This is a genomic window from Caulobacter sp. FG121, from assembly GCF_057809815.1.
Map to the genome: position 1 here is coordinate 493,786 of NZ_JBMDKR010000002.1, position 56,599 is coordinate 550,384.

Sequence of the window (56,599 nt, forward strand, 5' to 3'; positions counted from 1 at the left end):
ACCGGGACCGGATTGGCGGCGCGATGCGGATAGGCCACGTGGCCCTGGGTCCCCTCGACCGTGATCCAGCTGTTGATGCTGCCGCGCCGGCCGATCTTGATCATGTCGCCCAGCCGCGCCGAGCTGGAGGGCTCGCCGACGATGCAGTGATCGATGACCTCGCCCTCGGCGGCCAGGGTCGCGACGACGCGCTTGGTGCCGTCGAGCGCGATGCCTTCCTCGTCGCCCGTGATCAGGAAGCTGAGCGAGCCTGTCGGCTCCTTGCTGGCCAGATAGGCGGAGACCGCGCCGATGAAGGCGGCGATGCCGCCCTTCATGTCGACCGCCCCGCGACCGATCAGGACGCCGTCGGCGAGCGCCGCCTCGAACGGCGGGCTGGTCCAGGCGCCGGCGTCCCCAACCGGCACCACATCCGTGTGACCGGCGAAGCAGAGGTTGGGGCTGCCCGTCCCTCGACGGGCATAGAGGTTTTCGATCTCGCCGAACTTCATCCGTCGACAGGTGAAGCCCAGGCCTTCCAGCGCCTCGTGGACGATGTCCATCGCGCCGAGGTCGGCGGGCGTCACGGACGGGCGGCGGATAAGGTCGCGGGCGAGGTCTACGGGGTCGATCAGGCTCATGGGTCCGTTTAGGACCGCTGACGCCGGCGACGCAACCCGCGGGGCGGGACCGGGCCGAACCGGTTCGGCTGCGGCGCGCCGCGGAGAAACCCGACTTCGACAATGGCCCAGGCCTCAAGGATCAATCCGGCCATCAGGCTGCCCATGGCGAGGAGTCCCCCTTCACCGGTCTGCTCCGTCGCCAGCTGGGCCGTGATGAAGCAGGCGCTAGGCGCGGCCCAGAAGACCAGAAGCCACCTGGCGCTTTTGTCGCGGTCGTGCAGCCGACGGACGAGCGTGGCCAGGTTGATGATCAGGACAGGCAGGCCGAGCAGGATTGGAACCACGGCGATGTCGCCGGCGCCCATGGCCAGAAAGATCGTCACGATCCAAAGACCCACCAGAACGAAGGAGGTCCAGAGCTGCGTCCGCCAATAGGTCAGGCGTGACGCCCGGCCGCGAAAACTGAACAGGGCAATCAGTCGATCCATGCGGCATCCCCCCGGGGCCTGCGACCTTAGGACCAATGCCCGACCGTCAGCTAGTCCCGCAGCAGGTCATTGATCGAGGTCTTGGAGCGCGTCTGGGCGTCGACCGTCTTGACGATCACCGCGCATGACAGGCTCGGGCCGCCGTGCGGATCCGGCAGGCTGCCAGGCACCACGACGCTGTAGGGCGGCACGTAACCGCGATGGACTTCGCCGGTCTTGCGATCGACGATCTTGGTGGTGGCCGTGAGGAACACGCCCATCGACAGGACGCTGCCCTGGCCGACGATGACGCCTTCGACCACCTCCGAACGGGCGCCGATGAAGCAGTCGTCCTCGATGATGGTCGGGTTGGCCTGCAGGGGTTCGAGCACGCCGCCGATGCCAACGCCGCCCGAGAGGTGCACCCGCTTGCCGATCTGGGCGCAGGAGCCGACCGTGACCCAGGTGTCGACCATCGTGCCTTCGTCGACGTAGCCGCCGATGTTCACGAACGAGGGCATCAGGATGACGTTCTTCGCCACGTAGGCGCCGCGGCGGACGATGGCGCCGGGGACCGCGCGGAAGCCGGCCTCCTCGAACTGCGGTGCTTCCCAGCCGTCGAACTTGTTGGCCACCTTGTCCCACCAGGGCCCGACCGCGCCGCCCATGGCGCCGGCGCGCATGACCGCATTGGGGTTCAGGCGGAAGGACAGCAGGACGGCCTTCTTGGCCCACTGACGAACGACCCATTCGCCGTCGACCTTCTCGGCCACCCGCACCTTGCCACTGTCGAGCAGCGACAGGGTTTCCTCGATGGCCGTGCGGACCGGACCGGTGGTCGCCGGCGAGACGCTGTCGCGGGCGTCCCAGGCGGCTTCGATTTCGGTTTCCAGATCAGCGAGCGTCACGGCGGTCATGCGTGGGTTTCCTTCACCTGGATGGCGTTGAGAAACTCGGCCAGGTGTCTTGCGCGATGGTGGACGAAGGAGGCGGTCGACTCGGCCGCATGGGCGCCGACCAGCACCGTGGTCATGCCCAGCGCCGCGGCGGGGGCGAGGTTGTGTTCGCTGTCTTCGAAGAAGGCCGCTCCCGCCGCTGTCACGCCGTGGCGGGCGATCATCATGCCGAAGGTCACGGGTGAGGGCTTGGGAATGTATCCCGCCGCCGCGATATGAAAGATGCCCTCGAACACATGGGCGATGCCCAGTCGGCCGAGCACCCGCTCGGCGTGGGCCGCCGAGCCGTTGGTGAACACCAGTCGCCGGCCAGGCAGCCGTTCCAGACCCGCGGTCAGCGCCGGATCGGGTTTCAGGGCATCCAGCGATACATCATGGACGGCGGTCAGGAAGTCTTCCGGATCGATGCCGTGGTTGTTGGCCATCAGGCCCGCCAGGGTCGTGCCGTGTTCATGATAGTAGCGCTTCTGGATCGCGCGGGCCTCTTCGCGGGGCAGGCCCGTGACCCGCTCCATGAAGTCCGTCATCCGCCCGGCGACCAGGGTCATGACTTCGCTCTCGATCGGGTAGAGCGTGTTGTCGAGGTCGAACAGCCAGGTGTCGATATGGGTAAGGTCGGTCACGCCTTCACCAGGGTCCCGGCGCCGTGTTCGGTAAACAGCTCGACCAGCATGGCGTGCGGGCGACGGCCATCGAGAATGACCACCGCTTCCACGCCGGCGTCGATCGCGGCGATGGCCGTTTCGAGCTTGGGAATCATGCCGCCGTTCGCCACGCCGGTGCGGATCAGTTCAAAGGCCTCGGCGACGGTCATCTGGCGGATCAGGTCGCCATTGGCGTCCTTGACCCCCGGCACGTCGGTCAGCAGCAGCATGCGCTTGGCTTTGAGCGCCCCGGCGATCGCCCCGGCGACCGTGTCGGCGTTGACGTTGAAGGTCTGCCCCGACTCGGACACGCCGATCGGCGCAATCACCGGGATGTAGTCGTGCTCTGACGCGATCAGCACTTCGATCAGGGTCGGGTCGATCTTCTGCGGCTCGCCGACAAAGCCCAGGTCGACGACCTGTTCGATGTTGCTGTCGGGATCCTTCCGGGTCCGGCGCGCGCGGGTCACGGTGATCAGCCGCGCGTCCTTGCCCGACAGGCCCACACCCCGCACGTCCGCTTCGCGGCCGGCCAGGGTGATCCAGTTGGCGATTTCCTTGTTGATGGCGCCCGACAGAACCATCTCGGCCACTTCCATCGTCGCCTCGTCGGTCACGCGCAGGCCGTCGATGAAGGTCGACTTGACGCCGGCGCGGTCGAGCATGGCGGAAATCTGCGGGCCGCCGCCGTGCACGATCACCGGATGCAGGCCCATCAGCTTAAGCAGCACCGCGTCGGCCGCGAACAGTTTGGCGACGTTGTCCTCGCCCATGGCGTGGCCACCGTACTTGATCACGACCCGTTCGCGGTCATAGATCTGGATATAGGGCAGGGCTTCGGCGAGGGTCTTTGCGGTCGCCCAGCCGGCTTCCTCGGTCTTGTCGGTCACGGCGCTGAGCTCCCGGATCTTCGCTGCGGTGCGATAGCGGATGGGGACCGGCGTGTCACCGCTCTTCGAGGCTATGGAAGATGCGGAGGATTATCACCTCGGCCGCGACGATCGCGTACTGAACGACATACCCACCGCGGCCGAACGGGACGAACAGTTGGCGGACGGACTCCTGCAAGGTCGGCGCGCCGCGTTCGGGGAAACGGTCCAGCGACTCCATGGTCGACCAAATAACGGTGATCGCCCTGGCGGCCGCGCTCGGACTGCCGTGGCTGAGGAAATCCGCCAGCCGTGTCAGGTCTCGCCAAGCCCGTTGAGAAAGCCGGACATCGTAGATCAAGCCTTTCGCGCCCGCCGCTCCGCGATCAGTCGCTCAAGCTCTGACCGAGCATCATCGAGCGAATAGCTCACGCCCGTTCGGTGATACTCTTCTAGCGCAGCCAAGGCCTCCGCCGGGTCTTCGGCATCCAACCACAGCGTCGCGTTTTCCTGCACGCCGGGAATCTCGCCTTCGGATTTGGGAGGCTTTGTCATGCCCTATCCTACGCCCAGTCCTCCGACATGAAAAGCTCTACCTGAACGGCGGTTCGTCGAACGCCCTCAACTTTCGCGAGTGCAAATTGGGACCCTCGGCGCGCAGCAGATCGACGGTGGCGATGCCGATCTGCAGGTGCTGACTGATGGCGCGCTCGTAGAAGGCGTTGGCCTGACCCGGGAGCTTGATCTCGCCGTGCAGCGGCTTGTCCGAGACACAGAGCAACGTGCCGTAGGGCACCCGGAAGCGGTAGCCCTGGGCGGCGATGGTGGCGCTTTCCATGTCGATGGCCACGGCGCGGCTCTGGTTGAAGCGCAGCGCCGAGGACGTGTAGCGCAACTCCCAGTTCCGGTCGTCGGTGGTGACCACCGTGCCGGTGCGCAGCCGGCGCTTCAGGCTCTCACCGCTCTCGCCGCTGACCTGCTTGGCCGCGTCGTACAGCGCCCGCTGCATTTCGGCGATCGACGGGATGGGGATGTCGGGCGGCAGGACCTCGTCCAGCACATGGTCGTCGCGCAGATAGGCGTGGGCCAGCACGTAGTCGCCGATCGTCTGGCTGCCGCGCAGGCCGCCGCAGTGGCCGATCATGATCCAGGCCTGGGGCCGCAGGACGGCGAGATGGTCCGTGATGGTCTTGGCGTTCGACGGGCCGACGCCGATGTTGACCAGGGTGACCCCCTGCCCGCCCTCGGCGATCAGGTGATAGGCCGGCATCTGGTGACGCCGCCATGGCCCGTTGGCCACGGTCATTTCCGGGTTGGGCGTATCCTTGGTAACCGTGATGTTGCCCGGCGCCGAAAGGGCGGTGAAGCGCGTGCCGGGCTCCTTGAGCTGCTCGCAGCCCCAGCGGACGAACTCGTCGACGTAGCGGTGGTAGTTGGTGAACAGGATGTACTGCTGCACGTCCTCGGCCGGCGCGCCGGTATAGTGCTTGAGACGGGCCAGCGAGAAGTCGGTGCGCAGGCCATCGAACAGGGCCAGCGGCCGCGAGGCCTCCAGCACCGGATCCCACAGCCCGTCCGCCACCTCGTCGCCGATGTGGGCCAGCTCGGTGGTGGGGAACCAGCGGGCGATCTCGCTGGCGCTGACGTCCGCCATGGCGATGTCGCCCCCGTCGAGCACATAGGGGAACGGGATTTCCTGCATCGACCGGCCGACGTCGAGCTCGACGCCGAAGTCCTGAATCATCAGGGCCAGTTGCTCGACCAGATAGTCCTTGAACATGTGCGGCCGGGTGACCGTGGTCGCGTAGTGGCCCGGCAGGCCGATCCGGGCATAGGCGCGGCTGATCCGCGGATAGCCGTTCTCGCCGCTCCAGTGCATCCGCAGCTCGGGATACACGAACGCGCCGTCGGCCCGCAGGGCGGGGTCTGGGCGGGTTCCGGTTGTCAGGAAGGTCTTCAGGGCGCCCCTCAGGGCGGAGACGGACCGTTCGTATTCTTCGATAAGCCGCTCGACGATGGCGGCTGCTTCTTTCTCATGTGTCATGACCGCTTATAGCGACATGGAACCAATTTGGCGAGACGGGGGCGGGCGATGTTGTCCGAACTGTCGCAAGGCGCCGGACTGGCGCAGCCGAAAATCCACCCCTAGGCTCCGCGATCATGTGGAAGACAGTGCTGATCTACGGTCTCGTTCTGGCCCTGGGAGCCGTGGCGCTGCAGTGGCTGGACTACCGCATCTGGGCCCGGACCCACGGCGGCGAGATCTGGATCGCCCTGGTCGCGGGGAGCTTTCTGGCGCTCGGCGTCTGGGTCGGCGCTCGCCTCTTCCGGCCGCGGATTTTGTCAGGCGGATTCGAGGTCAATACCCCGGCCCTGACCACGCTCGGCATCACGCGCCGCGAGCACGAGGTGCTCGGACTTCTCGCCGCCGGGCGGTCGAACAAGGAGATTGCCCGTCAGCTCAATCTCTCGCCCAATACGGTCAAGACGCACGTCGCGCGGCTCTATGAAAAACTCGAGGCGGCGCGTCGGACGGACGCGATCGTGCGTGCCCGTGAACTGCGACTGATTCCCTGAAATTTCGGGTGAATTTCGCGAAGTCACCCTTTTGGGCGATTGTTCCGCCGTTGAAGCCCGGTCCTGGCTGGCGCATCCAAACAACAGGGGGAAACACCCATGCTTCGCACCATCCTGATCTTCGGCGTTCTCGCCGGTCTCGTCGTCGCCGTGCCGATGAACCTGCTGATGCTCTTCGGCGACTCCGAGCACGGCAGCCACTCCATGATCACCGGCTACGCGCTCATGCTGCTGGCCTTCACCTTCACGTTCATCGGGGTGAAACACCATCGCGACCGCACCCTAGGCGGTGTGATCCGCTTCCTGCCGGCGCTGCTGGTGGGGCTGGGCATCAGCATCGTCGCCAGCCTGATGTACGTGATCGCCTGGGAGATCACGCTCCACGCCACCCACTTCGCCTTCATTGACGACTACAGCAGGGCGATGATCGAAGCCGCCCGCGCCAAGGGCGAATCCGCGGACAAGATCGCCGGGATGGCCGCCGAGATGGAAAAGTTCCGGGTTCAGTACGCCAATCCACTGTTCCGGCTGCCGATGACGTTCGTCGAGATTTTCCCCGTCGGCCTCGTCGTCTCGCTGGTCTCGGCCGGCCTGCTGCGCAACAGCCGCTTCCTGCCGATGAAGGTCGTCACCAGCTAGCCGGTCACGACCCGGGTCTCAGGGCCCTTGCCCTCAAGCCGGAACGGCCGGGCGTAGGCCGCCGCAGCCGCCCTTGTCAGGATCTCGAGCTGATCGAACAGCACGGGGTCCTCGACCTTGAAGTTGAAACAGCTCTTGCCCTGCATGCGGGCTTTCAGCGCGGGGGGGATGGTCGCCGCGAGGCTGGCGTGGCTGTAGACCGGCATCAGGTGATAGCTGACGTAGTTCTTCATTTTCTGCACGCCGCCGAACCACATCGGCTGGCCCGGCATGCGCGGGTTGTCCCAGGACGCCAGCAGATGAACGCCGCGATCGCCGGCGGCCTTGACCGTCATGTCCGGAGCCGCCCGAAGCATCAGCTCGGTCAGGGTCTTCGCGACATTGTCCAGATCATCGCTCATGGTCGTTCGCGCCTCCATCTGTCGCCACTCTAGCGCATGCGCATGGACGCGGCGTGCGATCCCGGTGAAAAAGGGCGTTCGGATTTTCGGGGACCCCGCATGAATCGCCTGTTCACCCTTCTGATCGTCGTCGCCATGGTCGCCGGCATCGCCGTCGGCGCCTGGTGCAACCAGCACTTCCAGGACCCGGCCCAGGTCAAGGAGATCGTCGGCTGGTTCAAGGTCATGACCGACGTGTTCCTGCGGCTGATCAAGATGATCATCGCGCCGCTGGTGTTCTCGACGCTGGTCGCCGGCATCGCCCACATGGGCGACGCGGGCAGTGTGGGCCGGGTCGGGGCCAAGACGATGTTCTGGTTCATCTCCGCCTCGCTTGTGTCGCTGCTGCTGGGCCTCGCCATGGTCCATCTGCTGCAACCGGGCGTGGGCCTGACCCTGCCGGTCCCTGACGCGACCGCCGCCACCGTCGACACGGCCAAGTTCACGCTGCAGGAGTTCATCACCCACGTCTTCCCGAAGTCGATCTTCGAGGCGATGGCCAACAACGAGATCCTGCAGATCGTCGTCTTCTCGATCTTCATCGGCGTGGCCGTCGCCAGCCTGGATGACAAGGCGCCACAGGTCCTGACGCTGGTCGAGCAGCTGGCGGCTATCATGCTGAAGGTGACCGGCTACGTGATGCGCCTGGCCCCGTTGGCCATCTTCGCCGCCCTCGCCGCGACCGTGACCCAGTACGGCGTGGAGATTCTCACGGTCTACGCCAAGTTCATCGGCGGCTTCTATCTGTCGCTCGGCGTGCTGTGGACGACCCTGGCCCTGGCGGGGCTGCTGTTCGTCGGACCGCGCATGTTCGTGCTGCTGGCCAGCGTCTGGCAGCCGACGCTGCTGGCCTTCGGCACGGCCAGTTCCGAGGCCGCCTATCCGCGCACCCTGGAAGCGCTGCAGAAGTTCGGCGTCAGCCGAAAGGTGGCGTCCTTCGTCCTGCCGCTCGGCTACTCGTTCAATCTGGACGGGTCGATGATGTACTGTACCTTCGCGACCCTGTTCATCGCCCAGATCTACGGCATCGAGATGAGCGTCAGCCAGCAGATCACCATGCTGCTGCTGCTGATGGTCACGTCCAAGGGCATGGCCGGCGTGCCGCGCGCCTCGCTGGTCGTGATCGCCGCGACCCTGGCCTATTTCAAGCTGCCGGAGGCGGGCCTGGCCCTGATCCTCGCGGTGGACCAGGTGCTCGACATGGGCCGCTCGGCGACCAATGTGGTCGGCAATTCGGTCGCCGCCGCGGTGGTGGCCCGATGGGAAGGCCAGCTTGAAAAGCCGGGAGCCGCCGCGCCGGCCTAGGGTAGTTTCGAAAAAGGACTTGCCTTCCCCGCGGGGCGCCCGCTCACTTTGGGCCATCCGTTTCTCGCGGGAGCAGGACCATGACCGTAACCATCACGCGCGACGGCGACATCACCGTCGTCGCGATCGACAGGCCAGACCGGCGCAACGCCGTCGACGGCCCGACGGCCCGGGCCCTGTACGACGCCTTCAAGGCTTTCGATGCCGATGACGCCGCCTCGGTGGCGGTCCTCACCGGCACGAGCGGGAATTTCTGCGCCGGCGCTGACCTCAAGGCGATCGCCGTTGGGGGCGGCAATCGCGTCGAGCGCACCGGCGACGTCGGTCCGATGGGTCCGACGCGTCTGAAACTGTCCAAGCCTGTCATCGCCGCGGTCGAAGGCTTCGCTGTCGCGGGCGGCCTGGAACTGGCGCTCTGGTGCGACCTGCGGGTGGCGGCCACGGGCGCGACCTTCGGCGTGTTCTGTCGCCGGTTCGGCGTGCCTCTGATCGACCTTGGCACGGTGCGTCTGCCACGGCTGATCGGCCAGTCCCGCGCCATGGACCTGATCCTCACCGGTCGCCCGGTCGGCGCCGACGAGGCGCTGGCCATGGGCCTCGCCAACCGCGTGGTCGCGGACGGCGAAGCGCTGGACGCCGCCATCGCGCTGGGCCGCCAGATCGCCGGCTTCCCCCAACGCTGCCTGCGCAACGACAGACTGTCGGCGCTCGACCAGTGGAGCCTGGACTGGGACGCCGCGACCACGCTCGAGATCGAGCTGGGGCTCGAAACGCTCAGGACCGGGGAAACAGTCGCCGGCGCCACCCGGTTCGCCGAAGGCCAGGGCCGCGGAGGGGCCTTCCAATGACAGATACGCTTGCGGCGGACGCGCTCGATCCCGCCATCGCCAACCGCATCCGCACAGCCGTCAACAGTCAGGGCCTGTTTCGCCTTCTCGGCGCAGAGATCGGCGCCATCGGCAAGGGAACGCTCGAAATGAGTCTCCCCTTCCGGCCGGAGGTGGCGCAGCAGCACGGGTTCTTCCATGGCGGCGCGATCGGCTTCCTGGTCGACAACACCACGACGGCGGCGGCCGGCACGGTCGTGCGGCCGGGCGAGGCGGTGCTGACCGCCGAATACAAGCTCAACATCCTGGCCCCCGGCGTCGGCGAGCGCCTGATCTGCCGCGCCCAGGTGGTCAAGGCAGGCCGCATGCTGATTCCGGTGGAAGCCCGCGTGTTCGCGCGGTCGGCCGCCGGAGACGAAAAACTTGTGGCCATTGGCCTGGCCACGATCGCCGTGATCTCGGCTGAACGTGTCGGCGGCCAGGGCTGACATCATGGTGACCAGAGAGATGAGCATCGACAACGCGGCCATGTTCGCCGAGCGCCAGAAGGGACACCTCCCCGATCTTCTGGGTCTGGAGTGGGAGACGGTCCAGCCGGGCCTGGTCCGCGGCCGGTTCACCGTCCAGAAGCACCACATGGCGCCCAACGGCTTCCTCCACGCCGCCAGCGTCATCACCCTGGCCGACAGCGCCTGCGGCTATGGCAGCTTCACATCGTTGCCGCCCGGCGCGACCGGCTTCACCACCATCGAACTGAAGGCCAACTTCCTCGGCACCGCCCGGGAGGGGGTGGTGGTTTGCGAGGCGAAACTGGTCCACGGCGGCCGCATGACCCAGCTCTGGGATGCCGAAGTCCGGCACGAGGAGACCGGCAAACTCATGGCGCTGTTCCGCTGCACACAGTCGGTGCTCTGGCCAAAGGCCTGACCCGCAATCCCCCGCTTGCGTTCGCGCGGCCGCGTCGCTAGGTTCCGCGCCTTCGCACTCAGGGGGTTCAGACCCTCACACCCGGCGTCTACGGAGAGGTGGCAGAGTGGTCGAATGTACCGCACTCGAAATGCGGCGTGCCTGGAAGGGCACCGTGGGTTCGAATCCCACCCTCTCCGCCATCCATCTAGCGAGTTCCGCTCCGGCCGGACTCCACGCAGCCCATACCCCCGATTTCACGGGACTATTCCCGCCCAAACCCAACTGACAGCCCGATTTCGGAGCCGTCTTGGGCAGGATTCCCGCGCCTTTGCGGGGCCGCGTCTCCGCGCCGCCGGGATGTAGTTGAGTTTCCCTGCTATCAGGGAAATCTGCAGGGAATTCGGGAAATTTCGGGGGCGTTTCGGCAACCTGGCAATAGGGAGCGCCGGAAATTCCTGAGCGGCGTCGGCTACTTAGACCCCCTTGAGGGGCCTGCCTGTTATGAGGTGAAACAGGGTATTTCAAACGACCGAGCAGGGAATTTGCAGACCGCAGCAGGGAATGGCCGCCACCCTGATCAGGCTGCGATGCCAAACAGCCGGCGCTGATCCTCCCAGAGGAGGGGCAACTCGCCGCTCACCAAGGTCTGCAGATTGAGGGTCTCGGGCTGTCGGCCTTCGAGGATCATGGCCTGAACATCCGGCGCCAGAAACGCGAGGCGTCCGAGCTTGCGATGGTAGGGGTCGGCAAAGGACTGATCGAGGACGACCAGCTCGGGACGGCCAAGGGGGCTGGCGGCTGTCTGGGCCAGGAACTGATGGCCAAGCCGCAGCCCCCTGATCAGGGTCTTGTCGATGGATCCAACCCTTTGGGCGGAACGACCGCTGGCGTCAGTGATCCAGACCCGTCCTCCCCTGCTGAGGAAGCTGCAGGGGAGCATTACCCTTACAAGTCCCTCGCCACCTTCAGACGCGGAGACCCGCTCACCCGGGCCAGCTCGGGACTTAATCGTTTGGATGTCGGTGAGCGCGTCGATCGGCGAGGGGATCAACAGCCTGGTTGGAACGGTGAGCCGCAGCTGACCCTCCAGAATCTCGATCCGCAAACCGTCGCCCGGAATGTCCTTTTGCCGCCCCCGCGACAGCCTCGTCAGGCAATCCCGAACCAGGTCTTCCACCTGACCGGCGGGGACTCTTTTCAACCCCTCCTGCAGGGGGTCCTTGACCCCCTGCAGGAGGGGGGTGGAGACATAGTAGCGGTAGACCCGATCCTGCCGGCCTCGCGTGAATGCCGGGCTCATCGGGTTGCCGTCCGCATCGAAGATCAGACCCTTGAGCGGCATGGTCGAGACGCGTGTGGGCCGCTCTTTGTGCTGTTTGGCTTGCCCGGTCAGATGCCCCTGAACCGCATCGAACGTCTCGCGATCGATGATCGCAGGGTGGGCGTCGGTGAACGTGGTCGCCCCCTTGTGCAGGATCTCACCGAGATAGACGCGGTTCTTGAGGAGGTAGAAAAGGGCGCCCCGGTTGAATGGAACACCGCCCCTGACGTTGCCGCGCGCCGAGACAGTGACCTTGGACCGGACTCCCTGCTGTTCCAGCTCGGCGCGCAGGGCATGCACGGATTTCAGGGCAAGGTAGCGGCGGAAGATGTGCTGGACTCTCCCGGCCTCTGCCGGATTCACGATCAGGGCGCGCGACTGGAGATCGGTCGGGGCGCCATAGCCAAGCGGCAGGTTGCCGCCCATCCACATCCCCTTCTTCTTGGAGGCCGCGATCTTGTCTCGGATGCGCTCGCCGGTGACCTCCCGCTCGAACTGCGCGAACGACAGCAGCACGTTCAGCGTCAGCCGGCCCATGGAGCTGGTGGTATTGAACGCCTGGGTCACCGAGACGAACGACACGCTGCGGGCGTCGAACCGATCTACGATCCTGGCGAAGTCGTTCAGCGAACGTGTTAGCCGATCGACCTTGTAGACGACCACGACATCGATCTTCCCGCTGTCGATGTCGGCCAGCAGTCGTGCCAGCCCCGGCCGCTCCATCGTGCCACCGGAGAATCCGCCGTCGTCGTAGATGGTCGGCAAGGCATTCCACCCCTCCCCGGCCTGCGACAGGACATAAGCCTCGCAGGCCTCACGCTGCGCATGAAGGCTGTTGAACCCCTGCTCCAATCCTTCCTCAGAACTCTTGCGGGTGTAGATGGCGCAGCGAAGCGTCCTGGCCATCAGCCGGCCTCCTCCTCACGCAGGCCGAAGAACTGGGGCCCGTTGCGCTTGACCCCGGTGATGGACTTGGCGACGGCCGAGAGACTTGGGTAGAGCGCTCCCTTCCAGCGGTAGCCCTTCTCAAGTCGCTCGACCTCGTAGAGCTCGCCCCGCCATTCCCTTGTGATCCGGACACCCGGACTGACGTTGTCGCTGCGCCCAATGCCGCCGCCCTCGCGCAGGCGGCGCCGGGTGGCTGCATCCAGTCCCCCGAACACTTCTGCTTGGATCCGCCAGGCCAGCGACAGTCGCAACAGCTCAGGGGACCGAACCTGAGGCGGGCGGCCGAACCGCCCACGCCAAGCCTCCCGAAGACCGTCGAGATCCAGGCGCTCAAGCGCCCGGACCTCTTCAGTGACCTGGAGGTCTGCCCGGATCACGCGCCTTCCCCGTCCGCGATGCGATAGATGCGCCCGGCGTCGCTCTTCTCGGAGGTGATGGTCAGGCCCAGCGCCTTCTTCACCGAGCCGGACATGGCGCCCCGCACCGAGTGGGACTGCCAGCCAGTCGCCTCCATCATTGCCTCGATGCTGGTGCCCTCCTCCCGGCGCAGCAGCCCGACCAGGGTAGCGATCTTGCCCTTCGGCGTCGGAGCGGGCTTCGACTCCAGTTCGGTCGTCGGTGGGGTCTCCGCCGGCTTGGCGCGGGGGGCGGCCTTGGGCGGCGGCGACGCGGCGATCTCCTTGCGGCCGGCCTCGGTGATCAGCAGATTGCTGGGCCCTTCCGCCACTGGCATCGAGATCACGAAGCTGCGCTTGATGAGCGCCTTGATAGTGGCCGCGGCATCCGCCGGCGCCTCCAGCACGCCCTCAGGCGCGGCGGCGATCCGGGTCAGGAGTTCGGTCTGGGTGGTGGTGAGTTTGGTCATGTCGTCCTCGTCTGGTTGACGGGCCGCGACATCCACGGCCCTACCAGCGCGAGCCCGGGCGGGGCCGGGCGTCGTCGGGGACAGGACGACCAACGCTCTGTTCAGATATGAAGTCCAGCGCAGTCACGCCCGCACCCCCTCCATTGGCCCGGTCTCGATGAACCCCGTCACGATCAGCATTTCGGAAGTTGGAATTCATGAGGCTGGCGCCACCGTGCTGGCCCATCTGGCCTTCCCGGCGGAAGCCGAGGCCGATGCGAGAAGGATGTATGTCGCTGCAGCCTGTCACGCCTTCCTTCGAAACCGAGCGGAGCATTTTCCGAATTGGGCCAACAAATTCCAGGCGATCAAACCCGCGCACGCCTTCGTGTCGCCCGTGGATTTCAAGCGCGGCATTCGAACCTCTGACCGCCGACTACGCGATCGCGAGATTGCCGGCCGAATGGCCATTGGACTCTTGGCGGAAGCCGTGACCGGCCAAAGGCCCAAACTTCCTGCACCGATGAAGCGCTTGTCCCTGAACGAGCTGGCCGCCTATCACGCCAAACTTGGCGGCGATCAGGAACCAGCCAATCTGATCAAGCGCGCATGGTCCGCCAGCAGGCCCGTGATCCACTTGGCGGCCGCCATGGAGATCTACCTCAGAAAAGCGCCATCACTCGGGCTTCCCGGTCACCACGCTGACGTGATGCATCTTCCCGCTGCGCTGCAGTCCGTCGTCGATCTCGCCACCCAACATCGCGCCCTGATCCCCGGCATCCCGAAATTTGGCCAGTCGCTGGACGAGCTGTTGGAAATCGTTCTCACCGACTAAGTTCAGAAAAAATCTGATTTTCTGACCGCGAACGCGATCCGGCCATCCGCGACGATGGGCTCCCAAGACAGGGGGAGCCGATGAAGACGACAAGTAGAGAGGATGCAGGCGGGTCGCCGGGCAACGCGCCGCTGGCGATCGAGATTGTCGCGACCAGCGACATTCACCCTGACCCGCAAAACGCCCGCGACCATACCAAGGCGCAGATCCGCAAGATCGCCCGGAGCATCGAACGCTTCGAGTTCAACACCCCCCTGCTAGTTGACCGGGACCTGAAGATCATCAGCGGCCATGGCCGTTGGGAGGCTTGCCAGCTCCTCGGTCGCACGACCGTTCCGGTGATACGGCTCGAACACCTCTCGCCGGACCAGGCTCGCGCCTTCGCCATCGCCGAGAACCGCCTGGTTGAACTCTCGACCTGGGACGAGGAAGCCCTGGCAGTTCACTTCAAGGCGCTGGCCGAGCTCGACCTCGACTTCAGCCTCGAAGACACCGGGTTTTCGATGGGCGAGATCGACCTCTTCATTGAAGAGGCAGATGCAACGAACGGGGACAACGACGCTGCTGATGCGCTGCCGCCGATCGGACCGGCAGTGTGCCGGCCGGGCGACCTCTGGCTCCTTGGCAATCACAAAATTCTCTGCGGCGACGCTCTGGAAGTTGAGAGCTATCGGGCCTTGCTGGAGGCCGAACGTGTGGCGGCCGTGTTCAGCGACCCGCCCTACAATGTCGCCATAAACGGCCACGTCAGCGGCAAGGGAAAACGCCAGCACCGCGAGTTCGCCATGGCGACCGGCGAGAAGTCCGGCCCCGAGTTTGTGATCTTCCTGAGCAAGGCCTGCGAGCACGCCGCGGCGTTCAGCGAGGACGGGGCGGTCCATTTTGTCTGCATGGATTGGCGCCATGCGGGTGAGCTGCTGGCCGCCGGCAGACAGGCATACGACGAGCTGCTGAACATCGCGGTCTGGACCAAGAACAACGGCGGCATGGGTTCGCTCTACCGGTCGGCCCATGAGTTCGTGTTCGTCTTTCGGCACGGGCGGGGTGCCCATCGAAATAACGTCCAGCTTGGTCGGTTCGGGCGCAACCGGACTAACGTCTGGAACTACCCCGGCGCCAACACCTTCCTGCGATCAGCCGAAGACGCCGACCTTATGGCGCAGCACCCCACGCCCAAGCCTGTCGCGATGGTGGCCGACGCCCTGCTGGACGTCACCGCCCGCGGCGATTTGGTTCTGGACGCCTTCCTGGGCTCAGGCTCGACACTCATGGCCGCCGAACGTATCGGCCGACGATGTCGGGGCATCGAGCTCGACCCTCTCTATGTCGATCTGACCATCCGCCGCTGGCAGCGCTACACCGGCGAGGCCGCGATCCTGGCCGGGACCGGTGAGCGGTTCGACGACTTGGTGGAGGGCCGCCAATGAGCGCGCCCGAGGACGACGACGAGGCCATCGGGTATGGCCGGCCGCCCAAAGCGACACGGTTCAGGAAAGGCAAATCCGGCAATCCCAAAGGACGACCGCGCGGGTCGCGCAACCTCGCCAGCATGGTGCATGCCGCGGTGATGGAGACCGTCATGGTCAACGCCAAGGGCCGGCGACGCGCCATCACCAAGCTCGAGGCGGCGCTGACCCAGCAGGCGAACAAGGCGGCCGGCGGGGACGCCAAGGCGACGAAGATGCTGACCGATCTCTTCCTTGCCGCCGAGGGCCGCGATCAGGCCTCCGGACAAGGGCAGGTCGATCCCAAGGCCCGGCGCGAGAACGACGCGCTGATCATGAAGGCCATTGCCGCACGCTTGAAGGGGAAGTCCGATGAGTAGATCCTCAAGGCGCGACCTGGATGGCGCTGCATTGACTGCCGAAGAGTTCGAAATCCTTTTGCGAAGTGATTTCGGCCTGTTCGTCCGATCGACCTTCGAGCTGGTGAACCAGGGCGTCGAACTGGCGTGGGCGCCGTATCTCGATCTGATCTGTGCCCGTCTGCACGCTGTCGCCCACGGCGAGGTCCGGCAACTGATCATCACCCTGCCTCCCCGCCACCTGAAGTCGTTCTGCGTGTCGGTGGCCCTGCCCGCCTACGTTCTGGGCCACTACCCCGACCAGGACATCATGTGCGTCAGCTACGGACAGGACCTCTCCAACAAGTTCGGCGAAGACACCCAGAAGGTCATGGAGAGCGACCTTTATGGGCGCCTCTTCGGCCCGGTCCTGGCCCGCGCACGTCAGCCTGCCCGCCTCCTTCGAACCCACGCTCGCGGAGTACGGCGAGCGACCTCACTTGAAGGCTCGGCGACCGGTGTCGGCGCTGACCTGTTGATCTTCGACGACCCGCAGAAGCCCGGTGAGACCCTCTCCGAAGCCATGCGGCGCGCGTCCAATCAGGCGTTTGAGAACACCTTCCTGAGCCGGCGCAACAACCCCTCCACCTGCCGGATGATCATCGTCATGCAACGGCTGCATGAGGACGACTTCGTCAGCCACGTCCTTGGCCTGGGGGGGCAGTGGGAAGTCCTGAACCTGCCAGCGATCGCCGAGGAGGATGAGTGCTTCGGTTATGCGGATTTCGGGGGGCAGGCGGAATTCCGCCGCGCTGTCGGCGAGGCTCTCCACCCTGACCGCATGCCGCTGGAGACCTTGGTGGAGATCCGCGAACACATCGGTGAGTCCGCGTTCGCGACCCAGTACATGCAGCGCCCGGCGCCGGCAGGCGGCGGCCTTGTGAAGGCCCACTGGTTCAGGCGGTACTTACCCGCCGACAAGCCGGCCGAGTTCGACCGGGTCGTCCAGTCCTGGGATACAGCCAACAAGGTCGAGGAATGGAACGCCTACAGCGTCTGCACCACCTGGGGTCAGAAGGGCGCCGATATCTGGCTGCTCGACGTGTTCCGCCAGAAGCTCGAATACCCTGACCTGAAGCGCGCCGTGGTCGCCCAGGCGCTCAGGTTCAAGCCGCAGGTTATCTACGTCGAAGACCGGGCATCGGGGACCCAGATCCTGCAGGAGTTGAGGAAGGAGGGGATGGGATCCCTCCGCGAGGTCAAGCCGTCGAAGGACAAGCTGATCCGGATGACCAACCAGACCGCCATCATTGAGAGCGGTCGGGTTCATATCCCCGAGGATGCGCCCTGGCTGGCCGACTACCTCTACGAGCTTGCCGTGTTCCCGAACGGGAAGTTCAGCGACCAGGTGGATTCGACGTCACAGGCCCTGGACGCGATGCACCAGAGCTATGCTGGCCAAGGGATCATGGAATTCTACAGGCGCGAACACGAGGCTCGGGTTCGGGCAGAGGAGGAAGTCTGGGTGGTGAAGCCGCTCCCCACCGTCAGCCATGCCTACGGCATAGAGGGCGTTACCTATTGCAAAGACGCGGCCGGGCATTTCCATGCACCCGCGGCGGATGCCAAGTACTTCCTGCGAAATATCGGCTGGAGCCGTGTCATGCCGTCCGAGGAAACGGCCTAGCATTCCGGAACATCCGCCGCGTCCAACAGGCTCGCGGCCGTGACGTTCAGGGCCTCGGCGAGCCGTCCCAGACTCTTAAGCGTCGGGTTCTGGATTCCGGCCTCGATGCGGCTGATGAACTGCTGGCTGAGTTCTGACTTCTCGGCCAACTGCTCCTGGCTCCAGCCTCGCGCGCTACGCATCCGGCGCACATTCCGCCCCACGAGCCGCAAGAGGTCCATGGGCCGAGCGTTGACTGGTTCGGAAGTCCGAGTTTATCACTCAAAATATGTATTTGGTCTCCACGTTCGCGCCGTGATCACCTTCAACACCTTGCTTGTTGAAGCCGGGATCAATCCCGCAGAGGTCCTTCTCCTCCGACACACACCTGTTGAGCGTGAACTGCAGAAGGTCCTGCCCTGGATCGCCGCCGAGCGGAGAGACCTGTTCAAGGTCTATCACCAGACCCAATGGCCGCGGGTCGAGCAGGCCATGCTCAAGGCCCGCTACCTGGCCTCGTTCCTCGCCCTTGAATCCGGCGAGGCCGTGTTCGCGGGCATTTATGACATCGGTGCGCATAGACCTTTGGACGTGGCCGGCTACTGGGCGGCCCCAGGCCAGAGGGAGCTCGTCCAGTTGGGCATGTCCGGCAACGCTGAGGACACGCCCGACTGCTTGTGGTTCGAGCTGGAGGAGCATTCCGGCTATCGGGACTGGATTGGCAAGCTTGTCGTGGCCTGGCCGGCCATGCGGTCCTGGTGGCGCTGGGCGGGCAATGCACGCCTCGACCTTCGGGCCGTCACCCAGGAGAGCCTGTTCGTTCCGGGGATGCCGGACTGGGAGGACATCGTTCTGACCTGGGAGCAGCTGTCGGTGCTGCCCGCCTCCTGGCGGGCCGCGCTGGCCGAGTGGCGCGGCGTGTACTTCATATTCGATGAAGAGCGGCGGGCCGGCTACGTCGGCTCCGCCTACGGAGCTGACAACATCCTCGGCCGCTGGGTGCAGTACGCCCGGACCGGGCACGGCGGGAACAAGCGCTTGCGGGAAAGCCGGCCCCAGGACTTGCGGTTCAGCATTCTGCAGCGACTCTCGCCGGACTTGCCCTCCACGGAGACCATTCGGGCTGAAGCGGGGTGGAAGGCCCGGCTGCACACGCGAGGATTTGGTCTGAACGAAAACTAGGCCTTCAGGTCGGCTGTGCGCCAGAAGCGGACATTTGCCTGCCTGCGACAAGCGGACGCGCTGGACACGCCTACGTTGGGACAGGAAGGCGTCGTTGCTGCACCACGGGTCGATCATCCGGTGGGCCGGCGACGCGATGGTAGGCCTCCTTGCAGGCATGGATGATACCCGCCCAGCACACCCGGGGTTTGGCCTTCGTCGTGCTCGGAGCTGAAATAAGGGTTCTAGGACACCTCGATCATTCTAGCGCCCCTTTGTGAACAGACGCTTGGATCCGCGCGCTTAAACCCGCCACGGGATGTCTGGCATCAGACTAACACGGAAAGGTTGATCCAATTCCTCAACAGGCGGATGATTGGTCTCTACGGGGGTAGGCGATGATCCAGAACTTACATGCGCCGAAGGCGGCCTATTTCTATGACGTGGCTGAGCGCATTACCGACAAGGCCGTCGATGAGCTGTTTCGCGATCTGAGGCGGCAAGCGATCGAGCCCACGCAGAACCTATTTCGCCATGTTCGGGAGGCCATCAATGGGGCCCGATGGTCGGCCATTTGCTTCGCCCATCACCGGAACCCAGGCTTTCTCGATCCTCCCCCGCGGCTGAAGGAGCGGGTCTACGGTTTCCTCATGCTTGTAGAACATGGGGGTAAGGTCGCCGTCCTTAAGTCCGGCCTCGATCTGACGACGGCCTTCAAGTCCAGGCATCTGGACCGGATAGACGCCGAACGGGTTGAGGCGGCGCTTGCCCACAGCGACGCCATTTTTGAGAAGATGCGCCTGCGCAACCTCAGCCCGTCGAAGCACGTCCTGCGAGCAAAGATGCTGGAATCGGAAGACTTGCGAAACGTCGTGGGTCCCGCCGGCAGCAGTCGGTTCGCGCCTCAGGGCTATACGCTGCGCCGCGATGACGGGCATTTTACCACGACGCCCAGTACGGGACGCATCTCGCAGCGATCAGACACGGCCGGGCACGAAGAGCTCGTGCCGTGGTGTGTGGGCATGATCGAGGAGCTCATAAATCAAAACGCTCCGGTCGCTGCATTTTTGCGGACATTCGCGCGGTCAGTTAGCCTGGCGACCCACGGAGGCCGCCTGCAGCCCACCTTCTTTTCGGTCAATACGGCGTTATTGGCCGAAGAGCTTCTGGATGAGCACGGCCTGCTGCGGCTCGTGAGAGAGGATGAGGGACAGCCGGTTGCTCTATCCCACGGTGAGGCGGCGGGCGTCCTCGATTCGCTGGGCGCGAGTTTGGCGGTCCGCACGGTTAGGAAAGAGCTCCGCTTGGAGCCCACCGAGGGCCGCCGTCGAACATTAGGCAAACTCAAGATCAACAAGGGGCGCATTAGCCTGCGCAGTCTTGATCTGGCGGCCGCGGAAAGCCTGACCGTCGAACGTAGGGCTGCGGCTCTTGGCGAGGATCCGGAGGGGCAGTCCCTGCGGTCTTACATCAACCGCGAAAGCCGCTTCATCGTCCTCTTCGAGGATGTGGCCTTGGCCTACATCGACGGCAACCTGTACCGCGACGATGTTTTTGCGGCGGGGGGCGAAGACCTGCTGAGATACCTGATTACCGAGCGCGGGCTGGCTGACGTAGTCAGCGAAAAGGGCGGATTGACGCCGGTTCAGACCGTGTTCGATCCGAATTCGGTGTTCGGGGTGGTAGTCAACCAGATCGCTCGTCAGGACGACGTGCTGATGTGCGATGATCTCGGCGACGAGTGGGCGGATTTTATCGGGCTGAACACCTTGGCCACGCCGCCGACGGTCACCTTCTACCATGCCAAGCATAAGGGGCTGTCGCTGGGCGCGTCGCCTTTTCATGAAGCGGTCAGCCAAGCGCTCAAGAACTTGGGCAACATGGCGCTGCCGGACAGTGAGATAGGGCGCAAGGTCGCCTCCTGGGCGGGCGTCTACACCAAGGACAGGGTGACGTCGGCTATCCATCGCGTCGTCCGCGGTGACATCGCGACGATTCCGGACGCGATCGGCGCAGTGCGCTCGACCCCGGACATGACGCGTCGCGCTTATGTCGTAACCTCCTCGCTGAGCAAGCAGAGCGTCAGCGACGCCTTGCTCGACATCAGGGCCGGACACGCCCCGTCACCCCATTTCGTTCAGCTCTATTGGCTGCTGATGACTTTCGTGTCTGCCTGCAGCGAAGTGGGCGCGTTCGGGCGGGTGGTCTGTCAGGAATAGCCATTGAGCGGGGCCAGCCCACGCGACTCTGACGAGAGGGCTGTGATGCAGGCACCGATCCCTTGAGGTCGGTCTAGCGCAAGCGGTGGTTAGTTATTGGGACGGCTGGTAAGTATTAGTGAATATTGGACTTGGAATGCAGGGAATTAGGCGTGATTGACACTAACGTGCTGGCCCCACTGTCCCTGGCAGACTTCGAGCAGGCGATCGCGTCCAAACCCAACACTCTGGAGGTCCACCTCGATCTGGTGGAGCGCGATATCGTAGTTGAGGGCTGCAAGGTCCACATCCACTGTCATTCCTTGAAAGTGGACGCAGACGGACGCGTGAGCCCAATTCGACTCGCCGAGTTTATGCGCTCGGCGGTGATCGACTATGCAATCCCGCACGAGGCACGCCAGCGCGCAAAGGAGCGAGACAATCGGGAAGGCGGTTCCGCCGCCACGATCGAACTCTACCATCGCGCGTTAGGTACGTTCACCGATCTGAAGACGTCGGGCGAAGGCGGCGAACTCCTCCTCTATCTGCTCGCTGAACGCTTCCTCAATTTGCCGCAGATCCTCTGCAAGATGTCGCTCAAGACAAGTGCGCAGGTTCACTACCACGGCGCAGATGGCGTTTACGCCAACGTCGACGATGACGGCGTGCTGAACCTCTATTGGGGGGAGTCCAAGATCCACTCCGACCCAGCCAAGGCGATTCGAGAATGCCTTAGCTCATTGAAGCCGTTTCTAGAGGAGGAGGAGGGAGAGGCGGCTAGGCGAGAACGCGACCTCGTGCTGTTGAGTGAGCGGGCCGATCTCGGAAAGCCTGACCTCAATGCCTCGCTTCGCCGCTTCTTCGATCAGACGGATCCGCTCGTGAAAAGAAAGCGATATCGCGCGGTCGCCCTAGTTGGCTTCGACAGCGAAGCCTACCCGACCGCCGGCGGAAAGTGTGGTGCGAGTGACATCGTCGATGCATCAAGGGAGGCGCTCAAGACTTGGTCCAAAAACGTCGCGAACCGACTGACCCTTGAGAAACTCACCGACTGTCAGATCGAGTTTCTCTGCCTCCCGCTTCCTGACGCCGAAGCCTTCCGCTTGGCGGTCCTAGACTCGCTGGGACTTGGCAAATGACCAAGGATGATCTGATCGAGTGGCTTCTCGCCGAGGGCGTGGCGAGCGACCTCGCACTGCTGTCCAAGGTCAACGCGCTACAAGAACTCGAGAGCGTCGAGCCGGCCGAAGCCATTGGAAAGGCTCTGAACGCAATCGATTGGAATCGACTACTCCTCGCCGGCAGCATCCTGGCGCGCTCCGAGGCTCGAGCGCCGCGCGAGGCGGCGCTACTGATCGCGACTTCGTCGATGACATTGGCGGAACGTGGCCCGACGCGCGATGCTGCGGCGGTGCTGTTCGAGCAGCTTTCCAACAAGCTGGCGGTTGGGCTCGCGCAGAGGCGGGGTGAGGTCGAAAGGGATCTCGATGCCCGTCTGGGCGTCGGCGCGCGGCTGGAGCTGACGCGGAACCGCTTGATGAACTCCGTGGTCCTCGAGGCCGATGGCGGAATCCTAGAGGTGAACGCCTTCCAGCGGTCTTTCTGGACCGGCGCCCAGGACGACCGCGGATGGATGTCCGCGTCGGCACCGACCGCGTGCGGGAAGACGTACTTGGTTTTGCAGTGGCTGCTGGACCAGATGCGGGCGAAGCGCGCTCGGATGGTGATATACCTCGCTCCGACCCGCGCGCTCGTCGGTGAGACCGAGACGAACCTCAGGGACATGCTTGCCGGCACAGGCATTGGCGCAGATCAGATCCGGGTCAGCTCGCTCCCACTGACAGACGAATATCTGGCGATGAGGGACGGCGGACCTCCGCTCGTTGCGGTCTTCACGCAGGAGCGGCTGCACCTGTTCGCCAACGCACTCTCGGACGAGATGGAGATCGACCTACTGATCGTCGATGAGGCTCACAAGATCGGCGACACGAAGCGCGGCGTGATACTGCAGGATGCGATCGAGCGGGTAACGCGGGCAAGCCCCAAGGTTCGGGCGGTCTTCATCAGTCCGGCGACACAGAACCCCCACACCCTGCTAGACGACGCGCCGGCCTCAGTTGATCGCCGGGTGGTCGACAGCGATGCGCCGACGGTGCTCCAAAACGTGCTGTTCGCGCAGCAGGTCCGACGGCAAACCACCAAATTCGAGCTCGCCGTCCGGCGTGGCGACGAGCCCGAGAACATCGGCATCCTCAGCCTGACGAACCGTCCGGTGGGGCTCCGGAAAAGGATAGCCTTCATCGCCGAGGCCCTGACGGGTCAGCGCTCGGGCACGTTGATATACGCTAACGGTCCCGACGAGGCAGAGAAAATCGCGTTCCTGCTGAACCAGCGGGCGGTTCGTGGCGACGTCGATCCTGAACTGGCGGCCCTTGCAGATCTCTCGCGGAAGGGGGTCCATCCGGGCTATCTCCTCGCGCCCCTCGTCGAGCGCGGTGTAGCATTCCACTACGGCAACATGCCCTCGCTACTGCGCTCGGAGATCGAGCGGCTCTTCAAGTCCGGCAAGATCCGCTTCCTCGTATGCACGTCGACCTTAATCGAGGGCGTCAACCTCTCTTGCCGGATGATCGTGCTCCGCGGCCCAAGGAAGGGAAGTGGCAAGCACATGCTGGCGCACGACTTCTGGAACTTGGCCGGTCGGGCGGGTCGATGGGGCGACGAGTTCCAGGGCAAGATCGTCTGCATCGATCCTCACGAGAAAGAAGCGTGGCCGCACGGCGTTCCCAAGCGCGCGCGTTACGAGATCAAGCGTGAAACGGACCTCGTTATGGAAGGTTCTGAGGAGCTGCTCGGCTTCTTGAACGGGCGCGCGGGCATGTCGATGGACGAAGTCGGCCGCCGCTCCAAGCTCGAACAGGTCTCGTCCTATTTGATCTCGACATTCCTCCGAGCTGGCTCTGTCGCTGATGCCGCATTCGCGAAGAGGCACGATCCGAGCTTCATCGCGGCATTGGACAACGCTCTCGCCGAGCTCTGCAAAGGCAATCGACTGCCGCCAACGCTGGTTGCACGGCATCCGGGCGTAAGTGCCATCGCGATGCAATCACTCCTCGAGTTCTTCGAGCGGCATCCGGGCGAACCCGAGGATCTCGTGCCAGCGGCCACCGAGGATGACGAGGCGGTGGCCTCCATGATGTTCGTGATGCAGGCGATCAACGATCACCTCTATCCAGCCTTCAAGCCGGACGAGCTGATCTACGGTCATGCCGTAACCGTTCAGCGCTGGCTCCGCGGCTGGTCACTCGCCCGCATGATAAAGAAGCGCGTTGAGAATCTCCGAAGGAGCGGGAAGGCTGTCGACATCCCGAAGGTCTGCCGACAGACGATGGAGATGGTCGAGCAGACCGCGCGGTTCGCCGCACCGAAATACATCGCCGCCTACATGGATGTCCTAAGGGTGCACCTAGACGGCATTGGACGTGCCGATCTTCTTCGCGATCGCCTCGACATAGGGCTGGCTCTCGAGTTTGGCATCTCGGCCCGAACGCTGCTCTCGCTGATGGAGCTGGGCCTCTCTAGGATGAGCGCCGTCGCGCTATACGAGGTTATCGCGAGCGACGATCTCGACCAAGACGCTTGCCGCGACTGGATGCGGGCCAACGCCGACGTTTTGGAAAGCGCGGGGATACCCCTCATCATCGTGCGGGAATTGCGCGAGAGATTGCTTGGCGAGCCACTGCCACCCGCTGTTCCCAGATGACGGCCCGCGGGATTATCACAGTCGTCCCAGCCTTCGGATACTGCCAGCTCCCCGATACGACGCCTTCGGTTGCGCGGCTCTGGCACAGCTAATTTGGCCGTCATCCAGCCACCAGCCCGATGGCACTGCGCTGCGCCGACATGGTAGACGCGGCCGCGACGCATGTTAATTTCCCCACAAGGAGATCGGGATGGGAAGGGCACGAAGAATTGCGCTCGCTACGCGATCGTTCGATAAAGCTGGAGACGCGACGGCGTTCTTCGCAGCTATGCTGAACCGATACCAGATCGGTGATCGCGTTAGCGCTGAAGACGCAACCGATCTGTCCGCGCTCCTCGAGCGCCACGATGAGTGTGAGGAAAAGGTCGGGACCGGCATCGCAGGTTTCGAGGTCAACACGCCGCCTCAAGATGTCCCACAGTTTTCAAAGAGGTGCTTCTGGGTAATCAGAGCCGATGGGACGAAAATCGACTTTTCGATTGGCCACTGTCTCAAACCGAGGCCGTACGACTGATCCGCAAGTTCACTTTACCTTTGACTTCCGCAGTGGTCCCTTAGCTTGCACTGCGCGCCCGCGACCTGGTCGATGAACGAAAAGGTTCTGTCTTCACGACGGCCAGGACTTACACCACGCGAGAATTCCGGCTCCTGGACAGAATAGTGAGGAAGTGGTCGCCTAGCGTCGGCGCACGCACCAATACCTGCACTATCCACCTTGCGATCGAGCGTTGTAAGCACAAAATAACCCTAGGCTACAAGCTAACGGGAAACACCTATGGGAAAGATCAGGGGAAACAATGACGGACCGGGCGGTCGCAACGAAAGCTACCGCATTGGCAGCCGGCCAAACGTGTCGCGGACAGAAGCCGTCCGTGAAGTGAAGCAGGGGAAGCACCCCGGAAACCACGTCGTGAAGGTCAACGGGCGCGAGTACGTGCGGGACAATCCCGATACGTCGACGCGCGACAACGTCAACCAGGACTGACCGCTATGGACTTCTTTTCAAGTACCGGTGCGGCCACTTGCTACGTTGAGGATGGGGAGCACCTCTACCTTTGGGGTGGGAAGCCCGTCGGCTATCTCTCCGAAGGCCGGGTCTACGGCTACAACGGACGGCTGCTGGGCTGGTTCGAGAATGGCTGGCTATATGACCGCAACAACCGGCCCGCACTCTTCTCGGAAGATGCGACCGGCGGGCCGGTTCGTCCCGTGAGGAAAGTAAAGCCGGTACGGGGAGTGAAAGCGGTTCGCCCGGTCCGTGCCGTCCGCCAGGTTGCACATGTGCGAGCGGTTCGGAGCCTGAACTGGTCTGCGGTGGCTAACGACACCTACTTCAGCCAATAGATGATAGGGAGTGAACCAAACCTCCTGATCTAAGACGCTTGGATCGGCTAAGGTCTCCCAATGCCCTGGGCCAAACCCGCGCCAAAGAAGAAACCGCTGGTCACGCCGGCGGAAACGGATCCTTGCCTCTGCGGATCTGGCACGACCTACGCGGTCTGCTGTAAGGCGCACCTGCCCGGGTTCGACCAGCGCAGGGCCTTCCATGTCGCTATGAGGGCGAAGGACCTCGACGCAGCACTGGTGGCGGCCCGCGCCGACTTTACCCAGTACGCCATCTGGCACGCCACCAATACGGCCCCGGCCATGCGGGCCGGGATCATCGGCATCAAGCCGCTGATCGACACCGATATCCAGTGCATGTCGGAATACGCCGACCGGGTCGCCGAGACCCTCTATCACATCGGCCGCAAGGACGAGACGCCAGCCATGCTGGAGCGCCTGCGCCCGGTGGTCGACGACCCGCGCTGGCCGCGCAAGGTACTGTTCCTTCAAGCGCACACGTTGCTCAAGGCCACCGGCGATAAAGCCGCCGCCCGCCGCGAGTTCAAGAAGCTCGGGCCGCTGAGCCTGCAGGAAACCGATGTCGAGATCCTCCGTCTCGGCATCGGGTTGCTGGCTGACGAACGGTCAATGACCAAGACCTTAAGGCTCTGCGACCGCCTCCTCCACCTCAGCGAGGACCTCGACGACCAGCTCCGATTTCGCGCCATCAAGGCGAGCCAGTATCTGCTGCACAGCGACGAGGAGCAGGCCGCCGAGGAACTGGAGGCGGCGCTTGAGCTCGAACTCGGCGGCGACGACGCCGAGCTCGACCAAACGACGCAATGGACCTTGAGTTGGATCCTCAAGCATCTCAGCGTCCTGCGCCGCGACCCGGCAGCCTTCCATCGCGCCAAGGCGCTGCTGAACGTCAGGCTGGCTCACCCTCACCTCACCGACTACGGCAAGGCGGCGATCACCGAGGACTTGGCCGATCTCCTCCGCACCGCCGGCCAGTGGGCGAACGCCGAAGCGGCTTACCGCGCCGCCCTCGCCATAGAGGCCAGCGCCCGCGCGGAAATCTTCCTCGCCCAGACGATCTCGTTCCAGGGCCGCGCCCGGGAGGCCGACGACCGTATGCGCGCGATCGAGACCGCCCACCTCAATCCCAACGAATACGAGGACTATGTCCTGACCCTAGCCGGGATTGCGGTGCAACTGGGCGACCGCGACGCGCTCATGACGGCCGAGGCGCGCCTGCGCGGCCAGAGGAGTCTGGAGCCCTATTTCGAGCAACTACGATTGAAGCTGCTGTTGGCGGTCACCGATGCTATCACCGCCGGCGCCAGCGCCCCACTCACCGAGCGGGTCCGCAAGCTACTGGCCGCGCCCGTGCGTAGCTTCAACCGCTACATCATGGCCGAGCCGAATATCGCCGGCATGGGCGTCCGGGTGAACAATGTCCTCGAAGACCTCGCCAAGACCCAGACCGCCAAGCCTCGCCGCAAAGTCTGAGGCTCCACCCACCTGCGAAAGAAAAGCCCGGCGCTTGCATGCTCGAGCGAACGTCCGCTCGTGGCTACGGGACAAGTCCCGCTTTCGGCGCGTAGCGGGCGGGAGAGCGCCTCGTTCACACCGAAGAGCGCATAGGTTCGGAGCGTCCGGAGTCTGGCTGACCGTCAACGGCCGGTCGTGGCGCGTAGCTGACACCGGGCTGCCGCCCAATCGCGCCTAAGTTCCAGTATCCGAAATCACACCGCCTGTTCGCCGACTGACTCCACCGTCGACTTATCCACTGACCACAGCGAAGCCCGCTCAGAGCGAGAATCTTGAGAGGAGGCGCGGGGCCATACTGATGCCCTCTGCGCCGCCACATCGCGCAGCATATCGCGACTTGTTTATGACCTGTCGGTCATATAGTATCTGAAGAGTGGATTCCGCCCGCACCGAATTCCTTAGATCGCAGACCGCGCATGACTTCCATTTAGTGACCCCTTGGTCATATTGATCATTGCAGACCAGCTGACCCAGTGGGGTCGAAAAGGCCAGGACCTTGAAGAAGCAACGGCAATCCGCCCATGGTGCGGACGCTTATGAGTTGATCCGCGACCTTGATCGCAAGGTTCACTGGCTGTCGGCCTGGACAGTTCACCACGCCAATCACCTGCGCGAAAGCCGGGATGGCCTCAAGTTTGGCGGACACCAGGCATCATCCGCATCGTCGGCGACAATCCTATCGGCACTCTACTTTGGCGTCCTGCGCCCCGAGGACCGCATCGCCGTCAAGCCGCACGCCAGCCCTGCCTTTCATGCGATCCAGTATCTCTATGGCCGCCAGACCCTCGATCAGTTGCAGCGCTTTCGGGCCCTGGGCGGCGCGCAATCCTACCCTTCCCGGACAAAGGACAAGGACCAGGTGGACTTCTCGACCGGCTCGGTCGGCCTGGGCGTCGCGGTTACGGCCTTCGCCTCACTGGTGCAGGACTATCTGCTGGCTCATGGCCGCATGGAGCCTTCCCGGGCGGGACGAATGATCGCGCTATTGGGCGACGCCGAGCTGGACGAGGGCAACATTTACGAGGCGCTGATCGAGGGCGCCAAACACGATCTCCGCAACACCTGGTGGATCGTCGACTACAATCGCCAGAGCCTGGACGCGACGACCTCGGACCGGATGTTCGAGCGTTTCGACGAGATCTTCCGCGCCTGTGGATGGGAAGTGGTCACGCTCAAGTATGGCCGGTTGATGGAACAGGCCTTCGCCGAGCCGGGCGGCAATGTCCTGCGCGACTGGATCGACGCGGCGCCCAATGACCTCTACGCGGCCCTCAGTTTTCAGGGCGGCGCGGCATGGCGGACCCGATTGATCGGCGACCTCGGCAAGGATCCGGGCGTGGCCGAACTCTTGGCCAGGCGTGACGACGATGCCCTCGGCGCGCTGATGACCAACCTGGCCGGTCACGACCTCCCGCTGCTGCTCAATGAGTTCAACGGGGTCAGCGACGAACGTCCGCGCCTGTTCATCACCTACACCATCAAGGGCGTAGGCCTGCCCTTTCAGGGCCACAAGGACAACCACTCTGGCCTGATGACCGTCGCCCAGATGGCGGCATTTCAGGACGCTGTGGGTGTTCCCCACGGCGCCGAATGGGAGCGTTTCTCGGGCATGCCGCGGTCGCCGGCTGAGTATGAGGCGTTTCTGGCCGCCACTCCGTTCGCGTCGCGAAGGGAGTCGGATCGCGCAGCCCAGGTTTCCGTCCCTGATCGGGAGACCTTCCCGCGTCCGGAAGGGCGGCAGTCGACCCAGGTCGCGTTCGGCAAGATCCTCAACGACCTGGCGCGGGCGGGCGGTGAGTTGGCCGACGCTATCGTCACGACGTCGCCCGACGTCACGGTCTCGACCAATCTCGGCGGCTTCGTGAACCAGCGGGGTCTCTTCACGCGCCAGGACCGCCGGGATGTCTTCAAGGACGCGTCCATCCCTTCACCGCAAAAATGGTCGATGGGCCCCTCGGGCCAGCACATCGAACTGGGCATCGCGGAGCACAATCTGTTCCTGATGCTGGCGGCCGCGGGACTGTCGGCCGACCTGTTCGGCGAGCGCCTGATTCCCGTGGGCACGCTGTACGACCCGTTCATTAACCGTGGTCTCGATGCCCTGAACTACGCCTGCTACCAGGACGCCCGCTTCCTGCTCGTGGCCACGCCCAGCGGCCTGACCCTCGCTCCGGAGGGCGGCGCCCATCAGTCGATTCACACGCCCCTGATCGGCATGGCCCAGGCCGGTCTGACCTATTTCGAGCCCGCCTTCGTTGATGAACTGGCCGAGATCATGCGTTGGGCGTTCAACCATTTGCAGAAGGTCGATGGCGGTTCGGTCTATCTGCGCCTCTCCACGCGCGCCCTGGACCAACCCGAGCAACGCCTGGACGATAGTCAGCTCCGCGATCTCCTCCGCGGCGCCTATTGGCAGGTTCCGCCCGGAGAGGGGGCCGAACTGGCGGTCATCTATACGGGCGCGGTCGCACCGGACGCCTGGTCAGCATTCGACAAGATTCGGGAGGACATCCCGGACGTCGGACTTCTGGCCGTGCCGAGCCCCGACATCCTGCATCGGGACTGGAGCGCCGTCATGGCCGCGAGGGCCCGTGGGGAGCCCCACGTCTCCCACGCCGAGCGCTTGCTGTCGGCGCTAAGTCCTCATGCGGCCCTGGTCACGGTGATCGATGGACCACCGTCGACTCTGTCGTGGCTTGGCGGCGTGCGCGGTCAACGCGTGTCGCCCCTGGGCGTCGACCGGTTCGGCCAGTCGGGCGACGTCCCCGACCTCTATGGCCTCTATCGTCTGGACGAGGAGGCGATTGTCGAAGCCGCCGCGGCGGCCCTCGTTGCCATGGATGATCTGTGATGATCGAGATCCTCATGCCCGCCCTGTCCCCGACCATGGAGGAGGGGACGCTGGCCAAATGGCACGTGAAGGCCGGCGACACCGTGAAGGCGGGCGACGTCATCGCCGAGATCGAGACCGACAAGGCGACCATGGAGGTCGAGGCCGTCGATGAGGGCGTGGTCGAGGCCCTGCTGGTCGACGCCGGGACCGAGAACGTCAAGGTCAACGCGGTGATCGCGAGACTGGCCGGGGAGGGCTCGTCCCTCGAGACGCCGGCTGCTCCGGCTCCTCGGGATGACGATTCAAAGAAGGCCCGTCAGCCTGAGGAGGCCGCGCCAGCGGCCGTCTCGAAGGCCGCACCGCCCGCGCCGCCCAGGCAGGACGCCGGTGAAACCGGCGCCACGACGAAGGCCCCGGAACCCAAGCTCAATGGGTCGAGCGGCGAGCGCGTGTTTGCCTCGCCGCTGGCCCGCCGCCTGGCCCAGGCCGCCGGTCTGGATCTAAAGAGCATCCAGGGCTCTGGCCCGCACGGCCGGGTGATCAAGGCCGACGTCGACGCCGCGCGCGGCAAGGCGTCGACTTCAGCGCCCGCCCAGCCCGGCGCAGCTCCGGCCTCCGCCCCCGCTCGCCAGCACCAGTCGCTCGAGCAGCAGGGCATCCCCGCCGGCAGCTACGACCTGATCCCGCTCGACGGCATGCGCAAGACGATCGCCCGCCGCATGACCGACAGCTTCCGCGACGTGCCGCACTTCCCGCTGACCATCGATCTGGAGATCGACGGCCTGCTGGCGGCGCGGACGAAGATCAACGCCATGCTCGAGAAGGACGGCGTGAAGGTCAGCGTCAACGACCTGGTGATCAAGGCCGTGGCCGTGGCGCTCAAGCGCGTGCCCGAGGCCAACTCCAGCTACACGCCCGAAGGTATCGCCCTGCACCACCATGCCGACATCGCCATGGCGGTCAGCATCGACGGCGGCCTGATCACCCCGATCATCCGCGCCGCCGAGACCAAGGGCCTGGCGCAGATCGCCACGGAGACGAAGGATCTGGCCGCCCGCGCCCGGGACAAGAAGCTCAAGCCCGAGGAATTCCAGGGCGGCACCTTCTCGGTGTCCAACATGGGCATGATGGGCATCAAGTCCTTCGCCTCGATCATCAACGAGCCGCAAGCCTGCATCCTCAGCGTCGGCGCCGGCGAGCCGCGTCCGGTGGTGAAGAACGGCGCCCTGGCCATCGCCACCGTGATGACCGTGACCCTGACCTGCGATCACCGCGCGGTCGACGGCGCCATCGGTGGCCGCTTCCTCAGCGTCTTCAAGGCATTGATTGAGGATCCCCTACAGATGGTGATCTGAGCGAGCCAGGCTCCTTCAGCCGTGAGGAAGCTTGGCGGCGCTCAACGCGAAGGGTCCAGGCCCACACGTCGCCGTGGACCTAAGACCCCTTGAAAACCGGCGGGCGCTTCTCGATGAACGACCGGACGCCCTCCCCGAAGTCCTGCGAACGGAACAGGTTCAGCAGGCTCATCAGCACATGATGGGAGTGACTTTCGAAGTCCTGCGTCTGGCCATGCCGGAACAGGCGCTTCATCTCCGTGATTGCCAGGGGGGCATTCGAGGCGATCCGCTCGGCCCAACGGGTGACCTCGGCTTCCAGGTCAGCCGCCAGCGCAACGCGGTTAGCCAGCCCGTAGGCCACGGACTGCTCGGCCGTCAGGTTCTCGCCCAGCATGGCGACCTCGCAAGCCTTGGCCCAACCCAGCAGACGAGGAAGGTACCAGGTGCCGCCGCTCTCGGGCACGATGCCGCGCTTGGCGAAGCCGGGCGACAGCACCGCCGTGTCGGCCATCAGGCGGATGTCGCAGCCAAGGGCCAGGTCGAGCCCGTAGCCCGCCGCGGCGCCGTTGATCGCCGCGATCACGGGCTTGTCGATCCGGTGCAGCGTGACGGTGCAGATCTCGCGGGTCGAATAGTGCCGGACGCCGGCGCTCGCCAGTCCCGCTCCGCCGATGCCCTCCCCGGCGGCGGCCTGCTTCAGATCAAGACCAGCGCAGAAGGCGCGCCCTGCCCCCGTCAAGACGATCACCCGAACAGCCGCATCGTCATCGGCCGCCTTCAGGGCGTCATTCAGGTCGCGAAGCATGACGCCGGTGATGGCGTTCATCACCTCCGGACGGTTCAGAGTAATCCAGCGCACCGCGCCGCGATCCTCGATCAGCACTTCGCTCACAGGCAATCTCCTCATTGATTTTCGCCGTTGGCGGTCCCTTCGACGGGCGTGTCGACGACAAGTTGGTCCAGCGGCGAGCCGGCAACAAACCAGCGGCCTGGGGGGAGTTCGTGGACAAGGACCCTCACGCTCGCGGGCGCCGCCCCAAGCACCCTGGCCACGGCGCTCGTCACCTCCTCGGCCAGCCTGCGGATCTGGTCCTCATCACGGCCGTTGCGAAGTGTCACCTGAACAAGCGGCATGGGAAGGACCTCGACCTCAGCAGGCTGAGCCCCATGCCCGACGGGCCTCAGCGGGGCCGTCGGAGACTCGCGGCCGATCCGCCCCGAATATATGACCTGCTAGTCATATATGTCAAATGCAAGTGGCGAGAGTTTCGGTTCCGCCGTCCATTTACATGACCTATGGGTCATATAATCTGACCCAGAGGATTCGCTCTCCGGCCTCGAGTCCGGGCGAACTTTGAGGATGCAGCAGGCATGCCCTTCGACCCTTGCAACCTGTTCTCCGAGACCTTTGCCGGGGCGGTCACGAAATTCGAGATCGCCGCCGCGTTCCGGGGGGCGCCGATCGAGCGGTGGCGCAATCCTCGCCGGGGCCCGGCGGGGGAGGTCCTGGAAACGCTGGTCTGCGAGATGGGGCCGGCGGACGCTCCCAATGTGTTGGTTCTGATTACCGGGACCCATGGCGCGGAAGCGCTGGCCGGATCGGCGATCCTGACGGGATTGCTGACCGAGGCGGACGATCTGCTGGACCTCGACCGCGACGTCCGCGCGGTCCTGATCCACATCATCAACCCCTACGGGGCGGCTTGGTCGCGGTACGTCAACGAGGACAACGTCGATCTGATGAAGAACCTGCACTACGGCGACGAGGTGACGCCGCCTGACGCCCTGTTCATGGCGTTCGATGACGTGATCGACCTTGCCGGACTGCGAGGGCCCGACGACATGACATCCCGGCTGGCGGCCCGCGCCGCCTTCGTCCGGACCCACGGCCAGGAGCGCCTCATGGCCTCGCTCAAGAAGGGTCAATCCGACCGGCCCAGGAGCATCTGCTTCAATGGCCGGGGAGCCACCTGGTCGCGGAAGACGCTGGACAGGATCCTGGTCGAAAAGACCTCCGCCGCTCGTCAGATCCTCTACCTGGACCTCCACACCGGCGTCGGAAACTATGGCGACGCCTATGTGGTCGTCGGAGGCGACACCGCGTCCGAGGACCGCGTGCGTTCGATCCTGGGCCCGCAGGCCCACGACACGGACCTGGTCACTGAGCGTCCATTTTATTCCAGCCAGGCTGCACTGGTTCCGCGGGCCCAATTCACCGCGGCGACGATCGAGGCGGGCACCGTCGAGTTCGGCGACGACTTCCGCGAGGCCATGTTGCTCGAAATGCACCACCATATGTATGGCGATCCGCTCAGCCCCGAGGCGGTCGAAAACCAGCGCAGGTTTCGCAGTTTCTACTACCCTCCCTCGGACGATTGGCGTCGGCTCTGGTGGACCAACTGTCGGACCGTCCTCGGCCGGTTCGTGGCCGGCATGAGGGCCTGGAGATCGGAGTTGGCGACACAGAACCCCGCCTGACGGCCGTCGGGCGCATTGGCGCGGCGCCGCTGGTCGAAGCGCGGATGTGTCGTGGGCAGCCTGGCGGCTGCGGCGGCCGCCCCGGACTTGCCGGCCAGGAACGCCCGCGTGACGGGTCGAGGGCCGCTACTCCAGCAGCGTGGCAAGCGATACCAGACCGCCCGCTCGCTTGAGCAGGTGCAGCGGCGGATCGACCCCGAAAATCGCCCGGTAGGACAGAGCTGCATGGAGTTCGATGAGCAGTTCCTCGTCGCGTTCCTCGCTGGTTTCCGCGGCGCCGTGCACCCCGTAGCGCGCGAAGAGGCTGTGGTCCGACATCGATCCCACGGCGTGATGGGCGATACGAAGCAGGCTCAACTCCGCCGGCGCCAGACGGTACTTGAGCCTGTAGTAGTCGAGGAACCGATCGACGATCTCCCGCCCGCGGCGGCGCCAGATTGCGGCGACTTCCGGAACCGTGTCGCTCAACAGGACCATGTTCCGCATCAGCCCGACGTTGGCCTTGAATCCCAGCTGATACCAGCGGACCATGGTCAGACGGACCTCGAAGGGGTGCGCATGCATGTCTATCGACGGCATCGTCCGCAATTCCCAGTCGACGAACTGCGACAGCACCTCGGCCACGAGATGCTCGATCGACGAGAAGTAGAGATAGAAGGCGCCGTGCGACACCTGTGCGGCGCCAGTCACGTCCTTGACGGTCATGGCCGCGAAACTGCCTGTCTCCGAAAAGCGCGCTGCGGCGGCGACCAGCCTGCGGCGCGTCTTCTCCGGATCCCGCCGCTTGTCCGACTGCCGCGCCAGCGCCTCGATGTGACCAGCGAACTTTCCAGGGCCCGGAGCCGCGCGGCGCGGCGGCGCCAGCGCGGAGGCCGACGCGGACGCGGTGTGGACCATCAGACCGGGCAATACGCCCTCCCTCACGGCCAATAGAACAGCTCCGATCGCGCCGCGCCCAGCTCCAGCAAACTGTCGGCGACCTCGAACACCCAGGTCCGGAATCGCGGATTCAGATGCATCGGCTGATTGAATGTGCCGGTTATGGTGACGTCGAAACGGGGCGCATAGAAGGCCTGGACGCTCCAGGCCCCGGCGTGGCCCCAGAGGTCCACGCCGCCGGGCGAGGTCAGCCGACGCACGCCCAGACCCAACCCGGTGCACCCTGGCGGCATCCCCCTGGGGCGAATGAACCGGGTTGCCGCGCGCAGGGTTGAGGCCCGGGCGAACAGGCGACGGGAAAAGAAGCCGCGCAGGAAAAGGCCCAGGTCGGGCGCGGTGCTGATCTGGCCTCCCCCGCCCCAATCCCAGGAGACGTCGCGTCCCGCGCTGAACGCCGGCTCTCCGCCATAGATGAAATCGGAGACCTCGCGCCGCCATCCCTCGGGCGCTGACACGTCATAGGCCAGGAAGGTGTTGCTCATGCCGAGCGGATCGAAGATTTCGTCGCGCAGCAGCTGCCCATAGGACCTACCGGCGAGGCGTTCGACTAGCAGCGCCAGCACCATGTAGGCGGTGTCGCTGTAGTGGAAGGCGGTTCCCGGCGCGAACACGGGCGGGCGCGCGGCCTCCGCCCCCCAGATGAACCAGTTGAGTACACCCGCCCGGGAATCCTGCAGTCGTTGGGGGTCCCAGGCGGGCCAATCCCCCTTCCCGCCCCTGTCGGAGGGCTGGTCCCTTCTCAGCACCGCGCTCAGGGATCGGGGGGCCGGCATTCCGCCGTTCTGCCCGGCCGTGAGTTCGCCGTCATCGCTGAAGGCGTCCCTCAGGCCCGAGGTGTGGGTCAGCATCTGCCGAAGGGTTACCGGCGCCGCCGGATTGGTCAGGACCGGGATGTGGACCAGAAGGTCGGCCAGCTCGTCGAACCCCGCGATCGGCGTGTCGAGACCCTTGGCCGGCAACCGTCCGCGCTCCCAGAGCTGGAGTAGCAGCGTCGCGGTCATGGCCTTGCCGACCGAGGCGATATGGAAGGCCGTCTCCGGCGCTATGTCGCCCGGCGCATCGTCGCGCCGCCGGCCGGCGCAGAAGGTCCAGGCTTCGCGGGATCCCGACAGGCCGATGTTGACCACCGCGCCGGGGGTTCCGTTCCCGGCGCAGCCAGCCTGATGGAGCTCCGACAGGCGCCGCTTCAGCCGATCACTCCAGGCAGGCGTATCCGGCATGTCCAGGGTCCAGATCATGCGTTCAGGCGACTGTCCCGCCGGGGAGAGCATCGGCGTTTTCAATGACAAGCGGAGGCAGCGGTTCCGCCGGCTCGAAGCCGAAAACCCGGCCGTAGAAGGCCAGCTCGGCCTGGAGCGAAACCAGGTTCGTCTCCGCCTTGCGGAACCCGTGCCCTTCTCCCTCGAACAGAATGTAACCGACGGGGATGCCGCGTCGTTTCAGGCTTTCCAGGATCAATTCCGACTGGTTTGGCGGCGTGATCTTGTCCAGAACACCCTGAAGCATCAGCAGCGGCGCGGACATCTGGTCGGCGCTGTAGAGCGGCGAGCGTTCACGATAGAGCGCCTGTGATGTCTCACGCGGCCCGACAAGATAGTCGGCATAGTAAGCTTCGAATTTGTGGGTTTCGCTGGCAAACAACGCCACGTCGCTAATCCCGAAATACGAAACGCCCGCATGGAAGACATCGGAGAACGCGAGGCAGGCGAAGGTATTGTACCCCCCCGCACTCCAGCCCCGGACGGCCAGTCGGCCTCCATCGACCAGGCCTTCGGCGGCCAGATGCTTCGCCGCAGCCGCGTGATCTTCAACGTCGACCACACCCCAACCGCCCTTCAAAAGGTTCCGGAATGGGCGCCCGTAGCCGGTGCTGCCAGCGTAGTTGATGTCGAACACGGCGAACCCGCGACTGGTCCAGAGCTGGATGGCCGGGTTGAAGCAGGTGTTTGTGCAGCCGGTGGGACCGCCATGGCTGGTGACCAGCAACGGCGGCAGGGTCCCCTTGGGCGCCACATGCGACGCGTTCCGGGGCATGTAGAGAAACCCGTATCCGGTCCGTCCTTTCGCGCTTGGAAAGGTGATGTGCTTCGGGCTGGATACGAAGCCCGGATCCACCGGCGGCGCCGGCGCCTTCAACAGTTCCCGGGTGGCCAGGGTCGCCAGATCGATCTCGACGACAACGGCGGGGAGGGTCGCGGCCGAAGCCACCACATAGGCTTTCCCCTCAAAAACCTGGAGCCGCGCGAAATATGTGTAGGGCAGCTTGAGTGTCTCGAGGACGCCCGTCGCGATGTCGACGAGCCCCAGCCGGTTCACACCCTCATCCGTGTAGACGCCAAGGATGGTCCGGTCATCGATGACCCGCACGTCGCTGTTGCCCAACTGCCAGATCGGTCGCGCGAACTCGAGGCTCATCGGCGCCACCGCCACGGCCTGGCCGCCGCGCCAGACGTAGTAGTTCCACCAGTCGCTGCGGTCGGAGACGAAGACCAGTTCGCCGCCGGGCGAGAACTGCGGATCGCAGGCCACTTCGTCGTCCTCGGCCACAACGGTCTCTATCCGCGTGACCTGCCCGTCGTCGTCCAGATGGGCGAGAAACAGGCCCGTTACGTCCCAGGGGACGTGCGGGTTGTTCCAGGCAGCCCAGACCAGCTTGGTCCCGTCCGGGCTGAGGCCCGGCCAGGCATAGAAATCGTCGCCGGCGACCAGCACTATCCCGAATTCGTCTCCGGCAGGGTCGACGGCCACGATCGTGTTGACCGGCTCCCCTTCCCCGCGGTGATCCTCGCGAACGCAGATGATGCGGCCACGTCCGGCGTCGAAGATCGGCGCACCGTACCGGACCGCGCCCTCCGCGGTGATTGGCCGAATGTCTCCCGAGGCGTCACGCCGGTACCAGCGCTGGTCGGCATTAATGAAGAACAACGCGCCGTTTCCGAGGACGAAGCCTGATCCGCCGTACTCGATAATCTGCGTTCGAACGTTGTATTCGGGCGGGATCAGACACTCGCCGCCACCCGATCCGTCGAGCTTCAGAACGACGCCGCGCCCCCCCTCCTCGCCTCGACGGGTCAGGGCGTACATCCCGGTATCATCGACGGCCAGCTGGCCGACCCAGAACTGCGGAAACATCGAGCCGCGTGCGACCTGCTCGATCGACCAGGGCGAACTCCAGCTGCCAAAGGGGACTTCAGTGGGGGTCATGTCGACGTCCGATACTTACGGGTTTGCAAGCGCGCGCGCCTCAAGCGCCGTCCGGATTTCGGCCTGGCGGCTGCGCGAAATTGGAAAGATCCAGACCAGCGCTCCGGCGCCGACGAAGAGCAGGAGCGGACCTAACGTATGGACCATGGAAAGCCCCTCGAGACTCGCCCGACTGTGCAGGTCGGCCTTCGCATCGAAGCCAACGGCGTCCAGGGCGAAGAAGGCCAACCCGCCGCCGACGGCCAGCGCGGCCTTGAGCACGAATTGCTGCCAGGCGTAGTAGGATCCGGCCAGGTTCTTCCCCGTCTCCAGTTCACCGTAGTCGATGCAGTCGGCAAGGACGGCCATCTGGGGGACCTGCGAGGCCGCGTTCGCGAAGCTGGCGACCACGACCAGGACCATCAACAACGGAAAGGCAAGGTCACCTTCGGGGATCAACAGGCGCAAGGGCAGCAGAAGGGCGAAGGCCACGATGCCGAGAGCCCAGATCCGGTGCCGCTCGAAGCGCTGCGCGAGTCTGGTCCAGACGGGAATGGAAACCATCTGCGCAACAGCGCCTGTTGCGTAGACCAGGGGGAACTTGTCGGCGAGGCCCATGTACGAATCGAGAAACATGTAGGTGGTGGCGTAGTAGACGCCGTAGGCGAGGCCGTTCAGGGCGTAGGCCGCTATGAACAGCCAGAACGGGCGATTTGATTTCACCGACGCGAATAGGTCCCGCAGGCTCATCTTTTCTACCGGCCTGACCTGTCCCGGCGGGGTGAAAAGGACGGGAAGGACCACGCAGATCGGCGCGGCGATGACCAACAACCAGCCCAGCAGCCGCAACATCGGCGGCGTCATCTCGGCGGATTCAAAGAGCGGTAGGAGTGGGGAAGACAGCAGAACTGGCAGCCCCATGAAGAGCAGAAGACCGCCAACGCTGGAAAAGGTCAGCAAGCCGGAAATCGCGGAACGTTCGCCGTAATTTCGCGAGAGCTCGCTGCCCCAGGCGCTGTGGGGCACCATCATCATCGAGTAGGCGGTGTAGAAGCCGAGGCAGACGACAATCAGGTAGAGGCCGCCAGAGTCTGGATGCGGATTGAACAGGAAGTAGCCGGACAGGGCGGCCAGAATGCCACCCGCCAGGAGCCACGGCTTTCGTCGTCCCAGCCGGCTACGAGTGCGGTCGGAGAGAAAGCCGATCGTCGGATCAGCGACGGCGTCATAGAGTCTGGCCGCCATCAGCACGAGGCCAACGGTCGCGAGACTGGCCGCGGTATGTTTGGCGAAGAAAGCAGGGATGACCGTGTTGAGCGGGATCATCATCATGGTCCCGATCAGTCCGACCAGGCTCCAGGCCGCCAGCTGCGCCGGCCGCACTCCGGTCCCGTTCGATGAGGTCGGTTCCATGCCCACACCCAGAATTGACGAAGAAAACAGACGGACGCGGGATACCCCGCGCCCGTCAAGTCACACTCAGAAGTGGGTGGTGAGGGACACCCCGTACATGCGGGGCGGTCCGTACGCCCCGACATCATCCGTCCCGATGTGGTCCTGCCACAGCAGGTAGTCTTCATCCGCCAAGTTCTTGCCCCAGATGTAGATGCCCCACCGGTCATCATCCGAGGCGATTCCCACCCGGCCGTTGAAAAGATTGAAGGACGGCGTCAGCGAGGCGGTCGTGTTGGTCGGCGTGCTGTACTGGTTTCCACGATAGGACCAGTCGGCCCTGGCCGAAAAGACGAGAGACCCGCCGATGGGCCGCTCGTACTCGGCCACCAGGTTGCCGGTCCAGTCAGGCGCGTAGACGAGCCGGTTGCCATTGTTGTCCGTCGTCGCGCTGGTCACGTAGTCGGCATATTCGGTATCGAGGTAGCCCAGACCGCCCGAGATCGTCAGTCCGTCGATCGGGATCAGCGTGAAGTCGACCTCGAAACCCTTGATCTTGGCCTTCGCGGCGCTGTCCACGTTGAAGCCGATCCCCGAGGACAAGCCGCCGAATGTGGTCACCTGGAGATCGCGATAGTCCATGTAGAAGGCCGCGACATTGGCCCGGGCGCGCCCATCGAGGAAGTCGGCCTTGAAGCCGACTTCATAGCTGTCGACCTGCTCAGGCTTAAAGGGCGTCGCCCCGCGGAAGCTGATGCCGGCGTTCCAGCCGCCGCTCTTGTCGCCGCGGCTCCATTTCGCATACGCCATGACGTCGTCGCTGACCTTGTACTGCAGGCCAAGCGTCGGCGAAATGGATTGCTCGATGAGGTCGTCCCGATAGGGCCCGAAGTTGGGAAACACGCCCCCGAAGAAGCCGCCGCCGGTGTTTATCCGCTGGAACGCGATCCGCTTGGTCTCGTAGCTGATCCGAACCCCGCCGTTGATCGTGAGCGTGTCGGTAAGGTGATAGTTGCCGTTGCCGAACAGGGCGTAGCCGTTGGTGTGCACCGTACTGGAGGCCGAGACGGAACCCGGATAGAAGGCGCCGGCGTCGACCCCGTGCTGAACATAGCCGCCCGACGCGTCGGCATAGACGTAGATCATGTGCAGGCCGGCGACGAAGTCGAACTTGCCATCCTGCGGCGACGCGATGCGGAATTCCTGGCTGACCTGCTGGTTGTCATTGACGATCTTCGTACGCTGACTGTCCAGCGGACCAGTGTCTTCATCGACCTCGAAATCGACGAATGACGTCCGGAAGGCGGTGATCGACGTGAAGTCGTAGTCGCCGAAACCCGCCTCGATGGTCAGGTGGACGCCCTGGAGCGTGCGCTCGTTGATCGACTCGCGATCGAAGTTCACCGTCCGGGGGCCCGGGATGTAGGTCAGAGGGTTCGGGCCGGAAATGACCTCGCGCATGACCCGGCTCGGGTTCTCGGTCATGTAGTCGGTGCTGAGATTGACCTCGAGGTTCTCGAAGGGCAGGGCCCGCAACTGAAGTCGGGCGCCCCAGCGATCCTCGTTGTTGATGCGGGAGCCGTCATAGACGTTCTCCACGTAGCCTTCACGCTCGACCCGACTGAATGAGACGCGGCCGAACAGGCGCTCCGCGATCAGCGGCACATCCACGGCGGCCACCAGGCGGCGATAGTCGTAGTTGCCCAGTTCAAGATTGGCGTTTCCGCCGAATTCGGAACCCGGTCGCTTGGTCACCATGTTGATGGCGCCGGCCATGGTGTTCCTGCCGAACAGGGTGCCCTGCGGCCCGCGCAGCACTTCAACGCGCTCAAGATCCTGGATGTCGGAGTTCCAGTCGGTCGGCCGGGCGAGGAACACGCCGTCGACGTAGAAGCCGATGGCGCCGTCCTCACCGCCGTTGCGGGCCGTCGAAGAGATGCCGCGCAACGACACGTCGGGGCGCCGGTTGAAGTCATTCGAGCCGAAGGCGAAGTTCGGAACCGAGAACTCAAGGTCGCGCAGCGACACCACGCCCCGGGCTTCCAGCTGTTCGGCCGTAACCGCCGTAACCGAGACCGGCACGTCCTGCAGGTTCTCCTCCCGCTTGGTCGCGGTGACGGTCACCTCCTCGACCTGCGTTTGCGCGAACGCCGCCCCTGCCCACGACCATCCAAACGCGGCCGCCGCCAGTGCGATCGCGGAAACTCCAATCTGCTTACGCATCCAAGAACCCCCTCCCATTGCAGCCCCGCTCGGGCTCTTTGCGTGGAGCATGATGACATCGATATCAGTTCATGCAACAAAAATACGACCCGTCGGTCATATAAAATGCACGGTCAGATTTGGCGAGATAATCCCTTGTTATATGGACTTTTTCGCCGCACCGCGAAGCGCGACTAGCCCGCCTATCCGACCACATATGACCATCTGGTCTAGTATTAGGGAATTCCGGGACCGATCTGTCGCCACCGGCAGCCCAACCCGCCACCGCCCGACCCGTGGACCTAGCTGGCGGGGGAGCCGCCATACAGCCGCCGACCGGCGCCACCCGTCACGGCCTCAATGAGATGCGGCCCCGGGGCGCGGATGGCCGCGGCGAAGGTGCGGTCGAACTGCTCGCCGGTGAGGCATCGCTCGCTTCGAACACCCAGGCTTTGGCCCAGCGCGACCCAGTCGATGAGCGGATCGCCGAGATCCAGCAGCTTCCTCGACGCGGCGCCCGGCTTGTCGCCCGAACCTGTGCGCGTGAACTCAACACCCAGGATGCGGTAGGCGCTGTTGGCGAACACGACCACGATGACGTCCAGCTGCTCGCGGGCCAGCGTCCACAGTGACTGGACCGTGTACATTGCTGCCCCGTCCCCATTGAGCGAGATGACCTTGCGATCGGGACAGGCGACAGCCGCACCGATCGCGACGGGCAGCCCCTGTCCGATGGCGCCGCCGGTCAGCATGAGCCAGTCGTGAGCCGCCGCCGAACGCGTCGCGTCGAAAATGGGCTGGCCGGCCGTAACGGCGTCATCGCTGATGATGGCGTTGGCGGGCAGGTGGCGCGCGATGGACGCGCCGGCCAGGTGGGCGTTGAGGTCGCCGCTCGGCGACGGCGGCTCGGCAGCACCAGGACCCGCGCCTTGCGGGACCGGCGCATCGAGTGCGTCTGCGAGCGCCTGAAGCGCCGCGGCGCCGTCTTCGGCCGGGCTCGCGAGGATCTCAACGGCGCACCCTTCGGGCGTGAGCTCGCTGGCCCGTCCGGGGTAGGCGAAGAACGCCACAGGCGCCTGGGATTCGACCAGGAGCAGCAGGTCCGTCCCGGCAAGCTCGGCTTCCGCCGCCTCGGCGAAATAGGCGAGGCGCGTGGGGGCAAAGCGGCCCCCTCCCCGCTGCTGCCGCGCCACGAAGGTCTCGGTGAAGACGCGCGCACCTGCGCGGGCGAGGCGCGAGGCCGCGGAAAGGGCCCCCTCGCCGCAGGCGTCCCCGCCCAGCAGCACCACGGGCGCCTCGGATCGGCGGAATCGATCGGCGAGCGCGCGGATTCGGTCGACGGACGGCGGCGTCGGGGCCGTTGGCGCCTCGACGCAGGGCGTGGTGGAGGTCGGCAGCCATGCGGAATCAGCCGGAAGTATGAAGGTCACGGGCCCGGCCGGCTTGGCGCGGCTCATCGCCACGGCCTCGCAGGCCAGCCGGGAGACGTCGTCGGGGGACTCGGCCGACGCGACCCATTTGGAGTTTGGCCTGGACATGCCGGCGATGTCGCTGTTGAGCGGCGCGTCGAACTGCCGATGATAGGTCGCGTGGTCGCCGACCACATTGATGACCGGGCTGCGGGCCCGGCGAGCATTGTGCAGGTTGGCCCCGCCATTGAGGTAGCCGGGCCCGAGGTGCAGCAACGTCGCCGCCGGAGATCCCGACATGCGGGCGTAGCCGTCGGCCGCGCCGGTGGCCACGCCCTCGAACAGGCAGAGCACGGCGCGCATGTCCGGCGCACGGTCCAGGGCGGCGACAAACTGCATCTCGCTCGTCCCTGGGTTGGCGAAACAGGTGGTGACACCATTGGCGACGAGGGTCTGCAACAACAGATCAGCGCCATTCCGGGTCGGGGAGTCACTGGACATGGCGCACCTCAGCCCGGCTGCCCGAGGGACAGTTGGGGTTTTGCCGGGCGGAGCCGGTCGGCCCAGTCGACGTATTTCGGGATTGGCGACATGATCGAAGGCGGCCCTACCAGGATGTCGCAGTGGTTGCCGATCGGCAGGTTGAACGGGTCCGGGAGCGCAAAGGCGCGGAGGGCCGCCGGATCCAGGTCGATGCCCAGGCCGGGGGCGTGACCCAGCTCCAGCAAGCCGTCCCTCACGGTCAGCGGTTCGCCAAGCAGTTCGTTGATGAAGCGGTTGCCGGTCTGATCGATCTCGACCGTGAGGCCGTTGGCGCGCGCAGCGACGGCGTGGGCGTTGGCGATAATGGCGACGGGATCGCACCAGGAATGAGGCGCGAACTTGAGACCGTTCTCTTCGGCCAGGGCCGCGACACGCAGAACCTCGGTGATCCCGCCACAGCGACTGGCGTCAGGCTGGACAATGTCGACGGCCTTCGCCCGGATCAGCTCGCGGAAACCCTCATAGCCGAACTCGTTTTCCCCCGCGGCGATCGGCAGCTTTTTGAGGCGCGTGAGGGCGGCGTACTCATCGATCTCGTGCGGCTCGAACGGCTCCTCGAACCAGAACACGCCGTGCTTCACGAGTTCGTCGGCCATGCGCTCGGCGCTTTCCGGATCGAATCGATGCGTCCCGTCGGTCAGCAGGTCGTTCTCCGGTCCGATCACCTTCCGAACAGCGGAGACCGCCGCGTTGTCGTAGTCCCAGCTGTAGCCGATCCGCATCTTCACACGGCGGAAGCCCCGCTCGACCAGAAGGCCCGCCTTGCTCGCCACCTCTTCCGGAGAGCTGTAAAGCAGCCCGCTGGCGTAGGCCGGGCAGGCGCTGCGCTGCCCCCCGAGGAGCGCCCATACCGGTTTGCCCTCGACCTTGCCGAAAAGGTCCCAAAGCGCCTGATCGACGCCGCCCAGAGCCGCCACGGCGGCGCCCTTGCGCCCGTACCAGCGACTCCACAGGGACATGTAGCGCCAGATTCTGACGATGCGGTCCTGGAAATCGCCGTCCAGGCTCCGGCCTTTCAGGTAGGGGTTCAGGTGGTCGATCGTGGCCTGGACCAGGGCCGGATGGGCGTAGCCTGAACCAACCCCCACCAGGCCATTGTCGGTGTGAACACGGATCAGGGTGGTGAGCCGCCCCTTCACCGGCCCCGCCGGCGTCGTGAAGGTCTCGGCAGGGGGATATTCAAAGTAGAGGTGAACAGCCTCGATGTGGTCGATCTTCATGCCGTCCGCCAATGCGCTTCGTTGCAGGGAGTCATGCGTGGACCTTATATGACCCTTCGGTCATATTGCAAGCGCCGACGTTAAGCGTGATTGGGAAAAATCCTTTCAGTAGTGCTGGTCTTGAATGACCATGTGGTCATATATGGTCCTGGCGACGCCCCCGGGCGCCTCGCCGACTGACGGACTGTCGAAAGCACAGGAGACCTGCACGTGCTCGTGGAGATGCGGACCTACACCGTGGCGCCGGGCGCGGGCGCCCGATATCTGAAGACCTACGCCGAGAAGGGTCTGGCGGTGCAGACCCGTATCCTGGGATGCCTTGTCGGCTACTACACCGTGGAGATCGGGCCCCTGAACAAGGTCGTCCATCTGTGGGGATATGACAGCCTGGACGAACGGGCGCGCCGCCGCGACATCCTCTGGAAGGACCCGGAATGGCGGTCCTATGTGAAGGAGATCGCGGGCCTGGTGCAGGCTCAGGAGTCCTGCATTCTCTCCCCCGCCCCGTTTCTCGCGGTCTCGCCGGCGCGCCTTGTCGCGGCCGCCGCGACCTGACGACCGGCGCGCCGCCAAAGCTCAAACGGGCGGCGCCCTGACCACCCCTCGCGCGATCAGGTCGGCGGCGGCTTCGCCAAACCCGATCTCCTCGAGAATTGCGATGGACTGCTGCCCCAGGTCCGGAGCCGGACGTGGCGGCGGCGGGGCGAAGTCGCTGAAGCGGGCGGCGGGGGCCGACATCTGCATCGGCCCATGGCGGGCGTGCTCGGTCCTCACCACGCTGCAGTCATGGACCACCTGCACATCGCCCGCGACCTGGTGGCGACGGAGCACCGGCCCGGCCGGCACGCCATGGGCGTGGAACCTGCGCACCACGTCGTCGGTGTCGAACATCGCGATGCGGGATTCCCAGAGCTCCTGCAGCTCCAGCCACCGAAGACGGCTTGCGGCCTCGGTTTCAAACCGTTCCGCGGCGATTTCGCAGGTGACGCCCAGCGCCGCGCACCAGTCGTGAAACGCGGTCTGGGTGATGAAGACCACAGCGACGTGGCCGTCGCGGGTTTTCCAGAGGCGGTAGGTGTCGGCGATGCTGAGCCCCGGCTGAAAGGACTCCGACAGGAAGGTCTCGTTCCACATCACGTCCGGCCAGTTGAAGGCCAGCGCCGCCTCGAGCATCGACACCCAGACCTGGCGTCCCTGCCCGTCGCGACTGCGGGCGTAGAGCGCAGAGGTGATCGCCTGCGCCGCCGTCAGCCCTGCCACCTTGTCGCAGATGATGGTGTTGATGAGGTGCGGTTCGCCCCCGCCGCCTTGCACGTCGGCCAGGCCCGAGACCGACTGGATCAGGGAATCGTAGGCCTTGCGCCCGGTGTAGGGGCCCTGGGGCCCGTAGCCGCTGATCGAGGCGTAGATCAGCCCGGGATTGACCGCCCGCACGGCCTCGTAGCCAAGACCGAGCCGTTCGGTCACGCCGGGGCGGAAGTTCTCCAGCAGTACGTCGGAGGCAGCCGCCAGCCGGAGCGCGATCTCGATGCCTTCCGCCGTGCGCAGATCGAGGGCGATCGATCGCTTGTTCCGGTTGCAGGTCGCGAACAGCGCGCTGTAACCGAGGAACCCGGCGCCGACGTAGCGCCCCTGATCGCCCTTGTCCGGCGCCTCGATCTTGGTGACCTCCGCCCCCTGATCCGCCAGCCACATGGTGGCGAACGGCCCGGAGACGACGGCCGTGAGGTCCAAGATCTTTACGCCGGACAGCGGACCGGCTCCAACTGCGCCCGTTTCCATGGCTGTGCCCTTGGTTCGCCGTGATCAGGCGGCGTTCGGGACGGCAGCGAAGGCGGACAAGGCGCGCCCCGCACGCTCGACGGACTCATCAATGTCCGCATCCGTCATCGCCGTGGAGCCAATCATCACTCCACGGGTAGCCATCAGGACGCCCTCGTTGAGCATCGCCCGGTGGAGCGCCTGCATCCGTTGCAGGTAGTTGTCACCGGAGCGGCGATGGAATTCACGATAGTTCAGGGCCGGTTCCCGGAAGAATTGCAGACTGGTCATCGAGGCCAGCCCGTTGGCCCGCATCTCCAGGCCAGCCGCGCTCATCATTTTGGTCAGACCGGCCCGGAAACGGTCGCCCTGGCGCTCGAGCTGATCAAACGCTTGCGGGGTCAGATGCTTCATCGCGGCGACGCCGGCGGCCATCGAAATCGGGTTGGCTGTAAAGGTCCCGCTATGGCTTACCTTTAGAGGCCCGGCGAGGTTGTCGAACACGGACATCGCCGACTTCAGGCCGCCAATCGCGCCGATCGGGAAGCCCCCGCCGATGATCTTGCCCATCACCGTCATGTCCGGCGTCACGCCAAGTCGGCCCTGGGCGCCGTGGTAGCCGGCCCGGTTGCAAAACACCTCGTCGAAGATCAGCAGCGACCCGTTGCGGGTGCAGAAGTCGCGGATGGCCATCAGATAATCGAGCGTCGCCGGGGTGAACCCGAGCCTGGCCGGAATCGGGTCGATGATCACGCAGGCGAGGTCTCCTGCGCTCTCCTCCAGCCTGGCGATGGTGGCCTCGACATTGTTGAAGGGGATGACCACGACCTGGTCGAGAAGGCTCTTGGGCGTCCCGCGACCGAAGGCCGGCGCGGCCGGGCGATCGTCCGGCCCCCAGTTGTCCGGTGTCGGCAGGAAGCTGGCTTCAACCAGATCGAACTGGCCGTGGTAGCCCCCTTCAGCCTTGGCGATCCGGCTGCGCCCGGTAAGCCCGCGCGCGCCCTTGATGGCGACCATCACCGCCTCGGTCCCGGAGTTGGCGAACCGGACCTGTTCGACCCCCGGGATCCGGCCGCAGATGATCTCAGCCAGCTCGATCTCCGGCTCGCTGGGCAGGATACAGCAGATCATCTTCTCGATCTGGGTCCGGACGGCCTCAAGGATCGGCTCGAATCCGTAACCATGAATCTGGGTCGAGAAATTGTTGATCCAGTCGAGATAGACGTTGCCGTCGACGTCGGTCAGACGGCAGCCCTCGCCGTGGTCGCCGTAGACGATGTAGGGCCCGAAGGTGACCATGTGCCGTGTGTTGGCGCCCGGCATGACGGCGGCGGCGCGGGCGAACAGCTCGGCGGATCTGGAACTCGGATCGGGGAACACGGACGTCTCCTGTTGGGCGGATGCTAGAGCGGGATGTTGACGTGGTTCACCGGCTGGCCGGCGCGCGGCCAGTCGATCGCGACCAGGCGTCCGGTCGACGAGAGGGTGACGAATGCGGTCTTCAGGTCCGGCCCGCCGAACGCGACATTGGTCGCGTAGTAGTCGTCGAGCGGCAGAAACTCCCGTCGGTGGCCATCGGGCGACACCGTCCAGACGCCACAGCGATTGAAGGAGGCCACCACCACGTTGCCCTCGGCATCAAGCGCGAGGGAATCGAGGAAATTATTGTCGGGCAGACCCGCCACAAGGCGGCCGCCGTTCGGCGAGGGCCACGGCTCGGCCGCGATTTCGCCCGGCGCCGTCAGCGAGAAGGCCCAGATCCGCCTCGTGATCGTCTCGGCCACGAAGAGTGTGGTCTCGTCCGCCGACAATCCGACGCCGTTGGGCGTGACCAGGCCCGAGACCGCCTCGACGATGCCGCTGCCGTCCGCCCGGGCGTAGAAGACGCTGGTGACGTCCATCACGCGCGGGCGTCGCTTGCCGATATCGGTGAAGTAGAATCCCCCCCGGCGGTCGAAAACCAGGTCATTGGGCGATTGAAGGCGCAGGTCGCCGCAACGGTCGTACAGGCGCTCCACTCGCCCGGTCTCAAGGTGAACGCGCTCGATCCAGCCCGGCGCGTCGTCCTGCCTGGTCGGGCGTCGCCAGCCATTGGCCTCACTCGTGTAGTGCCACCCCCCGCTGTTGCAGACGTAGCACCAGCCTTCCGGCCCCATTGCAGCGCCATTGGGGCCGCCTTCGAGGCTTGCAACAACGTCGATCACGCCATCCGGTCGGACTCGCGACAGCGCCTGCCCCTCGATCTCCACGACCAGTACGCTGCCATCCTCCAGGGCGATCGGCCCTTCGGGAAAACGAAGCTGATCGGTGATCACACGCATGAAGATGTCCCGGCCGCCTGAGCGTCTCTGCGGGGACTATTTATGACCCTTGGGTCATATTATCAAGTGTGATTGGATTTCAGCTCTTGTCTTCAACGAGCCGCCGGAACGGGCTGTCCAGATCGAATTCCTCGGCCGGTGGATTGTGACCGTAGAGGGCCCGGAAGTTCAGCAAGGAATGCAGGTTGATGAGGAACTCGAGGTCGTCCGGCTCTTCAAGGCCCTGGCCAGTCTGGATGCCATATCGCTCAAACAGACTTTGATCGAGCATGCCCCCTGCGGTCCGCATCAACCATCGCTGCATGGTGGGATCTTCCCCCGGACGGGTCTTCATCCACCCCGCCATCGAGCGGTCGACGATGCGGGCATTTCGCTCATGCCAGAGCTGGCGCATCTCTTCGTCATGGGTTCCCATCTGAACCATGCACTTGATTACACCAACATTCGCCGCAAAACTCTTTTCGTACCAGTAAACCCAGTGCCTTGTATTGCTGAACGGCGTGTTTTTGGACGACAATCTAGGGTAGGTCTGCACCTCGAAACTGATGAACTTCGAGGCGAGTTCGCGCAGGAAGGCGTCCTTGCTCTTGAAATAGATGTAGAAGGTTCCCTTCGCGACACCCGCCTCGCGGCAGATCTGCTCCACCAGGAGGTCTCGATGGCTGATATTCTCGAGCAAACGAGCGGCCGCAGACTTCAGTCTCAGGCGCGATTTCTCTCCGCTCCGGTTCTTTCGAATTTCGTCCGCCAGAGCGCTCAGATAGGTGGCGAAGCGGATGACCTCGATGTCGGGAAACTGCATGGTCACGCCGGTAAAGTCTCCTGAGGGCGGCCAACGGGCCCTTATGACCCGCACGTCCAGTACCTGAATAGTGCCTACGCACGCGCAAGGCTAGTGGCCTCTCCAGCGCCAGATGCCCTATTGCGATTATGACCGATGGGTCATATACGGAGCGCATCGCTGGGAGGGACTTCCGAATGCGCATCGAGACCGTCGAGACCTTCGTGGCCGGCCATTGGCTCTTTGTCGCGGTAACGACGGAAAGCGGGATCACCGGCTGCGGAGAGAGCACCTATCATCCCCATCCTCTTGCCGTTCAGTCGATCCTCGAAGACCTGAAGTCGGAGTATCTGGGCGCAGACCCCCGTCGGCCCGAGTTCCACTTTCAGAGGTTGATGAAGCACAACTCCATGCGCGATGCCGCCGCCTCGGCGGCGATGAGCGCGATGGACCAGGCGCTTTGGGACATCAAGGGCAAGGCCCTGCAGGCCCCGGTCTGGGATCTCCTGGGCGGCCGCGTCCGTGATCGGGTCCGGGCGATCTTGCTAGTCGAGGCGACCACGGAGACGGAACTGCTTTCCAAGGCGCGGGAAGCCGTGGCCGATGGCTTCACCGCGCTCAAGATCAAGCCGTTCCTGGCGGGCTGGTCGACCAAGCCTACGGCCAGGCTTCTGAGGGATGTCACCGATCTGGTGATGGCCGCTCGTGAGGCCATTGGCTGGGATGTGGACCTCGCCGTCGAGGTGCACCGCAATCTCACGCCGGACCTGGCCCCCGTGTTCGCCGCCGATATCCGCGCGGCGCGGCCTTACTTCATCGAAGATCCCATCCAGCCGTTCAGCGTGACCTCAGCGGCGGCCGTCGCGCCGCGGATCGGCGGAACAGTGGCGCTCGCCGAGCGCAACACCAACATCTGGGAGTTTCGGGAGTTCTCCGACTGTCACGAGATCTCGATCCTTCGGCCCGACGTCGGCCTCGCCGGCGGGATCACCCAGCTCAAGAAGATCGCGGCCATCGCGGAGTCCAGGCACCAGAGGATCGTGCCGCACAACTTCACTAGCCCGGTCGTCACCGCCTGCCACATCCAGCTGGCCGCATGCACCGTCAACTGGGACGTTCAGGGCTACGTCCGCGAGCAACGCGCGCCATGGACAGATGTCGTCCGCGCGATCAACCGCATTGAGCGTGGCTTCCTGCAGATCCCCGAGACACCCGGGATCGGGGTCGAGCTGAACCTCGACTACCTCCGAACCGCAAGGTTCGAGCCCTTCGGTCAGAAATTCATGCACGGACCGGCCCTCGCGATGGACGGCGGACTGAGGCACCTGTGATGACCAGCGACATAGCCAGCGGCCCCGCGCCGGGCAGCCAGCCCCTGGATGCGCTCCTGCGCGACGGCTTCCGGGATGCGGTCGTGGTCGTGGTCGGCGGCGCGGGCGGAATCGGCGCGCAGGTAGTCGAACAGGCGAAGAGCCTCGGCGCCAGGGTCGTCGTCGCGTCAAGGTCGACGCCGTCCGGCAAAACCACGCCCGATGGCGTCGGACACGCCTGTGTCGACCTCACCGATGCAGCATCCATACGCGCCTTTGCCGATTGGGTCGGTCGTGAGCTGGGCAGGATTGATGTCCTGGTGAACACCGCCGGCGTGACACGCTCGGTGCCGTTGAAGGCCATCGAACTGCTCGACGACGAAACCATCGACGTCGTCATGGCGTCGAACGCCGGCGGCGTGTTGAAACTGATCCGGGACCTGGCTCCCTGGCTCCGGGCCGGACGTGAACCCTGCGTGGTCAATGTCTCGTCAGTCGCGGCCCGCACCGGCGTGGGCAGCAACATCGCCTACGTCGGCGCGAAGGCTGCCATGGACGCCATGACCGTCTCGCTAGCCAAGGCCCTCGCGCCGGACATCCGACTGGTCAACGTCGCGCCCAGCGCTCTGGAGACCGACTTCGTCAAAGGCCGAAGCCGCGAGTTCGTCGATCGCACGATCGCCGCCACGCCGCTGGGTCGCCTGGCCACCACCACCGAGGTCGCGAACGCGATCCTCTGCGCGGCGCGGCTGCTCTCCATGACCACCGGCAGCACGATCTTCGTCGACGGCGGCCGCCATCTCTAAGTCCGGGAGTCAGCGCAATGCGCGACGTTATTCTGACCTGCGCCATAACGGGCAACATCACCCGGCCCGAGCAGACACCGCACCTGCCGATCACTCCCCAACAGATCGCGGACTCGGCGCTGGAGGCCGCAGAGGTGGGCGCCTCGGTCGTCCACATTCACGTCCGCCATACGGACGATGGCCGACCGTCGATGGAGACCACCCACTACGCCGAGGTCGTCGAACGCATTCGCGCCAGAAACACACGCCTGGTGATCAACCTGACGACCGGTCCGGGCGGCCGTTTCATTCCCGATCCCGACGATCCCAGGATCGCCGCCCCGGGCACCTCGCTCCTGCCTCCGATGCAGCGGATTCCACACATTCTCGAGCTGAAGCCTGCAATCTGCACCCTCGACCTGAACACGATGAACTCGGGCGACCAGGTGGTGATGAACACCCGGCGGAATACCCGGATCATGGCCCAGGAGATGCTCGCTGCCGGCTGCAAGCCGGAGATCGAGATATTCAACCCCGGTGACCTGGTGCTCGCCAACGAGCTGCTGGCGAGCGAGGCCTTCAGCGGTCCTCCCCTCTTCTCGTTCGTCCTCGGCGTGAAGTACGGCTGGCCGGCGACCCTGGAGTCGATCCAACTGGGCCGCAGCATGTTGCCGGCGGGGGCGATCTGGTCCGCGTTCGGCGTCGGCCCCTCCGAGTTCCCGATGGTGGCGCTGGCCACTCTGCTCGGCGGCCATGCTCGCGTAGGCCTGGAGGACAACATCTACCTTGAGAGAGGCGTGCTGGCGAAGAGCAACGCCGAGCTGTGCGTGAAAGCCAGGCGCATCATTGAGGACCTGGGGTTCCGGCTTGCGTCTCCCGAGGCCGCTCGTGAACGTCTGGGTCTGACGCCGGCGGCGTAGCCGGCCCTAACTCAGATCTCAATCCTGCCGCACGCCGCCGGGCGGCTTTCCCGACCGTCGAGACCAGAGAATGTACATTTCCGAGATCGCCCAGCTCACCGGACTGACACCTCGGGCGATCCGCCACTATGAGGACCTTGGTCTGGTGTCCTTGGCCCGCGAAGGCTCGAAGGACCGATGGTTCGACCTGGAAGCGCGCACGCGTCTATTGTTCATCGCCAGGCTGCGTCGGGCCGGATTGTCGCTTGCCGAAATTGGCCATGTCATTGAGCTTGGACAGCATGGCCACATTGCCCAGCGGGCCTCTCTGACCACGATGCTGCTGATTCGCAGGCGTGAGCTTGGAGCGCTCTGCGGCTTCGTCGATGAGGCGCTTTCCGACATCGAGGCGCTGCTCAACGGCGCGCAATGCCGATCAGTCGAGGACCGGGGGCCGAGGCAACTGCGGGGGTTGTCGCCGAAGAGGCGCCGAGGCTCCGGCAATGCGTGTCAGGGCGCCCCGGAATAGCCCTCACTGGCAGCAACGACGTCATACGCCTGTTCCGCCGCCTATTCCCGGCGGTCGCGTGATGCCGGGTTAGGGCCAGACAAAATAATATGACCGCCGGGTCATGCGGTCTGCCATAGTGTCACTTCGTTCGGGCCCAGAAGGCGTTCATGCACCCTAGAAACCACGCGCTCCAGTCGCCAAACAACCCCGCCGTTGTCATGGCCGGGAGTGGAGAGACGATCACCTACGGTGAGCTCGAAGTCCGGGCCAGACAGGGCGCCCAGCTGTTGAGGCAGCTCGGGTTGCGCAGCGGTGACGTTCTCGCGGTGTTCATGGAAAACCATCCTCGATATTTCGAGGTGATGTGGGCGGCAGAGGAAGCCGGGCTCTACTTCTGTTGCCTGTCCAGCCGGCTCACCGCGGATGAGGCGGAGTACATCGTCAGGGACTCCGGAGCCAAGGCGCTGATCACGTCCACCACGCTCGGCGACGTCCCCGACGCGCTTAGGGATCGCCTCGCGCATCTTCGCCTTCTGTCGGTCGGCGGCGCCCGTCCCGGCTACGAGGATTTCGAAGCCCTGCGGGCGTCGATGCCGGCCGACCCCGTCGAAAGCGACCGTCCGGGCCAGGACCTGCTGTACTCGTCCGGCACGACCGGACGACCCAAGGGGGTCAAGCCCAAGCCGCTCGCACACGGCGCGCCCTCGCCGCAGGCGGAGCGCATGATGACGCTCTACGGGATGGATGCGCAGAGCATCTTCCTGTGCCCGGCCCCGCTCTACCACGCGGCGCCGCTGCGCTGGTGCATGGCGGTCCACCGGCTTGGCGGGGTCGTGGTGCTAATGGAGCACTTTGATGCCGAAGGCGCGCTGGCGGCGATCGAGCGCCATCGGGTCACCCATTCGCAGTGGGTGCCGACGCACTTCGTTCGCCTGCTGAAGCTGCCCGCCGAGATCAAGGGCAAGTACGACCTGACCACCCACGCGGGCGCCATCCACGGCGCGGCGCCCTGCGCCGTCCACACAAAGGAAGCGATGATGGCGTGGTGGGGACCGATCATCCACGAATACTACGGCGGCACCGAAGGCGCCGGCCTCTGTGTCATTGATCCGGGAGAATGGCTGTCTCACAAGGGCTCGGTCGGGCGCGCGATCGTGGGAAAACTGCGGATCTGCGATCCTCAGGGTGATCCCCTGCCGATCGGCGCCGAGGGTCATGTGTATTTCGAAGGCGGCCCGTCCTTCGAGTACCATAACGATCCCCTCAAGACAGCCGAGAGCCAGAACAAGCACGGCTGGCGGACGCTCGGCGACATCGGGCGGATCGACGCGGACGGCTACCTCTATCTCACCGATCGCAAGGGCTTCATGATCATCTCCGGTGGCGTGAACATCTATCCGCAGGAGATTGAGAACGCCCTGCTCGCCCATCCGGCAGTTCTCGACGTCGCGGTGTTCGGCGTTTTGGACGAGGAGATGGGACAACGGGTCGTGGCGGTCGTCCAGCCGTTGGACTGGACCGCGGCGACCCCGGAGCTCTCCCGGGACCTGGCCACCTTCATCCGCCAGAAGGTCAGCGGCGTGAAGGTTCCCAGGGAGATCCACTTCCGCAGGGACCTCCCGCGCGAGCCGACCGGCAAGCTGTTCAAGCGCCTGCTTGTCGACGAGTACTCGCGCCCGCCGGCGCCCGCCTGAGCCGCTGGAGAAACCAGTCCATTCGGTAGTGGCCGCGCGGCTCGACCCGCGCCGGTTCGACAACCCCAGCGAGGACGCATGAGCAGCTTCTGGCCCACCGAAGAGCAGGAAGCCATCCGCGAGGCGGTCGGCCGCATCTGCGCCGACTTCAACGACGAGTACTGGCGCCGCACGGACGAGACCGGTGAGTTTCCCGAAGCCTTCGCCCGGGCCATGGCCGACGGCGGCTGGCTGGGCATCGCCATGCCGGAGGAATACGGCGGCGCGGGCCTGGGCCTGACCGAGGCGGCGCACGTCATGCAGACGGTCACCCAGTCCGGCGCGGGCTTCACCGGGGCCAGCGCCATCCACCTGAACATCTTCGGCCTGATGCCGGTGGTGAAGTTCGGCACGGCCGAGCAGAAGCAGCGCCATCTGGCGAAGATCATCGCCGGCGAGGACAAGGCCTGTTTCGCGGTCACCGAGCCGAACTCCGGCCTCGACACGGCCAATCTCGAGACCCGGGCCGAGCGCAAGGGCAACGGCTACGTCATCAATGGCCGGAAGATCTGGACCACCATGGCCCAGCGCGCCAACAAGATCCTGATCATCGCCCGAACCACGCCCAGGGACCAGACGGCCAAGCCGATGCAGGGGTTGAGCCTGTTCTATACCGACTTCGACCGGGCCAGGATCGACGCCAGGCCGATCCCCAAGATGGGCCGCAAGGCCGTTGAATGTAATATGCTTTTCATCGAGGACCTGCAGGTCCCCGCCGAGGATCTGATCGGCGAGGAAGGCAAGGGCTTCCAGTATCTGATCAGCGGCCTCAACCCCGAGCGGGTGCTGTTCGGCGCCGAGGCCGTGGGCCTGGGCCGCGCGGCTCTGGCCAAGGCGGCGACCTACGCCAACGAGCGGATCGTGTTCGGTCGGCCGATCGGCCAGAACCAGGGCGTGCAGCATCCGCTGGCCAAGGCCTGGGCCGAGCTCGAGGCGGCCAACCTGCTGGCCTTCAAGGGCGCGGCGCTCTACGACGCCGGCCGCGACTGCGGGGCCGAGGCCAACGCCGGCAAATATCTCGGCGCCGAAGCGGGCTTCCGCGCCTGTGAAGCGTCGCTACTGGCCCACGGCGGCATGGGCTACGCCAAGGAATACGACGTCGAACGCTACTTCCGCGAAGCCATGATCGCCCGCATCGCCCCGGTCAGCCGCGAGATGATCCTCAACTTCATCGCCGAGAAGGTTCTGGGTCTTCCCAAGAGTTATTAGGCGAGAAATCCCGGACTCCGACTGTGAATTGTCGATCTTGAGTCGTCAGGCGGAAGGCGTCCCGTGATGAGACGATCGACGTCCCCGGTCTGGGCGACGTCAGCAAACGTCGCCTTTGG

General features: G+C 65.0%; 54 protein-coding genes and 1 tRNA gene (1 of these 55 cut by a window edge). 29 read left to right on the forward strand and 26 right to left on the reverse strand.

Annotated features, from left to right (window positions below):
• The 8 genes in view from dapE to ACODSL_RS08490 are tightly spaced (at most 55 nt apart) and all read right to left on the reverse strand, a layout consistent with a single transcriptional unit that may run on beyond the window.
• Positions 1–620: the 5' portion of a succinyl-diaminopimelate desuccinylase gene (dapE, locus tag ACODSL_RS08455; protein WP_488900222.1), read on the reverse strand. It extends 532 nt beyond the left edge of the window; the window shows 620 of its 1,152 coding nt (coding positions 1–620); its start codon is at positions 618–620; its stop codon lies beyond the left edge, outside the window.
• Positions 621–628: 8 nt separating this feature from the next.
• Positions 629–1,090, reverse strand: a complete 462-nt coding sequence (locus ACODSL_RS08460; RefSeq protein WP_488900223.1) for a DUF805 domain-containing protein — start codon at positions 1,088–1,090, stop codon at positions 629–631.
• 50 nt (positions 1,091–1,140) lie between these two features.
• Positions 1,141–1,986, reverse strand: a complete 846-nt coding sequence (gene dapD, locus ACODSL_RS08465; protein WP_488900224.1) for a 2,3,4,5-tetrahydropyridine-2,6-dicarboxylate N-succinyltransferase — start codon at positions 1,984–1,986, stop codon at positions 1,141–1,143.
• Positions 1,983–2,648, reverse strand: a complete 666-nt coding sequence (locus ACODSL_RS08470) for a pyrimidine 5'-nucleotidase (protein WP_488900225.1) — start codon at positions 2,646–2,648, stop codon at positions 1,983–1,985. Before ACODSL_RS08470 ends, dapD begins: the two co-directional genes overlap by 4 nt.
• Entirely contained in the window at positions 2,645–3,559 is a 915-nt protein-coding gene (argB, locus tag ACODSL_RS08475) for an acetylglutamate kinase (protein WP_488900226.1), read from the reverse strand. The genes ACODSL_RS08470 and argB overlap by 4 nt, the downstream gene beginning before the upstream one ends.
• 55 nt (positions 3,560–3,614) lie before the next feature.
• Positions 3,615–3,899, reverse strand: a complete 285-nt coding sequence (locus ACODSL_RS08480) for a type II toxin-antitoxin system RelE/ParE family toxin (protein WP_488900227.1) — start codon at positions 3,897–3,899, stop codon at positions 3,615–3,617.
• A complete protein-coding gene (locus tag ACODSL_RS08485) occupies positions 3,896–4,093 on the reverse strand; it encodes a hypothetical protein (RefSeq protein WP_488900228.1) in 198 nt (65 codons plus the stop codon). The genes ACODSL_RS08480 and ACODSL_RS08485 overlap by 4 nt, the downstream gene beginning before the upstream one ends.
• A gap of 37 nt (positions 4,094–4,130) precedes the next feature.
• Positions 4,131–5,582, reverse strand: coding sequence for an AMP nucleosidase (locus tag ACODSL_RS08490; protein WP_488900229.1), 1,452 nt, complete (start codon positions 5,580–5,582; stop codon positions 4,131–4,133).
• A 116-nt stretch (positions 5,583–5,698) separates the two neighbouring features.
• On the opposite strand from ACODSL_RS08490, the gene ACODSL_RS08495 reads away from it, so the two are divergent.
• Positions 5,699–6,115 (forward strand): LuxR C-terminal-related transcriptional regulator, encoded by a 417-nt coding sequence (locus ACODSL_RS08495; protein ID WP_488900230.1) that lies wholly within the window; start codon positions 5,699–5,701, stop codon positions 6,113–6,115.
• 99 nt (positions 6,116–6,214) lie between these two features.
• Positions 6,215–6,754 (forward strand): DUF4199 domain-containing protein, encoded by a 540-nt coding sequence (locus ACODSL_RS08500; protein WP_488900231.1) that lies wholly within the window; start codon positions 6,215–6,217, stop codon positions 6,752–6,754.
• On the opposite strand, the gene ACODSL_RS08505 is transcribed toward ACODSL_RS08500, so the two are convergent.
• Positions 6,751–7,155, reverse strand: a complete 405-nt coding sequence (locus ACODSL_RS08505; protein WP_488900232.1) for a hypothetical protein — start codon at positions 7,153–7,155, stop codon at positions 6,751–6,753. The two genes, ACODSL_RS08500 and ACODSL_RS08505, sit on opposite strands and share 4 nt — an antisense overlap.
• A 99-nt stretch (positions 7,156–7,254) precedes the next feature.
• Between ACODSL_RS08505 and ACODSL_RS08510 the strand changes: the two genes are divergently transcribed.
• From ACODSL_RS08510 to ACODSL_RS08530, 5 genes are all read left to right on the forward strand, one after another.
• Positions 7,255–8,499 carry a dicarboxylate/amino acid:cation symporter gene (locus ACODSL_RS08510; protein ID WP_488900233.1) on the forward strand — a complete coding sequence of 415 codons (1,245 nt, stop codon included), beginning with the start codon at positions 7,255–7,257 and terminating at the stop codon, positions 8,497–8,499.
• Positions 8,500–8,579: 80 nt separating this feature from the next.
• Complete coding sequence (locus ACODSL_RS08515; protein ID WP_488900234.1) at positions 8,580–9,347, forward strand: crotonase/enoyl-CoA hydratase family protein; 768 nt, start codon at positions 8,580–8,582, stop codon at positions 9,345–9,347.
• On the forward strand, positions 9,344–9,814 hold the full coding sequence (locus ACODSL_RS08520) for a PaaI family thioesterase (protein ID WP_488900235.1): 471 nt from the start codon (positions 9,344–9,346) through the stop codon (positions 9,812–9,814). The genes ACODSL_RS08515 and ACODSL_RS08520 overlap by 4 nt, the downstream gene beginning before the upstream one ends.
• A gap of 19 nt (positions 9,815–9,833) precedes the next feature.
• Positions 9,834–10,253 carry a PaaI family thioesterase gene (locus ACODSL_RS08525; protein WP_488900236.1) on the forward strand — a complete coding sequence of 140 codons (420 nt, stop codon included), beginning with the start codon at positions 9,834–9,836 and terminating at the stop codon, positions 10,251–10,253.
• A gap of 92 nt (positions 10,254–10,345) precedes the next feature.
• Positions 10,346–10,435: transfer RNA gene (locus ACODSL_RS08530), tRNA-Ser, on the forward strand.
• A 377-nt stretch (positions 10,436–10,812) separates the two neighbouring features.
• Here ACODSL_RS08530 and ACODSL_RS08535 read toward each other — a convergent pair.
• Genes ACODSL_RS08535 through ACODSL_RS08545 form a run of 3 tightly spaced genes read right to left on the reverse strand, consistent with a single transcriptional unit; the run spans position 10,813 to position 13,369 of the window.
• Positions 10,813–12,462 carry a recombinase family protein gene (locus ACODSL_RS08535; protein ID WP_488900237.1) on the reverse strand — a complete coding sequence of 550 codons (1,650 nt, stop codon included), beginning with the start codon at positions 12,460–12,462 and terminating at the stop codon, positions 10,813–10,815.
• A complete protein-coding gene (locus ACODSL_RS08540) occupies positions 12,462–12,881 on the reverse strand; it encodes a DUF2924 domain-containing protein (protein ID WP_488900238.1) in 420 nt (139 codons plus the stop codon). The genes ACODSL_RS08535 and ACODSL_RS08540 overlap by 1 nt, the downstream gene beginning before the upstream one ends.
• On the reverse strand, positions 12,878–13,369 hold the full coding sequence (locus tag ACODSL_RS08545; RefSeq protein WP_488900239.1) for a DUF3489 domain-containing protein: 492 nt from the start codon (positions 13,367–13,369) through the stop codon (positions 12,878–12,880). The genes ACODSL_RS08540 and ACODSL_RS08545 overlap by 4 nt, the downstream gene beginning before the upstream one ends.
• 157 nt (positions 13,370–13,526) lie before the next feature.
• On the opposite strand from ACODSL_RS08545, the gene ACODSL_RS08550 reads away from it, so the two are divergent.
• From ACODSL_RS08550 to terL, 4 genes are all read left to right on the forward strand, one after another.
• Positions 13,527–14,183 carry a hypothetical protein gene (locus tag ACODSL_RS08550; RefSeq protein WP_488900240.1) on the forward strand — a complete coding sequence of 219 codons (657 nt, stop codon included), beginning with the start codon at positions 13,527–13,529 and terminating at the stop codon, positions 14,181–14,183.
• 80 nt (positions 14,184–14,263) lie between these two features.
• Positions 14,264–15,610 (forward strand): site-specific DNA-methyltransferase, encoded by a 1,347-nt coding sequence (locus tag ACODSL_RS08555; protein WP_488900241.1) that lies wholly within the window; start codon positions 14,264–14,266, stop codon positions 15,608–15,610.
• A complete protein-coding gene (locus tag ACODSL_RS08560) occupies positions 15,607–16,008 on the forward strand; it encodes a DUF5681 domain-containing protein (RefSeq protein WP_488900242.1) in 402 nt (133 codons plus the stop codon). Before ACODSL_RS08555 ends, ACODSL_RS08560 begins: the two co-directional genes overlap by 4 nt.
• The gene (gene terL / locus ACODSL_RS08565) at positions 16,001–17,653 is read left to right on the forward strand and encodes a phage terminase large subunit (RefSeq protein ID WP_488900243.1); all 1,653 of its coding nucleotides are present in this window, start codon (positions 16,001–16,003) and stop codon (positions 17,651–17,653) included. Before ACODSL_RS08560 ends, terL begins: the two co-directional genes overlap by 8 nt.
• On the opposite strand, the gene ACODSL_RS08570 is transcribed toward terL, so the two are convergent.
• A complete protein-coding gene (locus tag ACODSL_RS08570) occupies positions 17,650–17,874 on the reverse strand; it encodes a helix-turn-helix domain-containing protein (RefSeq protein WP_488900244.1) in 225 nt (74 codons plus the stop codon). The two genes, terL and ACODSL_RS08570, sit on opposite strands and share 4 nt — an antisense overlap.
• Positions 17,875–17,947: 73 nt before the next feature.
• Here ACODSL_RS08570 and ACODSL_RS08575 point away from each other — a divergent pair, with 73 nt between their 5' ends.
• The 10 genes from ACODSL_RS08575 to ACODSL_RS08620 all read left to right on the forward strand — a co-directional run bounded on the left by ACODSL_RS08575 (position 17,948) and on the right by ACODSL_RS08620 (position 31,822).
• On the forward strand, positions 17,948–18,814 hold the full coding sequence (locus tag ACODSL_RS08575; protein ID WP_488900245.1) for a GIY-YIG nuclease family protein: 867 nt from the start codon (positions 17,948–17,950) through the stop codon (positions 18,812–18,814).
• Positions 18,815–19,191: 377 nt separating this feature from the next.
• Positions 19,192–21,012 carry a hypothetical protein gene (locus ACODSL_RS08580; protein WP_488900246.1) on the forward strand — a complete coding sequence of 607 codons (1,821 nt, stop codon included), beginning with the start codon at positions 19,192–19,194 and terminating at the stop codon, positions 21,010–21,012.
• Positions 21,013–21,164: 152 nt separating this feature from the next.
• A complete protein-coding gene (locus ACODSL_RS08585; RefSeq protein WP_488900247.1) occupies positions 21,165–22,130 on the forward strand; it encodes a HamA C-terminal domain-containing protein in 966 nt (321 codons plus the stop codon).
• Positions 22,127–24,754: a DEAD/DEAH box helicase gene (locus tag ACODSL_RS08590; RefSeq protein WP_488900248.1), complete on the forward strand. Its 2,628-nt coding sequence runs from the start codon at positions 22,127–22,129 to the stop codon at positions 24,752–24,754. Before ACODSL_RS08585 ends, ACODSL_RS08590 begins: the two co-directional genes overlap by 4 nt.
• Positions 24,755–25,022: 268 nt before the next feature.
• On the forward strand, positions 25,023–25,268 hold the full coding sequence (locus ACODSL_RS08595) for a DCL family protein (protein WP_488900299.1): 246 nt from the start codon (positions 25,023–25,025) through the stop codon (positions 25,266–25,268).
• 261 nt (positions 25,269–25,529) lie between these two features.
• Entirely contained in the window at positions 25,530–25,739 is a 210-nt protein-coding gene (locus ACODSL_RS08600) for a DUF3892 domain-containing protein (protein ID WP_488900249.1), read from the forward strand.
• Between the two features lie 5 nt (positions 25,740–25,744).
• A complete protein-coding gene (locus ACODSL_RS08605; RefSeq protein WP_488900250.1) occupies positions 25,745–26,098 on the forward strand; it encodes a 4-fold beta flower protein in 354 nt (117 codons plus the stop codon).
• Between the two features lie 60 nt (positions 26,099–26,158).
• The gene (locus tag ACODSL_RS08610) at positions 26,159–27,592 is read left to right on the forward strand and encodes an SEC-C domain-containing protein (RefSeq protein WP_488900251.1); all 1,434 of its coding nucleotides are present in this window, start codon (positions 26,159–26,161) and stop codon (positions 27,590–27,592) included.
• A 538-nt stretch (positions 27,593–28,130) separates the two neighbouring features.
• Positions 28,131–30,485: a transketolase gene (locus tag ACODSL_RS08615; RefSeq protein ID WP_488900252.1), complete on the forward strand. Its 2,355-nt coding sequence runs from the start codon at positions 28,131–28,133 to the stop codon at positions 30,483–30,485.
• The gene (locus ACODSL_RS08620) at positions 30,482–31,822 is read left to right on the forward strand and encodes a pyruvate dehydrogenase complex dihydrolipoamide acetyltransferase (RefSeq protein ID WP_488900253.1); all 1,341 of its coding nucleotides are present in this window, start codon (positions 30,482–30,484) and stop codon (positions 31,820–31,822) included. Before ACODSL_RS08615 ends, ACODSL_RS08620 begins: the two co-directional genes overlap by 4 nt.
• A 79-nt stretch (positions 31,823–31,901) precedes the next feature.
• Here the strand turns inward: ACODSL_RS08620 and ACODSL_RS08625 are convergent, their stop codons facing one another.
• Positions 31,902–32,696 (reverse strand): enoyl-CoA hydratase/isomerase family protein, encoded by a 795-nt coding sequence (locus tag ACODSL_RS08625; protein WP_488900254.1) that lies wholly within the window; start codon positions 32,694–32,696, stop codon positions 31,902–31,904.
• A gap of 11 nt (positions 32,697–32,707) precedes the next feature.
• Entirely contained in the window at positions 32,708–32,938 is a 231-nt protein-coding gene (locus ACODSL_RS08630; RefSeq protein WP_488900255.1) for a tautomerase family protein, read from the reverse strand.
• A gap of 237 nt (positions 32,939–33,175) precedes the next feature.
• Here ACODSL_RS08630 and ACODSL_RS08635 point away from each other — a divergent pair, with 237 nt between their 5' ends.
• Positions 33,176–34,282, forward strand: coding sequence for a DUF2817 domain-containing protein (locus ACODSL_RS08635; RefSeq protein ID WP_488900256.1), 1,107 nt, complete (start codon positions 33,176–33,178; stop codon positions 34,280–34,282).
• A gap of 126 nt (positions 34,283–34,408) precedes the next feature.
• Here ACODSL_RS08635 and ACODSL_RS08640 read toward each other — a convergent pair whose 3' ends face one another.
• The 7 genes from ACODSL_RS08640 to ACODSL_RS08670 all read right to left on the reverse strand — a co-directional run bounded on the left by ACODSL_RS08640 (position 34,409) and on the right by ACODSL_RS08670 (position 45,170).
• Positions 34,409–35,191, reverse strand: a complete 783-nt coding sequence (locus ACODSL_RS08640; RefSeq protein WP_488900257.1) for a TetR/AcrR family transcriptional regulator — start codon at positions 35,189–35,191, stop codon at positions 34,409–34,411.
• Positions 35,192–35,202: 11 nt separating this feature from the next.
• Positions 35,203–36,459, reverse strand: coding sequence for a serine hydrolase domain-containing protein (locus ACODSL_RS08645; protein ID WP_488900258.1), 1,257 nt, complete (start codon positions 36,457–36,459; stop codon positions 35,203–35,205).
• Positions 36,460–36,463: 4 nt separating this feature from the next.
• Positions 36,464–38,425, reverse strand: coding sequence for a S9 family peptidase (locus tag ACODSL_RS08650; RefSeq protein ID WP_488900259.1), 1,962 nt, complete (start codon positions 38,423–38,425; stop codon positions 36,464–36,466).
• 15 nt (positions 38,426–38,440) lie between these two features.
• Positions 38,441–39,817 (reverse strand): MFS transporter, encoded by a 1,377-nt coding sequence (locus tag ACODSL_RS08655; protein ID WP_488900260.1) that lies wholly within the window; start codon positions 39,815–39,817, stop codon positions 38,441–38,443.
• A 66-nt stretch (positions 39,818–39,883) separates the two neighbouring features.
• Positions 39,884–42,019: a TonB-dependent receptor gene (locus tag ACODSL_RS08660; protein WP_488900261.1), complete on the reverse strand. Its 2,136-nt coding sequence runs from the start codon at positions 42,017–42,019 to the stop codon at positions 39,884–39,886.
• Positions 42,020–42,300: 281 nt separating this feature from the next.
• A complete protein-coding gene (locus ACODSL_RS08665) occupies positions 42,301–43,908 on the reverse strand; it encodes an acetolactate synthase large subunit (RefSeq protein WP_488900262.1) in 1,608 nt (535 codons plus the stop codon).
• A gap of 8 nt (positions 43,909–43,916) precedes the next feature.
• Positions 43,917–45,170, reverse strand: a complete 1,254-nt coding sequence (locus tag ACODSL_RS08670) for a mandelate racemase/muconate lactonizing enzyme family protein (protein WP_488900263.1) — start codon at positions 45,168–45,170, stop codon at positions 43,917–43,919.
• Between the two features lie 210 nt (positions 45,171–45,380).
• On the opposite strand from ACODSL_RS08670, the gene ACODSL_RS08675 reads away from it, so the two are divergent.
• The gene (locus ACODSL_RS08675) at positions 45,381–45,725 is read left to right on the forward strand and encodes an NIPSNAP family protein (protein ID WP_488900264.1); all 345 of its coding nucleotides are present in this window, start codon (positions 45,381–45,383) and stop codon (positions 45,723–45,725) included.
• Between the two features lie 21 nt (positions 45,726–45,746).
• On the opposite strand, the gene ACODSL_RS08680 is transcribed toward ACODSL_RS08675, so the two are convergent.
• The 4 genes from ACODSL_RS08680 to ACODSL_RS08695 form a co-directional block, all read right to left on the reverse strand.
• On the reverse strand, positions 45,747–46,952 hold the full coding sequence (locus tag ACODSL_RS08680; RefSeq protein ID WP_488900265.1) for a CaiB/BaiF CoA transferase family protein: 1,206 nt from the start codon (positions 46,950–46,952) through the stop codon (positions 45,747–45,749).
• 24 nt (positions 46,953–46,976) lie between these two features.
• Complete coding sequence (locus tag ACODSL_RS08685; RefSeq protein WP_488900266.1) at positions 46,977–48,311, reverse strand: aspartate aminotransferase family protein; 1,335 nt, start codon at positions 48,309–48,311, stop codon at positions 46,977–46,979.
• A 23-nt stretch (positions 48,312–48,334) separates the two neighbouring features.
• Entirely contained in the window at positions 48,335–49,252 is a 918-nt protein-coding gene (locus ACODSL_RS08690) for an SMP-30/gluconolactonase/LRE family protein (protein ID WP_488900267.1), read from the reverse strand.
• A gap of 79 nt (positions 49,253–49,331) precedes the next feature.
• Positions 49,332–50,054, reverse strand: coding sequence for a TetR/AcrR family transcriptional regulator (locus ACODSL_RS08695; RefSeq protein WP_488900300.1), 723 nt, complete (start codon positions 50,052–50,054; stop codon positions 49,332–49,334).
• 176 nt (positions 50,055–50,230) lie between these two features.
• Between ACODSL_RS08695 and ACODSL_RS08700 the strand changes: the two genes are divergently transcribed.
• The 6 genes from ACODSL_RS08700 to ACODSL_RS08725 all read left to right on the forward strand — a co-directional run bounded on the left by ACODSL_RS08700 (position 50,231) and on the right by ACODSL_RS08725 (position 56,480).
• On the forward strand, positions 50,231–51,364 hold the full coding sequence (locus ACODSL_RS08700; RefSeq protein ID WP_488900268.1) for a mandelate racemase/muconate lactonizing enzyme family protein: 1,134 nt from the start codon (positions 50,231–50,233) through the stop codon (positions 51,362–51,364).
• Positions 51,364–52,149 carry an SDR family NAD(P)-dependent oxidoreductase gene (locus ACODSL_RS08705; protein ID WP_488900269.1) on the forward strand — a complete coding sequence of 262 codons (786 nt, stop codon included), beginning with the start codon at positions 51,364–51,366 and terminating at the stop codon, positions 52,147–52,149. Before ACODSL_RS08700 ends, ACODSL_RS08705 begins: the two co-directional genes overlap by 1 nt.
• Before the next feature lie 17 nt (positions 52,150–52,166).
• Complete coding sequence (locus ACODSL_RS08710) at positions 52,167–53,048, forward strand: beta-keto acid cleavage family enzyme (protein WP_488900270.1); 882 nt, start codon at positions 52,167–52,169, stop codon at positions 53,046–53,048.
• Positions 53,049–53,118: 70 nt separating this feature from the next.
• On the forward strand, positions 53,119–53,556 hold the full coding sequence (locus ACODSL_RS08715; RefSeq protein WP_488900271.1) for a helix-turn-helix domain-containing protein: 438 nt from the start codon (positions 53,119–53,121) through the stop codon (positions 53,554–53,556).
• 149 nt (positions 53,557–53,705) lie between these two features.
• Positions 53,706–55,232 carry an acyl-CoA synthetase gene (locus tag ACODSL_RS08720; RefSeq protein WP_488900272.1) on the forward strand — a complete coding sequence of 509 codons (1,527 nt, stop codon included), beginning with the start codon at positions 53,706–53,708 and terminating at the stop codon, positions 55,230–55,232.
• 78 nt (positions 55,233–55,310) lie between these two features.
• Positions 55,311–56,480: an acyl-CoA dehydrogenase family protein gene (locus ACODSL_RS08725; protein WP_488900273.1), complete on the forward strand. Its 1,170-nt coding sequence runs from the start codon at positions 55,311–55,313 to the stop codon at positions 56,478–56,480.
• Positions 56,481–56,599: the final 119 nt, after the last annotated feature.

Coding starts and splice junctions, on each gene's coding strand:
- ACODSL_RS08680 (WP_488900265.1), bottom strand. CDS start 46,952: ATGGAAACGGGCGCAGTTGGAGCCGGTCCGCTGTCCGGCGTAAAGATC.
- dapD (WP_488900224.1), bottom strand. CDS start 1,986: ATGACCGCCGTGACGCTCGCTGATCTGGAAACCGAAATCGAAGCCGCC.
- ACODSL_RS08605 (WP_488900250.1), top strand. CDS start 25,745: ATGGACTTCTTTTCAAGTACCGGTGCGGCCACTTGCTACGTTGAGGAT.
- ACODSL_RS08660 (WP_488900261.1), bottom strand. CDS start 42,019: ATGCGTAAGCAGATTGGAGTTTCCGCGATCGCACTGGCGGCGGCCGCG.
- ACODSL_RS08705 (WP_488900269.1), top strand. CDS start 51,364: ATGACCAGCGACATAGCCAGCGGCCCCGCGCCGGGCAGCCAGCCCCTG.
- ACODSL_RS08630 (WP_488900255.1), bottom strand. CDS start 32,938: ATGCCGCTTGTTCAGGTGACACTTCGCAACGGCCGTGATGAGGACCAG.
- ACODSL_RS08595 (WP_488900299.1), top strand. CDS start 25,023: ATGCTGAACCGATACCAGATCGGTGATCGCGTTAGCGCTGAAGACGCA.
- ACODSL_RS08690 (WP_488900267.1), bottom strand. CDS start 49,252: ATGCGTGTGATCACCGATCAGCTTCGTTTTCCCGAAGGGCCGATCGCC.
- ACODSL_RS08555 (WP_488900241.1), top strand. CDS start 14,264: ATGAAGACGACAAGTAGAGAGGATGCAGGCGGGTCGCCGGGCAACGCG.
- ACODSL_RS08665 (WP_488900262.1), bottom strand. CDS start 43,908: ATGTCCAGTGACTCCCCGACCCGGAATGGCGCTGATCTGTTGTTGCAG.
- ACODSL_RS08600 (WP_488900249.1), top strand. CDS start 25,530: ATGGGAAAGATCAGGGGAAACAATGACGGACCGGGCGGTCGCAACGAA.
- ACODSL_RS08490 (WP_488900229.1), bottom strand. CDS start 5,582: ATGACACATGAGAAAGAAGCAGCCGCCATCGTCGAGCGGCTTATCGAA.
- ACODSL_RS08610 (WP_488900251.1), top strand. CDS start 26,159: ATGCCCTGGGCCAAACCCGCGCCAAAGAAGAAACCGCTGGTCACGCCG.
- ACODSL_RS08460 (WP_488900223.1), bottom strand. CDS start 1,090: ATGGATCGACTGATTGCCCTGTTCAGTTTTCGCGGCCGGGCGTCACGC.
- ACODSL_RS08485 (WP_488900228.1), bottom strand. CDS start 4,093: ATGACAAAGCCTCCCAAATCCGAAGGCGAGATTCCCGGCGTGCAGGAA.
- ACODSL_RS08645 (WP_488900258.1), bottom strand. CDS start 36,459: ATGATCTGGACCCTGGACATGCCGGATACGCCTGCCTGGAGTGATCGG.
- ACODSL_RS08525 (WP_488900236.1), top strand. CDS start 9,834: ATGAGCATCGACAACGCGGCCATGTTCGCCGAGCGCCAGAAGGGACAC.
- ACODSL_RS08635 (WP_488900256.1), top strand. CDS start 33,176: ATGCCCTTCGACCCTTGCAACCTGTTCTCCGAGACCTTTGCCGGGGCG.
- ACODSL_RS08590 (WP_488900248.1), top strand. CDS start 22,127: ATGACCAAGGATGATCTGATCGAGTGGCTTCTCGCCGAGGGCGTGGCG.
- ACODSL_RS08720 (WP_488900272.1), top strand. CDS start 53,706: ATGCACCCTAGAAACCACGCGCTCCAGTCGCCAAACAACCCCGCCGTT.
- ACODSL_RS08495 (WP_488900230.1), top strand. CDS start 5,699: ATGTGGAAGACAGTGCTGATCTACGGTCTCGTTCTGGCCCTGGGAGCC.
- ACODSL_RS08655 (WP_488900260.1), bottom strand. CDS start 39,817: ATGGAACCGACCTCATCGAACGGGACCGGAGTGCGGCCGGCGCAGCTG.
- ACODSL_RS08650 (WP_488900259.1), bottom strand. CDS start 38,425: ATGACCCCCACTGAAGTCCCCTTTGGCAGCTGGAGTTCGCCCTGGTCG.
- ACODSL_RS08535 (WP_488900237.1), bottom strand. CDS start 12,462: ATGGCCAGGACGCTTCGCTGCGCCATCTACACCCGCAAGAGTTCTGAG.
- ACODSL_RS08500 (WP_488900231.1), top strand. CDS start 6,215: ATGCTTCGCACCATCCTGATCTTCGGCGTTCTCGCCGGTCTCGTCGTC.
- terL (WP_488900243.1), top strand. CDS start 16,001: ATGAGTAGATCCTCAAGGCGCGACCTGGATGGCGCTGCATTGACTGCC.
- ACODSL_RS08505 (WP_488900232.1), bottom strand. CDS start 7,155: ATGAGCGATGATCTGGACAATGTCGCGAAGACCCTGACCGAGCTGATG.
- ACODSL_RS08695 (WP_488900300.1), bottom strand. CDS start 50,054: ATGCAGTTTCCCGACATCGAGGTCATCCGCTTCGCCACCTATCTGAGC.
- ACODSL_RS08560 (WP_488900242.1), top strand. CDS start 15,607: ATGAGCGCGCCCGAGGACGACGACGAGGCCATCGGGTATGGCCGGCCG.
- ACODSL_RS08545 (WP_488900239.1), bottom strand. CDS start 13,369: ATGACCAAACTCACCACCACCCAGACCGAACTCCTGACCCGGATCGCC.
- ACODSL_RS08515 (WP_488900234.1), top strand. CDS start 8,580: ATGACCGTAACCATCACGCGCGACGGCGACATCACCGTCGTCGCGATC.
- ACODSL_RS08715 (WP_488900271.1), top strand. CDS start 53,119: ATGTACATTTCCGAGATCGCCCAGCTCACCGGACTGACACCTCGGGCG.
- ACODSL_RS08550 (WP_488900240.1), top strand. CDS start 13,527: ATGAACCCCGTCACGATCAGCATTTCGGAAGTTGGAATTCATGAGGCT.
- ACODSL_RS08710 (WP_488900270.1), top strand. CDS start 52,167: ATGCGCGACGTTATTCTGACCTGCGCCATAACGGGCAACATCACCCGG.
- ACODSL_RS08520 (WP_488900235.1), top strand. CDS start 9,344: ATGACAGATACGCTTGCGGCGGACGCGCTCGATCCCGCCATCGCCAAC.
- ACODSL_RS08700 (WP_488900268.1), top strand. CDS start 50,231: ATGCGCATCGAGACCGTCGAGACCTTCGTGGCCGGCCATTGGCTCTTT.
- ACODSL_RS08670 (WP_488900263.1), bottom strand. CDS start 45,170: ATGAAGATCGACCACATCGAGGCTGTTCACCTCTACTTTGAATATCCC.
- ACODSL_RS08510 (WP_488900233.1), top strand. CDS start 7,255: ATGAATCGCCTGTTCACCCTTCTGATCGTCGTCGCCATGGTCGCCGGC.
- ACODSL_RS08725 (WP_488900273.1), top strand. CDS start 55,311: ATGAGCAGCTTCTGGCCCACCGAAGAGCAGGAAGCCATCCGCGAGGCG.
- ACODSL_RS08570 (WP_488900244.1), bottom strand. CDS start 17,874: ATGGACCTCTTGCGGCTCGTGGGGCGGAATGTGCGCCGGATGCGTAGC.
- ACODSL_RS08580 (WP_488900246.1), top strand. CDS start 19,192: ATGATCCAGAACTTACATGCGCCGAAGGCGGCCTATTTCTATGACGTG.